Source organism: Serratia sp. FS14 (assembly GCF_000695995.1).
GTDB lineage: Bacteria > Pseudomonadota > Gammaproteobacteria > Enterobacterales > Enterobacteriaceae > Serratia > Serratia nematodiphila.
In genome coordinates this window covers 1,436,695-1,491,874 of sequence record NZ_CP005927.1, presented here as the reverse complement: position 1 = coordinate 1,491,874, position 55,180 = coordinate 1,436,695, and the positions used below count along the sequence as shown (strand labels likewise).

Genomic DNA, 55,180 nt, shown 5'->3' with positions numbered 1-55,180 from the left:
CTGATGGGCTACGCGTCGCTGCGGGTGCTGAATCAGGAGGTGCTGGCACCGGGCGCGTCGTTCCAGCCGCGCACCTATCCCAGCGTGGATATCCTGAACCTGATCCTGCAGGGCGAGGCGGAATACCGCGACAGCGACGGCAACACCGCGCGCGCCAAAGCCGGCGAAGCGCTGCTGTTGGCCACCCAGCCGGGCCTGAGTTACAGCGAACAGAACGTCAGCAGCGATACGCCGCTGACCCGCCTGCAGCTGTGGCTGGACGCCTGCCCGGAACGCAACAACGAGCGGGTGCAGCGCCTGGCGCTGCCGGCGGCAGGCAACCTGCTGCTGGCCTCGCCGGACGGCGCGCAGGGCAGCTTGCAGCTGCGCCAGCAGGTCTGGATCCACCATCTCGATCTGCAAGCGGGTGAACAGCTGACGCTGGCGATTAACGGGCCGCGCGCTTATTTGCAGTCGATCCACGGCACCATCACCGCCAACGGCGAGCGCCACGAAGAGCAGCGCCTGACCTGCGGCGACGGCGCCTTCGTGCGTGAGGAAAACCGCCTGACGATCCGCGCCGAAACGCCGCTGCGCGCGCTGCTGATTGACCTGCCGGTGTAAGCCGGCCGAAAAACGAAAAACCCCGCGCAACAGGCGTTGCGCGGGGTTTTCTTTTGTCGAGGGAGTTGACCGGTAAGCCGGGTTCTGTCGTGGACAGTCATTCCTCTAGGCCAGCAATCGCTCACTGGCTCAAGCAGCCTACCCGGGTTCAGTACGGGCCGTACCATGTGAACCCCTATTTGGCCTTGCTCCGGGTGGAGTTTACCGTGCCACGAACTGTTGCCAGCCGCGCGGTGCGCTCTTACCGCACCCTTTCACCCTTACCTGATCCCGCTTGCGCGGGCCATCGGCGGTTTGCTCTCTGTTGCACTAGTCGTAGGCTTGCGCCTCCCAGGCGTTACCTGGCACCCTGCCCTATGGAGCCCGGACTTTCCTCCCCTCCATCTGTCTCCCCGAAGAGGACGGCAATGAAGCGGCGACTGTCTGGTCAACTCCGGCGCGGATAGTAGCGTCGCGGCGGCGGCAGGTCAACCGCTTTACGGCTGTTGTTGCTCCAGCGCGTGCTTATACAGCGCATTTTTCTTCACGCCGTGGATTTCCGCCGCCAGCGCCGCCGCCTTTTTCAGCGGCAGCTCTTTTTGCAGCAGCGCCAGCGTGCGCAGCGCCTCAAGCGGCAGCGCATCCTCCTGCGCCTTGTGGCCTTCGACGATCAGCACCATCTCACCGCGGCGGCGCACTTCATCTTCCTGCACCCACGCCAGCAGCTCGCCCACCGGCGCGCCATGGATGGATTCCCAGGTTTTGGTCAGCTCGCGCGCCAGCACCACATAGCGCTGCGGGCCCCAGACGGTGACCATGTCCTGCAGGCTTTCCAGCAGGCGGTGGGTGGATTCGTAGAAAATCAGCGTGCGCGGTTCCTCCGCCAGCGCCATCAGCGTATCCTTGCGCCCCTTGGTTTTCGCCGGCAGGAAACCTTCGTAGCAGAAACGGTCGGAGGCGACGCCCGCGGCGCACAGCGCGGTGGTGGCGGCGCAGGCGCCCGGCAGCGGCACCACGCGAATGCCGGCCTCGCGGCAGCGGCGCACCAGGTGATAACCGGGATCGTTGATCAGCGGCGTGCCGGCGTCGGAAACCAGCGCGATGCTTTGGCCTTCCTGCAGTTTCGCCAGCAGCTGATCGGCCTTTTGCTGTTCGTTGTGATCGTGCAGCGCGAACAGACGCGCGTTGATCGCAAAGTGTTGCAGCAGCAATCCGGTATGGCGCGTGTCTTCCGCCGCGATCAGATCAACGCTTTTCAGTACCTCTAACGCGCGGTGGGTAATATCGCCCAGATTGCCGATGGGGGTGGGCACCACATACAGCGTTGATGCAGAAATGACTGATTGTTGGTGTTGATTCATTGTTTCATCCGGGTTGCCGATTTAATATTGAGCATCTTGAAAAAAACATCACTGGATACAGTATGCTTTCCTCAACATTCGTTCGTACCAAAGCAGGGCGTTCCAAGCCTGTCCGACTGACCGCAGTCATCGCCGCCGCCCTTTTCCTGGCAGGCTGTCCAAGTCGGGCCCCGCAAACGCCGCCCGCCAATATACAGGACGAAGCGAGCGCCAGCTCCGATTACTACCTGCAGCAGTTGCAGCAAAGCAGCGATGATAACAAGGCTGACTGGCAATTACTTGCTATTCGCGCCTTGCTGCGTGAAGGAAAACTGCCGCAGGCCGGCGACCAGTTGAACCAGCTGCCGAAAAACCTTAGCGGCGCGCAGCAGACCGAACGCCAATTGCTGACCGCCGAACTGCAGATCGCCAACAAGAGCTACGTCAGCGCCCGCAGCACGCTGGGCCACCTGGACAGCGGTGCGCTGTCGCCGAATCAGAAGGTGCGCTACTACCAGGCGCAGATCGCCGCCAATCAGGGCAAAGCGTCGCTGCCGCTGATCCGCGCCTATATCGCTCAGGAGCCGCTGCTGACCGGCAAGGCGCACCAGGACAACCTGGATCAAACCTGGCAGGCGCTGCTGCAGCTGACGCCGCAGGAGATGAACAGCCTGGTGATCAACGCCGACGAGAACGTGCTGCAAGGCTGGCTGGATCTGCTGCGCGTTTATCAGGACAACAAGCAGGATCCCGATCTGCTGAAGGCCGGCATCAAAGACTGGCAGAACCGTTATCCGAAGAACCCGGCGGCCAAAACGCTGCCGGCTCGCCTGAATCAGGTGCTGAACTTCACCCAGGCCTCCACCTCGAAAATCGCCCTGCTGCTGCCGTTGAACGGCCAGGCGAAAGTGTTCGCCGACGCCATCCAGCAAGGTTTCGAAGCGGCGAAAAACGGCGGTTCCATGCCGGCGCCGCAGCCTCAAGCCGCACAACCGGCCAGCACGCCGGCTCAAACGGCGCCTGCCGATCAGGCCGCTACGGGTGACATCAACGCCAACGGCGCGGTCAGCCCTTCGGCCCAAGAGAGCCAACCTGCCGTCACCGCCACGCAACCCGCTGCGCCGTCCAGCGCGCCGATAACGCCGCTGCAGGCCGCCAACGCGCAGGTCAAAGTGTACGACACCACCAGCCAGCCGCTGGCCGCCTTGCTGAGCCAGGCGCAGCAGGATGGCGCCACCCTTGTGGTCGGCCCACTGCTGAAAGAGAACGTCGATCAGTTGTCCGCCAGCACCACCACGCTGAACGTGCTGGCGCTTAACCAGCCGGAAACGCCGAAGGACAACCTGAACATCTGTTACTTCGCCCTGTCGCCGGAAGATGAAGCCCGCGACGCCGCCCGCCACATCTGGGAACAGCAGAAGCGTCAACCGCTGCTGCTGGTGCCGCGCGGCGCCTTCGGCGATCGCGTCGCCAGGGCCTTTAACCAGGAATGGCAGAAGCAAGGCGGGCAAACCGTGCTGCGCCAGGACATCGGCTCCGCCGGCGAGCTGCGCCAGATGGTGAACAGCGGCGGCATCCGCATGACCGGTACGCCGATGTCGAGCGCCCCGGCGCCGCAGAGCGTCACCATCGCCGGGCTGACCATTCCTGCGCCGCCGAGCGACGTGCCCGCCGCCACCGGCGGCAGCGTCGACGCGGTGTACATCGTCGCCACGCAGTCTCAGCTGACGCTGATCAAACCGATGATCGACATGGCCACCAGCTCGCGCGGCAAGCCGGCGATGTACGCCAGCTCGCGCAGCTACCAGGCCGGCGCCGGCCCGGACTTCCGTCTGGAAATGGAAGGCCTGCAGTTCAGCGATATTCCGCTGCTGGCCGGCTCAAACCCTCAGCTGCTGCAGCAGGCCAGCGCGCGTTTCCGCAACGACTACTCGCTGGTGCGCCTGTATGCGATGGGGATGGATGCCTGGACATTGGCCAACCACTTTGCTGAAATGCGCCAGCTGCCGGGCTTCCAGGTTTCCGGCACCACCGGTACGCTGAGCGCGTCGCCAAACTGCGTGATCAACCGTAAGCTGCCTTGGCTGCAATACCGTCAGGGTACGGTCGTTCCAGTCTCTTGAACCCACGCGCCTCAGGGGCGGGCTATGAATTACTGGCCCGCCGTCACCTGGAACACGCCGGGCTCACCTTCTGCGCCGCCAATGTCGCGGTGCGCGGCGGTGAGCTCGACCTCATCATGCGCGACGGCACCACCTGGGTGTTCGTCGAAGTGCGCTACCGCCGCAACGACGCCTTCGGCGGCGCGGCCGCCAGCGTCACCTTTCGCAAACAACAGCGGTTGCTGCACGCCGCCGCCGTCTGGCTGGCAGGGCGCGGAGCCAGTTTTGACACATCATCTTGCCGTTTTGATGTTTTGGCCATTACCGGTAGCCAGTTAGAATGGATACCCAACGCCTTCAATGCGGATTAATCGGGGTTTTGCGGCGCAGACCGGCCCTTTGACTTAGTGGATTAATACAACGTGCTGGATAGAATTAAAGTCTGTTTCACCGAAAGCATCCAAACCCAGATCGCGGCGGCGGAAGCACTGCCGGACGCCATTTCCCGCGCTGCGATGACGCTGGTTCAATCCTTACTCAACGGCAACAAAATCCTGTGCTGCGGCAACGGCACCTCGGCCGCCAACGCGCAGCACTTCGCCGCCAGCATGATCAACCGTTTTGAAACCGAGCGCCCCAGCCTGCCGGCCATCGCTCTCAACGCCGACAACGTGGTGCTGACGGCAATCAGCAACGATCGGCTGCACGACGAAGTGTACGCCAAGCAGGTGCGTGCGCTCGGGCACACCGGCGACGTGCTGCTGGCGATTTCCACCCGCGGCAATAGCCGTGATATTGTGAAAGCGGTCGAGGCGGCCGTGACGCGCGATATGACCATCGTCGCACTTACCGGCTACGACGGCGGCGAGCTGGCCGGGCTGCTCGGCCAGCAGGATGTCGAAATCCGCATCCCGTCGCACCGCAGCTCGCGCATTCAGGAAATGCATATGCTGACCGTAAACTGCCTGTGCGACCTGATAGACAATACGTTATTCCCCCACCAGGACGATTAAGGAACTGAGATGAAGCTAAAAGCCACATTTGCAGTGCTGTCCAGCGCCCTGCTGTTGCAAGGCTGTATCGCCGGCGTCGTCGTCGGCAGTGCGGCCGTCGCCACCAAAACCGCCACCGATCCGCGCAGCGTAGGGACCCAGGTGGATGACGGCACGCTGGAAGCCAGAGTCGAAAGCGCCCTGAGCAAAGACCAGCAGTTGAAGAAAGATGCCCGGGTGGTCGCCACCGCCTATCAGGGCAAGGTGCTGTTGACCGGCCAGTCGCCTAACGCCGATCTCACCGCGCGCGCCAAGCAGATCGCCATGGGCGTGGAAGGCACGACCGAAGTGTATAACGAAATCCGTCAGGGCACGCCGGTCAGCCTGAGCACCGCATCCTCCGACACCTGGATCACCACCAAGGTGCGTTCGCAGCTGCTCACCAGCGATACGGTGAAATCGTCCAACGTGAAGGTCACCACCGAAAACGGCGAAGTGTTCTTGCTGGGCCTGGTCACGCAGCAGGAAGGGCAGTCGGCGGCGCAGATCGCCAGCCAGGTCAGCGGCGTGAAGCACGTCACTACCGCCTTTACCTACGTAAAATAATCCGCCTGGCGGGAGCGGCACCGTGCCGTTCCCGCCCGTTTAATCCAGCTTGTTCTCGCGTAAAAACGCTTCCCCGCCCAGTTGCCGCATCTGCCGCATGATCCACTGTTGACGCTGCACCACATAGCCGGACGGCGCATCGGCCCTGAAGCGATGCGGATTCGGCAATACCGCCGCCAGCAGCGCCGCTTCGGCCGCGCTCAGGCGCTTGGCCGGCTTATGGAAAAAGCGCTGTGAAGCCTCTTCCACGCCGAACACCCCATCGCCGAACTCGACGATGTTCAGGTACACCGTCAGAATGCGCCGCTTGGTCCACACCAATTCGATGCCGGACGTCAGCCCGGCCTCCAATCCTTTGCGCAGCCAGCTGCGGCCATCCCACAAAAACAGGTTCTTGGCGGTTTGCTGCGACAGCGTGGACGCGCCACGGATGCGCGTCGGGCGCTTCTCATTGTGGCTGAGCGCCTTTTCAATGGCCGCCACGTCGAAGCCCCAATGGTCTGGAAACTTCTGATCTTCCGCCGCCATCACCGCCAGCGCCATTTGCGGCGAGATGTCGTCCATCGACACCCAGTCCGAATGGGCGACATAGCCGAAGTCGCCGCTCAGCCAGGCGCTGACCTGCCGTTCCACCATCACGGCGGAAAACGGTACCGGCAGGAAGGCGAAGAGCACAATGCCCAACACCCACAGGCCGATAATCGCGATGACGCCGCGCTTCAGCCAATACCACGGGCGCAGCCGCCGCCATCCGACGAGCGATTTTCTCATTCAGCCAGTTCCAGCACCCGCGCCACCAGCTTATCGATGCCCAGGGCCGCCTGCGCGATAGACGGCGCCAGCATATAGGCCGGCGTGGTCACGATCTTATGTTCGCTGTCCACCACGATGTCGTCCACCGGGCAAATCACCGGTTCGCCGCCCATGGCGTCAATCACTTCCCCCAGATCCGGATCGTTGCCAATGGTCAGCCGCGCTTGTTGATCCAGCAGTTTCGGCAACAGCGCCGGCGCGATGCACATCAGGCCAATTGGTTTGTTGGCCTTATGCATCTCGCGCGTCAGGCGCGCCAAATCTTCATCGACCCAACATTCCGCGCCGGCTTCGGCGAAATTGCTGAGGTTCTTGGCGGCGCCAAAGCCGCCGGGCACGATCAGCGCATCCAGCTGCGCGGCCTCCGCCAGCGCCAGCGGCTGCACCGCACCGCGGGCAATGCGCGCCGATTCAATCAGAACATTGCGCAACTCCGCCATCTCCTCACCAGATAAGTGATTAATAACATGGCGTTGTGGTTTATCAGGCGCAAAGCACACCGCCTGGGCACCGGCACGATCCAACGCCAGCAGCGTCAGCACCGCTTCATGGATCTCCGTACCGTCATAAACGCCGCTGCCGCTGAGGACTACACCCACCTTTTTCATCACTCTTACTCCTGTCGCTGCTGTCAACTGGTTCGTGCTCGGAGTTGACAAACACTAATCTACATCACACATTTTAATGAATCTTCTAACAAGAGCGCTTACATTTGCTATGTTGTTGGCTGTATGATGTTTAGGAATTCGCAACAACCTGCTCGACCAGAACACTGAAACCAATACGCAGGTTCACAATTTCCCTGGTGTTGGCGCAATATTCGCGCACCCCGGCTTAGGTCGGGGTCAGTTTTTTTTCAGCGTTCTCAACCCAAGCCCGCAGTACCTGCACGTCGTTGCGCCACTCTTGTTTCAGCTCATCCACCCAATCCTGCACGTTATCCCACCAGGCCGGCAGCGTCGGCGTTTGAATCTGCTGCGCCAGCTGCTGCAGATGGCGCAGACCGACCGAACCGGCGGCGCCCTTGATCTTATGCCCTTCCTCAGTGATGCCTTTCTGATCGCGCGCCGTCATGTTGGAGTCCAGCACCGCCAGATAGCCCGGCATCATCTGTTCGAACATCTCCAGACTTTGGTGGATCAGCTGCGGGCCAACCAGATCCATGTACTGTTCCAGCATCGCGGTATCGAGTAACGACTCATTAATCTGCATCGCCTTGTGCTCCGTTTTCTTTGAAGTGTGAGAAGGTTGATGATCCCAATAGTGTTTGATGACCTTGGTCAGCGCCGGCACCGACAGCGGCTTGCTCAGCACATCGTCCATGCCCGCCTCGAGATACTCTTTTTTGTCTTTCAGCACGTTGGCGGTCAGGGCCACCAGCGGCGGCAGCGCCTGCCCGGCATAGCGCTCGCGCAGCGCCCGGGCGATGTCCAGCCCGGTCATATCCGGCAGTTGGATGTCCAGCAGCACCAGATCGAACTCGTCCGGATCGAACATCGCCAGCGCGTCGTGGCCGTTCATCGCCACGTCGACGCTGTTGCCCAGCTTCTCCAGCACCGAGCGCGCCACGATCACGTTCAGTTCGATATCCTCCACCAGCAGGATGTGCAGCGCCGGCAACGGCAGCGCCTCTTCCTCCGGCGCCGCGCTGACGGCTTCCTGCACCGCCGGCGCCTTGATGGTTAAGGTAAAGCAAGAACCGTGCCCTTGTTCGCTGCGCACGGTGATGTCGCCGCCCATGCTCTGCGCCAGCCGCTTGGAGACCGCCAGCCCGATGCCGGTGCCGGTGGCCGGGCGGCCGCCGCGCTGATCTTTCACCTGGTAATACATGGCGAAGATTTTGTCCTGCTCGTCCTGCGGGATGCCCATGCCCGAATCTTCCACTTCGAACACCAGCTTCTCCTGCGCCTCGCGCCGTACGCGCACCACAATTTGCCCCTGCTGGGTAAATTTCACCGCGTTGCCGATCAGATTCCACAGGATCTGCCGCAGGCGAGTGCCGTCGGTCAGGATCTGCTGCGGCAGCGGCGTCTGCGGCTCCATGACGAACTGCAGCCCTTTCGGCTGCGCCAGCAGGCCCGAGAGGTTCTCCAAATCCGCCAGGAAACCGGTGAAGTCCACCGGCTGGTTGTCGAGCTGCACCTTGCGCCGCTCGAGCTTGTCCATTTCGATAATGTCGTTGAAGATATTGCCGAGGGTGATGGCGCTGACGTGGATGGTCTTCAGGTATTTCAGCTGCTCGTCGTTCAGCTCGGTATCGAGCAGAATGCGGCTCAGGCCGACGATGCCGTTAAGCGGCGTACGCAGCTCGTGGCTAATGGTGGAGATAAAGGTAGTCTTCTCCCTGCTGGCGTTCTCCAGCGCGTCCTGGTAGCGCTTACGCTCGGTAATATCGCGGCCGAAGCCCATCAGCCCGTGGCGTTTGCCCACCCGGTCGTAAAACGGCACCTTGCGCAGCTCGAAACAGGCCTTGCGGCCGTCGGGATACACCAGCCACTGTTCGTAGGTCAGCGAAACGTTGTGGCGGAACACTTTCTCGTCGGTCTCAATAACCTTTTCAGCGATCTCCTGGCCGTAGACGTCGAACGGCGTCAGGCCGATCAATTGCTTCTCGCTCTTGCCGGTCAGCAGCTCCATCGCGCGGTTGCAGCCGGAAAACTCTTTGTCTTCGTTGCGGTAGTAGACCAGATCCGGCGAGGCATCGAGGAAGGAACGCAACAGCGCCGATTGCTGGCCCAGCTCAATCTGCGCCTGCTCGCGCTGTTCCATCTCTTCCGTCAGCTTTTCCATCACCTGCAGGCGCTCTTCTTCCGCCTTGATACGGTCGGCGATCTCCTGATTCAGCTGGCTGATATTGTCTTTGAGCTGCTGATTGAGCTCCAGATCGCGGTGGCGCATCTCTTCCAGCTTGTCCACCAGCCGCGCCAGCCGTTGGCGCGACTCTTCCAACTGTTCCACCACCACCGAGAGAAAATAGACCGCCCACGGGGTGATCAACAGGCCGAAGAAGATCGAACGCACCACGTCGATGCTTTCCACTTCGCCGCGCAGCAGCATGGTCACCGCCATCTGCACCACCATCGCCAGCACCACCAGCGCCGAGGCCAGCAGCAGCGAGAAGCGCACCAACCCCAGTTTCACCATTAAATCAACGTAGTACTGGGCCAACACCCGGATTTGCTTCATAGCGGCTCCCATCAGACACAATCTTTTGAATCATACCGTAAAACAGCGGTGAGATAAGGCGGCAAACGCCGAAGTGTGGCAAAGATTGCACTTCAGAGCGCCATGCCAGGGCGGTAGCGCCACTTTTCATCCAGCGCGCTGCCCTGCCCGCCGTGCCGTTGCAGATAAGCGCCGACCGCCTGCATGCCGCTCCAGCGGTTTTCGCACCACAGCGGCGCCAGCAGCGTCGGCCGGCGGGCGCTGGCGGAAAGGCGGTGGTACACCACGTCCCCCGGCGTATGGCGGATCATCTCCCCGGCGCTGGCGGCGTAATCCTCCAGCGCCAGTTCGGGCAACCGCCCGGCCTGCCACGCCCGCGCCAGGGTGCTGCCGGTGACGACGTGCAGCGGGTGCAGCTTGATACCGTCGACGCCGGTCTCCGTCACCTGCTGCAGCGTGAGCAGATGATCGCGCTGGGTTTCTCCCGGCAGCCCGACGATCAGATGGCAGCACACCTTCAGCCCGCGCTGCCGGGCCAGCCGCGCAGTCTGCTGATAACAGCGAAAATCATGGCCGCGGTTGATGCGCTTCAGTGTTTTATCGTGCGCCGTCTGCAGCCCCAGCTCCAGCCACACCTCATAGCCTTGCTCGCGGTATCCCGTCAGCAGATCCAGCGCGGCGGCCGGCACGCAGTCCGGCCGGGTACCGACGCACAGGCCGACCATGGCGCTCTGCGCCAACGCCTGCCGATACATCGCCTCCAGCCGTTCAACCTCCGCATAGGTGCTGGTATAGGCCTGGAAATAGGCCAGATAGCGCCGCGCCCGATCGACCCGCGCGGCCTGCTGCGCCAGCTGTTCGGCGATGCTCTGCCGCTGCATCGCCTCATCGGCGAACGAGGCGACGTTGCAGAACGTACAGCCGCCGCGCCCCAACGTGCCGTCGCGGTTAGGGCAGCCGAATCCGCCGTGCAGCGTGAGTTTATGGATCTTTTCGCCATAGCGGCGCTGGAGATCCGCGCCAAACATATTGACTAATTGCGGCAACTGCATAATCTTGGTGGTTCTCTGTGTTCAAAGCCGCGATGCTAATAAGAAACGGTTTTTCCCGCGATGACAGAGATCAACGCTTTCCCCGCAAGGCGCCACCAGGCATAACTATTCATCATAAATGCAAATCAATTCACTATAATTCTGATGAATTATTCTAATCGTCACGCAACCGTTAACGGCAATATGACAACACGGTGAAAAATAGTCATAAACATCAGAAAAGCAATATCTTATAGAATAAAACTCTGGCATTACCCCTCGCACTAGCATGGTGCAGAGATTAAGGGGTTGCACTATAGTGAGACAGCTCACACTTCTGAGTGGATCGGCGTTGCCCCATGATAGTGCAAAAATGCGTTAAAACAATTATTTTTCAAATAAATAAACATCATCAATTCGATAAGAATCTATCTTAAGCCCACATTTGACCTGCGAATTCTTTCTCGCTAAGTTGGAAGTCCGCTGGAAGCTTTCTGGACGGGCAAACGTCTCGTCATATTTATGCAGTAATTGAAGACTCCCTCTTAAAACAAGTCCTATACCACTTGTGAGACCGTCACGAGAGGCCATTGATGGAGGGCGGAAAAGCAGATTGGCGGGGTTAACTTGCTGATTGGACTTCTGCCTGAAATTGGGAAGCCCCCTCGCAGTAGGTTGTGAGAGTCACGCAGAGCCTGGGGAGGTTCACGATATGTTGTACGATAAATCCCAAGAGAGGGACAACTGTGGTTTCGGCCTGATCGCCCACATAGAAGGCGAACCTAGCCACAAGGTGGTGCGCACCGCCATTCACGCGCTGGCCCGCATGCAGCACCGCGGCGCGATCCTCGCCGACGGCAAGACCGGCGACGGCTGCGGCCTGTTGCTGCAAAAACCCGATCGCTTCTTCCGCATGGTGGCGGAAGAGCGCGGCTGGCGTTTGGCCAAAAACTACGCCGTCGGCATGATGTTCCTCAGCCAGAATGAAGAGGAAGCGCGCCTCAGCCGCCGCATCGTGGAAGAAGAGCTGCAAAACGAAACGCTGTCGATCGTCGGCTGGCGCGAAGTGCCGACCAACCCGGACGTGCTGGGTGAAATCGCCCTCTCCTCCCTGCCGCGCATCGAGCAAATCTTCGTTAACGCCCCGGCCGGCTGGCGCCCGCGCGATATGGAACGCCGCCTGTTCGTGGCGCGCCGCCGCATCGAGAAACGGGTGCAGGATGACAGTTTCTACGTCTGCAGCTTCTCCAACCTGGTGACGATCTATAAAGGCCTGTGCATGCCTGCGGATCTGCCGCGCTTCTATCTCGATCTGGCGGACCTGCGCCTGGAATCGGCCATTTGCCTGTTCCACCAGCGCTTTTCCACCAACACCGTGCCGCGCTGGCCGCTGGCTCAGCCGTTCCGCTACCTGGCGCACAACGGTGAAATCAACACCATCACCGGCAACCGCCAGTGGGCGCGCGCCCGTACCTATAAATTCCAAACGCCGCTGATCCCGGATCTGCAGGCCGCCGCGCCGTTCGTCAACGAAACCGGCTCCGACTCCAGCTCGCTGGACAACATGCTGGAGCTGCTGCTGGCGGGCGGGATGGATCTCATCCGCGCCATGCGCTTGCTGGTGCCGCCGGCCTGGCAGAACAACCCGGACATGGACGGCGATCTGCGCGCCTTCTTCGACTTCAACTCGATGCACATGGAGCCGTGGGACGGCCCGGCCGGCATCGTGATGTCCGACGGCCGCTACGCCGCCTGTAACCTCGATCGCAACGGCCTGCGCCCGGCGCGCTATGTGATCACCAAAGACAAGCTGATCACCTGCGCCTCCGAAGTCGGCATCTGGGATTACCAGCCGGATGAAGTGGTGGAAAAAGGCCGCGTCGGCCCCGGCGAGCTGATGGTGATCGACACCCGCAGCGGCCGCATCCTGCACTCGGCGGAAACCGACAACGATCTGAAAAGCCGCCATCCGTATAAAGAGTGGATGGAGAAAAACGTCAAACGCCTGGTGCCGTTCGAAGATCTGCCGGACGATCAGGTCGGCAGCCGCGAGCTCGACGACGCGCAGCTCGAAACCTACCAGAAACAGTTCGGCTACAGCAGTGAAGAGCTGGATCAGGTGATCCGCGTGCTGGGCGAAATTGGCCAGGAAGCCACCGGCTCGATGGGCGACGATACCCCGTTCGCCGTGCTTTCAAGCCGGCCGCGCATCGTTTACGACTACTTCCGCCAGCAGTTCGCGCAGGTCACCAACCCGCCGATCGATCCGCTGCGCGAAGCGCACGTCATGTCGCTGGCCACCAGCATCGGCCGTGAAATGAACGTGTTCTGCGAAGCCGAAGGCCAGGCGCACCGCCTGAGCTTCAAATCGCCGATCCTGCTGTACTCCGATTTCAAACAGCTCACCACGCTGGAAGGCGAATACTATCGCGCCGAGACGCTCGATCTGACCTTCGACCCGCAACAGCAGGATCTGGAGCAGACCATTCGCGCCCTGTGCGACGAAGCGGAACGCAAGGTGCGCGAAGGCGCAGTGCTGTTGGTGCTGTCCGACCGCGCCATCGCGCCCGGCCGCCTGCCGGTACCGGCCCCGATGGCCGTTGGCGCCGTGCAAACCCGGCTGGTGGAGAAAAGCCTGCGCTGCGACGCCAACCTGATCGTTGAAACCGCCAGCGCCCGCGATCCGCACCACTTCGCCGTGCTGCTCGGCTTCGGCGCGACCGCCATCTACCCGTATCTGGCCTATGAAACCCTGGCCAAGCTGGTGGACAGCCAGGCGATCGACAAGAAATACCGCGACGTGATGCTGAACTACCGCAACGGCATCAACAAAGGCCTGTACAAGATCATGTCCAAAATGGGCATCTCGACCATCGCCTCTTACCGCTGTTCCAAGCTGTTCGAAGCGGTCGGCCTGCACCGCGATCTGGCGGATCTGTGCTTCCAGGGCGTGGTCAGCCGCATCGGCGGCGCCAGCTTCAGCGACTTCCAGCAGGATCTGCAGAACCTCTCCAAGCGCGCCTGGCTGAAACGCAAACCGCTGGAGCAAGGCGGCCTGCTGAAGTTCGTGCACGGCGGCGAATACCATGCTTACAACCCGGACGTGGTGAACTCGCTGCAAAAAGCGGTGCACAGCGGCGAGTACAGCGACTACCAGGCCTACGCCAAGCTGGTGAACGAGCGGCCGGTCGCCATGCTGCGCGATCTGCTGGCCATCACGCCAAAAGGCGAACCGATCCCGGTCGATCAGGTTGAACCGGCGGAGTCGCTGTTCAAACGCTTCGACACGGCGGCGATGTCGATCGGCGCACTGAGCCCGGAAGCGCACGAGTCGCTGGCGATCGCCATGAACGGCCTCGGCGGCTTCTCCAACTCCGGCGAAGGCGGCGAAGATCCGGCGCGCTACCGCACCAACAAGGTGTCGCGCATCAAACAGGTGGCCTCCGGCCGCTTCGGCGTCACGCCGGCCTACCTGGTGAACGCCGACGTGATCCAGATTAAGGTGGCGCAAGGCGCCAAACCGGGCGAAGGCGGCCAGCTGCCGGGTGACAAAGTCACCCCGTACATTGCCAGACTGCGTTACTCGGTGCCGGGCGTGACGTTGATCTCCCCGCCGCCGCACCACGACATCTACTCGATCGAAGATCTGGCGCAGCTGATCTTCGATCTGAAGCAGGTCAACCCGAAGGCGGTGATCTCGGTGAAACTGGTGTCCGAGCCGGGCGTTGGCACCATCGCCACCGGCGTGGCGAAAGCCTATGCCGATCTGATCACCATCGCCGGTTACGACGGCGGCACCGGCGCCAGCCCGCTGTCCTCGGTGAAATATGCCGGCTGCCCATGGGAACTGGGCCTGGTGGAAACCCAGCAGGCGCTGGTGGCCAACGGCCTGCGCCACAAGATCCGCCTGCAGGTGGACGGCGGCCTGAAAACCGGCGTGGACATCGTCAAAGCGGCGATCCTGGGCGCGGAAAGCTTCGGCTTCGGCACCGGGCCGATGGTGGCGCTGGGCTGCAAATACCTGCGCATCTGCCACCTCAACAACTGCGCGACCGGCGTTGCGACTCAGGACGACAAGCTGCGCCGCGATCACTACCACGGCCTGCCGGAACGCGTGACGAATTACTTCCAGTTTATCGCGCGTGAGACCCGCGAGATCATGGCCCAGCTGGGCGTGAGCCAGCTGGTGGATCTGATCGGCCGCACCGAGTTCCTGACCGAGCTGGACGGCATTTCCGCCAAGCAGAACAAGCTGGATCTGTCGCCGTTGCTGACAACCGCCACGCCGCATCCGGGCAAAGCGGTGTACTGTACCGAAAGCAGCAACCCGGCGTTCGACAAGGGTCTGCTGAACAAAGAGTTGCTGGCGCAGGCGCAGCCGTACATCGAAGCGAAGCAAGGTAAAACCTTCTACTTCGACATTCGCAACACCGACCGCTCCGTGGGCGCCATGCTGTCCGGCGCGATCGCCAACGTACACGGCGATCAGGGGATGGCAGGCGATCCGATCAAGGCGCACTTCTCCGGCACCGCCGGGCAGAGCTTCGGCGTCTGGAACGCCGGCGGCGTCGAGCTGACCCTGACCGGCGACGCCAACGACTATGTCGGCAAAGGCATGGCCGGCGGCAGCATCGCGGTGCGCCCGCCGATCGGTTCCGCCTTCCGCAGCCATGAAGCCAGCATCGTCGGCAACACCTGCCTGTACGGCGCCACCGGTGGCAAGCTGTTCGCCGCCGGCCGCGCGGGCGAACGTTTCGCGGTGCGCAACTCCGGCGCCATCACCGTGGTGGAAGGCATCGGCGACAACGGCTGCGAATACATGACCGGCGGCATCGTCTGCGTGCTGGGTAAAACCGGCATCAACTTCGGCGCCGGCATGACCGGCGGCTTCGCCTACGTGCTGGACGAAGACGGCGAGTTCCGCAAGCGCGTGAACCCGGAGCTGGTGGAAGTGCTGGATGTCGATCAGCTGGCGATCCATGAGGAGCACCTGCGCGGCCTGATCACCGAACACGTGCAGGCGACCGGCTCTTCCCGCGCGGAAGAGATCCTGGCCAACTGGCCGGAGTGGGCGCCGAAGTTCGCCCTGGTCAAACCGAAGTCCAGCGATGTCAAAGCGCTGTTGGGTCACCGTAGCCGTTCCGCAGCCGAGCTGCGGGTGCAGGCGCAGTAAGAGGTAGGTCATTAATGAGCCAGAACGTTTATCAATTTATCGACCTGCAGCGTGTTGATCCGCCAAAGAAACCGCTGAAGATCCGCAAAATCGAGTTCGTCGAGATCTATGAACCGTTTTCGGAAACCCAGGCCAAGGCCCAGGCGGACCGCTGTCTGTCCTGCGGCAACCCGTACTGCGAATGGAAGTGCCCGGTGCACAACTACATCCCGAACTGGCTGAAACTGGCCAACGAAGGCCGCATCATGGAAGCGGCGGATCTGGCGCATCAGACCAACAGCCTGCCGGAAGTGTGCGGCCGCGTATGCCCGCAGGATCGCCTGTGCGAAGGCTCCTGCACCCTGAACGACGAGTTCGGTGCGGTCACCATCGGCAATATCGAGCGCTACATCAGCGATAAGGCCATCGAAATGGGCTGGAAGCCGGACATGTCGCACGTGCAGCCGACCGGCAAACGCGTGGCGATCGTCGGTGCCGGCCCCGCCGGGCTGGCCTGCGCCGACGTGCTGACCCGCAATGGCGTCAAGGCGGTCGTATACGATCGTCATCCGGAGATCGGCGGCCTGCTGACCTTCGGCATCCCGGCTTTCAAGCTGGAAAAGGAAGTGATGGTCAAACGCCGCGGCATCTTCAGCGAGATGGGCATCGAGTTCCAGTTGAACACCGAAGTGGGTAAAGACGTCAGCATGGAGACCTTGCTGAGCGAGTACGATGCGGTGTTCCTCGGCGTCGGCACCTATCAGTCGATGCGCGGCGGCCTGGAGAATGAGGAGGCGCAGGGCGTGTACGACGCGCTGCCGTTCCTGATCGCCAACACCAAGCAGCTGATGGGGTATGAAACCGAGCAGCACGAGCCTTACGTCAGCATGGAAGGCAAACGGGTGGTGGTGCTGGGCGGCGGCGATACCGCCATGGACTGCGTGCGTACCTCGGTGCGTCAGGGCGCAACGCAGGTCATCTGCGCCTACCGCCGCGACGAAGCCAACATGCCGGGCTCCAAGCGCGAAGTGAAGAACGCCCGGGAAGAAGGGGTGGACTTCCAGTTCAACCTGCAGCCGCTGAGCATCGAACTGAACAGCGCCGGCCGCGTGGCCGGAGTGAAAATGGTGCGCACTCAGCTGGGCGCGCCGGATGCCAACGGCCGTCAGACGGCGGAGCAGGTGCCTGGTTCCGAACACGTGATCGACGCGGACGCGGTGGTGATGGCGTTCGGCTTCCGCCCGCACCGCATGGACTGGCTGGCGGCGCACGACGTGCAGCTGGATAAACAGGGCCGCATCCTGGCGCCGGAAGGCAGTGACAACGCGTTCCAGACCAGCAACCCGAAAATCTTCGCCGGTGGTGACGCAGTGCGCGGATCTGACCTGGTAGTGACGGCGATCGCCGAAGGCCGCAAAGCGGCAGACGGCATCATGAACTACCTGGAAGTGTAAACCTTCCGTACCATCAGAGGCCCGGCATATTGCCGGGCCTCTGTTTTTAGCCTGCCACGCTTTGTAACAACCTCCCCGCTCCTCACCGCCTCAACGCGCTATAGTATTGAGTTAGCACCATTGCGGGGCGCGGCTGCGCCTGACACCGAGATAAGGATAGCGAACATGAAATGCTCCATTTCCCTGTTGGCCGGCGCGCTGCTGGCCGTCAATTTCAGCGCTTCAGCCATGACGCTGGATTCGCAGGAGGTTGGTTACAATATCGAAGCGCGCGGCGCACGGCCGGTCGTGGCGCAGTTGGGCAAGGCCGGGCAGTTCGGCGCCGTGGAAAACAGCATCCGGCTGGGGGACGACAGCTGGATTGCCCTGGCGCCCAAGTTGGCCGGCGGCGGCAATGCCGGATTTACCGCCGGCATCAAATCAGCCCTCTCCGCAGCCCTGATCTACAATCCGGCGGCGGTGTTGCAGGCGCTCAACAAAGGAAACGATCTGCCGCTCAATGACATTTGCACCGCCCCGCCGGAAGTGCAAGGCGATACCGCCATCACCAGTTTCCGTGAGCGTGCAACCCACGCCCTGTCTACCGTACGCGTAGGCGATCTCAGCGCGCCGCGCGACGCCTGCATTGCCGCGTTGAAAGGCTGACCCGCTTCTGCCGGGCAAAAAAAAGCACCCCCATGGGGTGCTTTTTCGTTTGTTCTCACGGGGTTATTTCACCACGCGCAGCGCCGGGCGGCCACCGCGCGGCGGCTGCGGCGGTTCGTCATCCGGGCCGTTGTCTTCCGCGGTATCCGGGCGATCGCCGTCGATCACTGACATCAGGGTTTCCGAAGGGATCGTCTCATTGTCCAGACCTTCGAACACGCCGTCGCTCTCGTCGTAGGCGGCTTCCGGTTCGAACATCGTGCCGGCGCCGTTTTCACGCGCATAGATCGCCAGCACGGCGGCCATCGGCACCGAAACCTGACGCGGCACGCCGCCGAAGCGCGCGTTGAACTGCACGTCTTCGTTACCCAACGCCAGGTTGCCTACCGCGCGCGGCGCGATATTCAGCACGATCTGGCCGTCACGCGCGAACTCCATCGGCACCTGCACGTCCGGGCGAGTCACGTCGACCACCAGGTGCGGCGTCAGTTGGTTATCCAGCAGCCAGTCGTAGAACGCCCGCAGCAGATACGGGCGACGCGGCGTCATCTGAGACATGTCCATCGCGCTTAGCCCCGGGTCTGCAGGCGCATTTCACGCTCGGCTTCGGTCAGGGAAGCCAGGAAGGCGTCGCGTTCGAAGACGCGGGTCATGTAGCCTTTCAGCTCTTTGGAACCGGCACCGCTCAATTCGATGCCCAGCTGCGGCAGACGCCACAACAACGGCGCCAGGTAGCAATCCACCAGGCTGAACTCTTCGCTCATGAAATACGGCGCCTGACCGAAGATAGGCGCGATCGCCAGCAACTCTTCGCGCAGTTGGCGACGGGCGGATTCCGCTTCCTGGCCGCTGCTCTTCTCGATCTTGTCCATCAGCGAGTACCAGTTCTTCTCGATGCGCAGCATCATCAGACGGCTCTCACCACGGGCAACCGGGTAAACCGGCATCAGCGGCGGGTGCGGGAAACGCTCATCCAGATATTCCATGATGATGCGGGATTCATACAGGGTCAGTTCGCGATCGACCAGCGTAGGCACCGTCTGGTAAGGGTTGAGGTCAATCAGATCTTGCGGCAGGTTATCCATTTCGACCTGCTCGATCTCGACGCTGACACCTTTCTCCGCCAGTACGATACGTACTTGATGGCTAAAAATGTCGGTCGGGCCAGAGAACAGCGTCATTACCGAACGTTTGTTGGCAGCGACAGCCATGAAAACCTCCAAGTTATCTAGAAAATACTGCGAATAGCCAACTGACAGGCTGCTATCCTGAATAATCTTGCCGCAGGCCGGCAGCACGCAGCGCGACCCGAGCCCATAAAAAACCGGCCCAGGAGGTCAACTGCACGGCGAACAGGCGCAAAAGTGGATGATAGTTTACCAGATTCTGCTTGTTTTGTGGGGGCGGTGCGGCGAATTCATGTTGAATTGTCTGATATGCCACAGATTTTAGTCGGGGACGGCGGATTTCAGGCGTAAAAAAACCCGGTGAAGCACCGGGTTTTTTGCGTAAATCGCACTGCCGAAGCAGCGAAAATTAACGCTTGGAGAACTGCGGACGACGACGTGCTTTACGCAGACCGACTTTCTTACGTTCAACCTGACGAGCGTCACGGGTGACGAAGCCAGCTTTACGCAGTTCAGAACGCAGAGTCTCATCGTATTCCATCAGTGCACGGGTGATACCGTGACGGATAGCGCCAGCTTGACCGGAGATACCACCACCTTTAACGGTGATGTACAGGTCCAGTTTGCCAACCATGTCGACCAGTTCCAGCGGCTGACGAACTACCATGCGGGCAGTTTCGCGACCGAAGTACTGTTCCAGGCTGCGCTGGTTGATAACGATGTTACCGTTGCCCGGCTTGATGAAGACGCGAGCGGCGGAGCTTTTGCGGCGACCAGTGCCGTAGTATTGATTTTCAGCCATTGCCATTAATCCCGATTAAATGTCCAGAACTTGCGGTTGCTGTGCCGCGTGATTGTGCTCGGTGCCCGCGTAAACTTTCAGTTTACGGAACATAGCACGACCCAGCGGGCCCTTTGGCAGCATGCCTTTAACCGCGATTTCAATCACGCGCTCAGGACGGCGGGCAATCATCTCTTCAAAGGTCGCTTGCTTGATACCACCGATGTGGCCGGTGTGGTGGTAGTACACTTTGTCTGTACGCTTGTTGCCGGTTACAGCAACTTTGTCAGCGTTCAGAACGATGATGTAATCACCGGTATCCACGTGCGGGGTGTATTCCGCTTTATGCTTGCCGCGCAGGCGACGAGCCAGTTCAGTAGCGAGACGGCCTAAAGTTTTACCATCTGCATCAACAACGTACCAGTCGCGTTTTACGGTTTCTGGTTTAGCTGTAAAAGTTTTCATTAGAAAGCTTACCCAATAATTAGTTACACGTTGGTGAACACCCAAACGCTCGAAAACAGTTGAGGCTCACACGACCATACAAGTCCAGCAAACCTACCCCTTCGAATAGCCATTGCCGGCACTATAAAGTTTTTGGGAAAAAAAACTTTGTTGTAACGTGGGGTCGCAAGATTATAGAGAAGTCGCTCACAAAGATCGAACGGTTTTTGAATGGAAAATAAATTTATCGCCGGCGGCGGACAACCGGCGATAGGCCCGGCGGGCTCAGGGCAGATGCGGCAGCTTGAGGTACTCTTCGCTCTGCATTTCCTGCAGGCGCGACAGGCAGCGCTGGAATTCAAATTTCAGCTGCACCCCCTGATAGATCTCGAACATCGACGCTTCGGCGCCGATCACCAGCTTGATGTGACGCTCGTAAAATTCATCCACCAGCGCCAGGAAACGGCGCGCGGTATTCTCTTTCAGCGGCCCCATCACCTGCACATTATACAGGATCACGCTGTGATACAGCCGCGACAGCGCGATGTAGTCCAGCTGGCTGCGCGCCTCTTCGCACAGCGTGTGGAAATCCACCGCCAGCACGCCGTCCACCGAACGGATCGCCTGCAGCGGCCGATGGTTGATCTGCAGCACCGGCGCCTCCTCCCCCGCCTTGCCCGCCAGCTTGACGAACATCCGATCCAGCGCCTCACGCGTCTGGTCGCTCAGCGGTGTCAGGTAGAGGTGCGCCTGGGTCAGGGTGCGCAGACGATAGTCGATGCCGGCGTCGACGTTCATCACGTCGCAGTACTCGTTGATCAGATCGATGGCCGGCAGGAAACGTGCCCGCTGCAGACCGTTGCGGTACAGATCGTCCGGCGGGATGTTCGAGGTGGCCACCAGCGTGATGCCGCGCGCGAACAACGCCTGCAGCAGCGTGGCCAGCAGCATGGCGTCGGTGATGTCGGAGACGAAGAATTCGTCGAAGCACAATACGTCGGTCTCGGCCTTAAAGCCGTCGGCGACGATTTCCAGCGGGTTTTCCCGCCCCTGCAACTCGGTCAGCTCTTCATGCACCCGCAGCATGAAGCGGTGGAAGTGCAGACGCATTTTGCGATCGCCCGGCAAACTGTGGAAGAACATATCCATCAACCAGGTTTTGCCGCGCCCGACGCCGCCCCACATATACAACCCCTGCACCGGGCGCTGCGGCGCCGTGTCGCCGCCCTTGCCCAGCAAGCGGCTGAGCTTGCCGCGCAGCCCGCCGGCAGGCGCGTTCGCCGCCGGCTTTTGCCGCAGAGCCTGATAAATGCGATCCAGTTGAGTGACGGCCCGGCGTTGAACCTCATCGGCCTGATATTCCCCCGCCTCCAGCGCCTGCTGGTAGCGAGATAACGGTGATAGTGCCTGCATCTGTTCGATGTTCCCTAAGAACGCTTAGAAATTATTTAGCCAACGTTGGCGGCAAGTTGATGCCGATTCGCACCGTTATCGCCACAAATGCCCGCTGCGGGCGCCGCTGAAAACCCTGTAAAAATTAGGTGGAAGCGCATCAGGATTCCACTCGGACAAGGTTAACGGTTATAGTGGATATTATTAAGTGAAAAATCCCTGCGGAACAACGAAGTCAAAATAGGAGTCATCATGACCTGGGAGTATGCGCTGATTGGTTTGGTCGTCGGTATCGTGATTGGTGCGGTGGCGATGCGTTTTGGCAACCGTAAATTGCGTCAACAACAAGTCTTGCAGAATGAGCTGGACAAGAGCAAAACCGAGCTGGAAGAGTACCGTCAGGAGCTGGTCGGCCACTTCGCCCGCAGCGCCGAGCTGCTGGATAACATGGCGCGCGATTATCGCCAGCTGTATCAGCACATGGCGAAAAGCTCCAACAACCTGCTGCCGGATCTGCCGATGCAGGAGAACCCGTTCCGCTATCGCCTGACCGAAGCGGAAGCGGACAACGATCAGGCGCCGGTGGAAATGCCGCGCGACTATTCGGAAGGGGCCTCCGGCCTGCTGCGCGGTCAAAGCGCACGCCGCGACTGATATTCCTTCTTCGCCCGCGGGGCCTCCCGCGGGTTTAATCCCGTTTGTGCCATATTGACCTTCCTTCGCATTACCTTTACTGAACTTTGCACGCAAATTCACGGTCTTACCCTTCACTATGACAAGGCGATTGCCTTATCATCAAATTTTCATCGGCAGGTATTGAGAGAGTTATCATCAATGAAGAAAAAGTCGTTAATTCTTAGTGCATTGGCAATGAGCCTCGGTCTGGCGCTCAGCGCCGCACCGGCGGCCAACGCGGCCCTGCCCGTCGCCGTGCAGGGGCAGCCGCTGCCGAGCCTGGCGCCGATGCTGGAAAAAGTCTTGCCCGCCGTCGTGAGCGTGCATGTCGCCGGCACCCAGGTGCAGCGTCAACAGTTGCCGGAAGAGTTCAGACGCTTCTTCGGCCCCAACTTCCCCGGCCAACAGCAGAGCTCCCGCCCGTTTGAAGGGCTGGGTTCCGGCGTGATCATCGACGCCGCCAAGGGCTACGTGCTGACCAACAACCACGTCATCAACAACGCCGATAAAATCCGCGTGCAGTTGAACGACGGTCGCGAGCTGGACGCCAAGCTGGTCGGGCGCGATGAACAGTCCGACATCGCCCTGCTGCAGCTCAGCGATACCAAAAACCTGACCGCCATCAAGATGGCCGATTCCGACCAGCTGCGCGTCGGCGACTTCGCCGTGGCGGTCGGCAACCCGTTCGGCCTGGGCCAAACCGCCACCTCCGGCATCATCTCAGCGCTGGGCCGCACCGGCCTGAATCTGGAAGGGCTGGAAAACTTCATTCAGACCGACGCCTCCATCAACCGCGGCAACTCCGGGGGCGCGCTGGTTAACCTGAACGGCGAACTGATCGGCATCAATACCGCCATTCTGGCGCCGAGCGGCGGCAACGTCGGCATCGGCTTCGCCATTCCGAGCAATATGGCGCAGAACCTGAGCCAGCAGCTGATCGAATTCGGCGAAGTGAAACGCGGCCTGCTTGGCATCAAGGGCAGTGAAATGACCCCGGACATGGCCAAAGCCTTCAACACCGACGCGCAGCGCGGCGCCTTCGTCAGCGAAGTGTTGCCGAAATCCGCCGCCGCCAAGGCCGGCATCAAAGCCGGGGATATTCTGGTTTCCGTCGACGGCAAACCGGTGAACAGCTTTGCCGAACTGCGCGCCAAGGTCGGCACCACCGCACCGGGCAAAACGCTCAAGGTAGGCCTGCTGCGCGACGGTAAACCGCAGGAAGTCTCGGTCACGCTGGACAACAGCGAGAGCGCCTCGACCAACGCCGAAACGCTGTCGCCGGCGCTGCAGGGGGTATCCCTCAGCAACGGCGCGCTGCCGAGCGGCGACAAGGGCGTGAAAGTGGAGAACGTGGATAAAGGCTCGACGGCGGCGCAAATCGGCCTGCAAAAAGGCGACGTGATCATCGGCGTCAACCGCCAACGCGTGGACAGTATCACCGCGCTGCGCAAGGTGCTGGAAGCCAAGCCACCGGTGATGGCGCTCAATATCGTGCGCGGTAACGAAACCATTTATCTGCTGCTGCGTTAATTTGTGCAAAAACCGGGCTCGGTGACATACTGCGCCCGGTTAACTCATGCTATCCTCCGAACATCGTTCACCACACCACGAAAACTCCATGTTTGCTAAGCTCTTGCGTTCTGTCGTTATCGGTCTCATCGTTGCCGGCCTGCTATTGGCCGCCCTGCCCATGCTGCGCTCCTCCAACGGCCTGTTTGCAGAGAAAACCGAGAATACCAGCGACGAAACGCCGGTGAGCTACAACAAGGCGGTGCGCCGCGCCGCCCCTGCCGTGGTGAACATCTACAACCGTAACCTGAACGGCGCCGCCAACGTGCTGTCGCTCGGTTCCGGCGTGATCATGAACGAACGCGGCTATATCATCACCAACCGCCACGTGATCAAAGACGCTCAGCAGATCACCGTGGTGTTGCAGGATGGCCGCCGCTATGAAGCGCTGCTGGTCGGCTCCGACGGCCTGACCGACCTGGCGGTGCTGAAGATCGATCCCGGCAACCTGCCGGTGATCCCGACCAATAAAAATCGCGTTGCCCACGTCGGCGACGTGGTGCTGGCGATCGGCAACCCCTATAACCTGGGGCAAACCGTGACTCAGGGCATCCTCAGCGCTACCGGGCGCATCAGTATGAGCACCACCGGCCGGCAGACGTTTCTGCAGACCGACGCCTCAATCAACCGCGGCAACTCCGGCGGCGCGCTGGTCAACTCGCTGGGTGAGCTGATCGGTATCAACACCCTGACCTATGACAAAATCACCGACGGCGAAACGCCGGAAGGACTGGGCTTTGCGATCCCGATCGAACTGGCTACCAAGATCATGGACAAGCTGATCCGCGACGGCCGCGTTATCCGCGGCTATTTCGGCATTCAGGGCAAGGAGATCATTCCGCTGCGCCCCTCCAATTCCGGCATCGATCGCCTGCAGGGCATCATCGTGACCGAAATTACGCCGAACGGCCCGGCGAGCAGCGCCGGTTTCCAGATCAACGACATCATCATCAACGTGGATAACAAACCGGCGGTATCCGTGCTGGAAACCATGGACCAGGTGGCGGAGATCAGGCCGGGCACCGAGATACCGGTTATCGTGCTGCGCGACGGCAAACGCATTACGTTGAAAATGACGGTGGGTGAATTCCCGGAAGACAGCAATTAAAAAAGGGCCGGCATTGATAGCCGGCCCTTTGCTATTCATCCTGCCGACGCAGCCGCGCCGGCGCTAATGACTTACTCGCCTTTCACGCGCTCGATGTTCGCACCCAGCGCGCGCAGCTTGTCTTCAATACGCTCATAGCCGCGATCGATGTGGTAGATGCGATCGACAACGGTCACGCCGTCGGCGATGCAGCCGGCGATCACCAGGCTGGCGGAAGCGCGCAGATCGGTCGCCATCACCTGGGCGCCGGACAGCTGTTCAACGCCATGGCAGATCACGGTGTTGCTCTCGATCTCCGCGTGTGCGCCCATGCGGATCAGTTCCGGCACGTGCATGAAGCGGTTTTCGAAGATGGTTTCGGTGATAACGCCGGTGCCTTCCGCCACCAGGTTCAGCAGGCTGAACTGGGCCTGCATGTCGGTCGGGAAGCCCGGGTGCGGCGCGGTGCGTACGGTGACCGCTTTCGGGCGCTTGCCGTGCATGTCCAGGCTGATCCAGTCTTCGCCCACTTCGATATCGGCACCGGCTTCGCGCAGCTTGGCCAGCACCGCATCCAGCGTGTCCGGACGGGTGTTGCGGCACATCACTTTGCCGCCGGAAACCGCGGCGGCGATCAGGAAGGTGCCGGTCTCGATGCGGTCTGGCAGCACGCGATACACGCCGCCGCCCAGACGCTCGACGCCCTCGATAGTGATCTTGTCGCTGCCGGCGCCGCTGATCTTCGCGCCCAGCGTGTTGAGGAAGTTGGCGGTATCGACAATTTCCGGCTCACGCGCGGCGTTTTCGATAACGGTGGTGCCGGTCGCCAGGGTCGCGGCGCTCATGATGGTCACGGTCGCGCCCACGCTCACCTTGTCCATGACGATGTGCGCACCCTTCAGGCGGCCCTCGACGGACGCCTTGACGTAGCCTTCTTCCAGCTTGATCTCGGCACCCAACTGCTCCAGGCCGGTGATGTGCAGATCGACCGGACGCGCGCCAATCGCGCAGCCGCCCGGCAGGGAGACCTGACCGCGGCCGAAACGCGCCACCAGCGGCCCCAGCGCCCAAATGGAAGCGCGCATGGTTTTCACCAGATCGTAAGGGGCGCAAAACTCGTTCACGCCGCTGGCGTCCACGAAGACCGAACCGTTGCGCTCAATCTTGGTACCCAACTGGTTGAGTAGTTTAATGGTGGTGTCGATGTCCTTCAGCTTGGGGACATTCTGCAGCTCGACCGGCTCTTCCGCCAACAGGGCGGCGAACAGGATCGGCAGGGCGGCGTTTTTGGCCCCGGAAATAGACACTTCACCGCTCAGGCGGGTCCGACCCTGCACACGAAATTTATCCATCTGACTACTCTCTGTTATCTAATCTGAAGCTGCCCGCCCGGCAGGGCAAACAGCCTTAAAATCCGTTGAGTTTGCGGTCTCGCTGCCACTCTTCAGGGGTGTACGCCTTAATAGACAAGGCATGAATGCGGTTGTCCGCAATGTATTCCATCAGCGGCGCGTAAACCGTCTGCTGTTTTTTGACGCGGCTCATGCCGGCGAACAGTTCACCGACCACGATCGCCTGAAAATGGCTACCGTCGCCCGTCACATGTACTTCATCCAGTGCCAATGCCTGCATCAGCACGTCTTTAATCTCGTTGGTTTCCATAGTATCCAGTTCTGCCGCTAAAGGATCATAAACAGCCTAGTATCTTAGTGGAATACGATGTTTTCTTAAACTAAAGAAAAAGCCCCTGCATAACAGGGGCTTTGTATCGTTTTACCACGCAAGAGCGGCCTAAAACGCCGCTAACCGGCGGTATCGACAGGCATTATCGCCTGCAGGTTATAGAGCGCGATCAGCGTTTTCAGGCGCTCGGTAGCGCCGAAAATTTTCAGCGCTACGCCGCGTTGGCGCTGCTCTTCCTGCAGATGCAGCAACAGCGCCAGCCCGGCGGAGTCCACGCGCTGCAGTTGCGCCACGTCGATCGCGGTTTTATCCGCCATCAGCGCGGCGCGCTGCCGCCACAGCGGCTGCAGCGTTTCCCGGTCCAGTTCACCGCGCAGGATCAGCGTCTGCCGCTCTGATTCGAAGCTGAGCGCTGCCGACATCAGTTTTTCTTGTCCAGCGTGATAGGCTGCGCGGCGGCGGCCTGCAACTGCTTGGTCAGGCCGTCGATGCCCTGAGTACGCAGCGTAGACGCCCACTCATTTTGCTTGGTGGTGATCATGCTGACGCCTTCGGCGATCATGTCATACGCCTGCCAGTAGCCGGTTTTGCTGTTCTTGCGCCATTGGAAATCCAGACGCACCGGCGGGCGGCCGCCGTTGTCGATGATGGTGACGCGAATAGCCACGATGTCGGCATTGCCCAGCGGCTGTTCAGGCGCGATCTGGTAAGTCTGGCCGTGATACATCGCCAGCGCCTGGCCGTAAGCCTGCTCCAGGTAAGCCTGGAAGGCGGTGAAGTAAGCTTCGCGCTGCGCAGGCGTTGCCTCTTTGTAGTAACGCCCCAGCACCAGCGCGCCGGCGTATTTCACCTGCACGAACGGCATCAGTTCCTGATGCACGATGGCTCGCAGGTAGTTCGGGTCCTGCTTGATCTTCGGCTGTTCGTTCTTCAAACGGCTGAAAGTCTTCTGCGCCGCTTCTTGCATCATGCTGTAGGGATTGGTTTGGTCGGCTGCGCTCGCCAGCGGTGCAACCACCAGCAGAGCCACCATCAGTAAACGTTTAAACATGCAGGTATCCTCTCTTAATGATTTGGAACAGCGGGTTGCGGTGCGGCGCCGGCAGCCGGCTCAGCGGCCGCGTCTCCCGATTTGGCGCTGTCCTGACCGCCGCTTTTATACAGGAACTGGCCGATCAGGTCTTCCAGAACCATGGCTGATTTGGTGTCCTGAATGGTGCCGCCATCTTTCAGGATGGTGGTGCCCATATCAGGATCTTCAAAGCCCACGTTAAGCGCCAGATATTGCTCGCCCAGCAGGCCGGAGGTGCGGATCGCCAGCGAGCTGGTATCCGGGATTTGGTCGTACTTTTTCTGGATATCCAGCGCTACGCGCGGCGTGTAGGTTTTCGAATCGAGTTCGATGTCCGCCACGCGGCCGATCACCACGCCGCCAATTTTCACCGGCGAACGCGGTTTCAGGCCGCCGATGTTGTCGAACGTCGCGTAAATGCGGTAGGTCGGCTCGCTGCCGATCGATTTAAGGTTCGCCACCTGCAGGCAGATAAACACGATGGCGCACAGCGCGATCAGCATAAATGCCCCAACCCAGATCTCACTCTTCTTCGTTTGCATCGAATCAATTCCCAAACATCAGTGCGGTCAGCACGAAATCCAATCCCAACACCGCCAGTGACGAATGCACCACGGTACGCGTCGTCGCCCGGCTAATCCCTTCAGAGGTAGGCACGGCGTCGTACCCATTGAAAATGGCAATCCAGGTTACGGTAATGGCGAATACCACGCTTTTGATCAGGCAGTTGAGCAGATCTTTTTTCCACTCCACGGCGCCCTGCATCGCCGACCAGAAGAAGCCGCTGTCGATGCCCTTCCAGTCCACGCCGACCACCGAACCGCCCCAAATGCCGATCGCCACGAAGATGATGGTCAGCAGCGGCATGCTGATAAGCCCGGCCCAGAAGCGCGGCGCCACGATGCGCCGCAGCGGATCAACCGCCATCATTTCCAGGCTGGAGATCTGCTCCGTCGCCTTCATCAGGCCGATTTCCGCCGTGAGTGCGGAACCGGCGCGGCCGGCAAACAGCAGCGCCGTGACCACCGGCCCCAGCTCGCGCAGCAGCGACAGCGCCACCATCATGCCAAGGCTGGCCTCGGCGCTGTAGGTGGTGAGCACGATATAGCCCTGCAGGCCCAGCACCATGCCGATAAACAGCCCGGAGACCATGATGATCAGCAGCGACTGCACGCCGACGCTGTAGAGCTGTTTCAACAACAGCGGCCACTGCTTGCCGGGTTCCGGCCGGCCAATCAACGCGTTGAACAGCATCAACCCGGCGCGGCCGAAGCTGGCGCTGGTGTTGATGCCACTGCGCCCCAACGACGCTAACGCTCTTAATAACATGAGCTTATTTACTCCCTAAGCCTAGCAGTTCGGTCTGATAATCCCCGGCCGGATAGCGGAACGGCACCGGCCCATCCGCTATACCATCCAGGAACTGGCGCACGCGCGCATCAGGATTGTTCTGCAATTGCTGTGTGGTGCCTTCGGCGATCACCCGGTTGTCGGCCACGATGTAGGCGTAGTCGGCGATGCTCAGCACCTCCGGCACGTCGTGCGACACCACGATGCAGGTAATGCCCAGCGCATGGTTCAGCTCGTCGATCAGCTTGACCAGCACCCCCATGGTGATCGGATCCTGGCCAACGAAGGGTTCGTCGAACATGATCATCTCAGGGTCCAGCGCGATCGCGCGCGCCAACGCCGCCCGGCGTGCCATGCCGCCCGAAAGCTCATTGGGCATCAGTTGAGCCGCGCCGCGCAGCCCCACCGCTTCCAGCTTCATCAGCACCGTGCTGCGCAACAAAGGCTCCGGCAGATTGCTGTGCTCGCGCAGCGGGTAGGCCACGTTTTCGAATACGGTCAAATCGGTAAACAGCGCGCCCGACTGGAACAGCATGCTCATCTTTTTGCGCGCGTCGTATAACTGACGGCGGGACAACGCGGGAATGTTGTCGCCGTCGAACCAAATCTCCCCGCTGTCCGGCGCCAGCTGGCCGCCGATCAGGCGCAGCAGCGTGGTTTTGCCGATGCCTGATGGCCCCATGATCGCCGTGACCTTACCGCGGGGCACCGTCAGGTTGATGTCTTCAAATATCCGTCGGTCGCCGCGCGAGAAGCTCATGTCGCGCACTTCGACCAAATTATCTGCCTTTTGGAGCATGTTAATGGACCCTTTACGACTCATCTTTTGCTGAATCTACCCGTGATGTTAAAGCAATGGACGCAATCCGTCTCATCTTTACAAAAACTTACTGCCATTTCGCAACCAATGGTGCCATTGGTTTTACTTTTCCGCGCCACCCGGTCAAAATTGGCGCCATAACGAAAAAAACGAAACTGTTCAACTATTAGCCGGGGAAAACCGTTGCTGCGGCTTAAACGCGCGCAACGGAGGGCAAGCAATACCGCCGCATTGACGGCTTTAACCAACGAACCGGGATAATACCCGACAAAGGACCCTGCATGTTTCTCGCGATAGCATTATTAATCGTTGGTTTATTTCTACTGGTGTACGGTGCAGACCGCTTAGTTTATGGTGCTGCCGTGATTTCCCGCTCGCTCGGCGTACCGCCGCTGATCATCGGCATGACCATCGTCGGCATCGGCACCTCGCTGCCGGAGCTGATCGTGTCCACCACCGCCGCGCTGAACGGGCAGATAGATATGGCCGTTGGCAACGTATTAGGTTCCAACATCACCAACATTTTATTGATTCTGGGCGTGGCGGCGCTGATTCACCCGCTGGCCGCGCGCTCTGAGATACTGCGGCGCGAACTGCCGCTGATGTTAGCGGTCACAGTATTATGCGGTTTCGTGTTGATGGACGGCACCCTGAGCAGGCTGGACGGCGTGCTGCTGCTGGCCGCCGCCGCCGGCTTCATCCTGCTGATGCTGAAAATCGCCCGGCTGGCGCAGCGCGAGGGCAGCGACAGCCTGACCATGGAGCAGATCGCCGAGCTGCCGCAGGACAGCAGCAATACCGTGGCGGTGCTGTGGCTGGTGCTGGCGTTTATCATTCTGCCGCTCTCTTCCAGAATGGTGGTCGATAACGCGACGGTGATCGCACACTATTTCGGTCTGAGCGAACTGGTGGTCGGTTTGACCATTATCGCCATCGGTACCAGCCTGCCCGAACTGGCCACCTCCATCGCCGGGGCGCTCAAGGGCGAGGATGATATGGCGATTGGCAATATCATCGGCTCCAATATTTTCAACACGGTGATCGTGCTGGGCGTACCCGCCTTGCTGTCGCCGGGCAGCGTAGACACCGCCGCCTTCCAGCGCGATTACTGGGTGATGCTGGCGGCCAGCGTGCTGCTGAGCGTGCTGTGCATCGGCCGCAAACATCGCATCGGCCACCTGGCGGGCGCGCTGTTATTATGCGGCTTTATTGCGTATCTTGCGGTGCTGTTCTTTAACCCTTTCAGTACTTTCGGCTAAACCGACGGGAATGAGTATGTCGAACATTGAGTTGCAACCGGGCTTCGATTTTCAACAGGCCGGCAAAGAAGTGCTTCAGATAGAGCGTGAAGGGCTGGCTCAGCTCGACAGCTACATCAACGCAGACTTCACCCGCGCCTGCGAAACCATCGCCGCCTGCGGCGGCAAAGTGGTGGTGATGGGCATGGGCAAATCCGGCCACATCGGCTGCAAGATCGCCGCGACCTTCGCCAGCACCGGCACGCCCTCATTCTTCGTTCATCCGGCGGAGGCCAGCCATGGTGATTTGGGCATGGTCACCCCGCAGGACATCGTGCTCGCCATCTCCAACTCCGGCGAGTCCAGCGAGATCCTGGCGCTGATCCCGGTGTTGAAACGCCAACAGATCACCCTCATCTGTATGACTAACAATCCGGAAAGCTCGATGGGTAAAGCGGCGGATATCCACCTGTGCATCAAGGTGCCGCAGGAAGCCTGCCCGCTGGGGCTGGCGCCGACCACCAGCACCACCGCCACGCTGGTGATGGGCGATGCGCTGGCCGTCGCGCTGCTGAAAGCGCGCGGTTTCACGCCGGAAGATTTCGCGCTGTCGCATCCGGGCGGCGCACTCGGCCGCAAACTGCTGCTGCGGGTTAGCGATATCATGCACAGCGGCGATGAAATTCCCCACGTCAGCGCCGACGCCTCGTTGCGCGACGCGTTGCTGGAAATTACCCGCAAAAATCTGGGCCTGACGGTGATCTGCGACGATCTGATGAAAATCGCCGGCATCTTTACCGATGGCGACCTGCGCCGGGTGTTCGACATGGGCATCAACCTGCACGAGGCGAAGATTGCCGATGTCATGACGCCGGGCGGCGTGCGGGTGCGCCCCAACCTCCTGGCGGTCGATGCGCTGAACCTGATGCAACAACGCCACATCACCGCGCTGCTGGTTGCCGATGGCGACCAGTTGCTGGGTGTGGTACATATGCATGACATGCTGCGCGCCGGCGTCGTTTAATTAAGGAATAGAACGGAATGGGTATGGTAGAAACCTGCTACGGGCCGGTAGAACAAGAGGTTATGGCGCGTGCCGGGAACATCCGCCTGTTGATTTGCGACGTTGACGGCGTGCTGTCGGACGGCCTGATCTTCATGGGCAACAACGGTGAAGAACTGAAGGCGTTCAACGTGCGCGACGGCTACGGCATCCGCTGCTTGAAAACCTCAGACATCGAGGTGGCGATCATCACCGGGCGCTCCGCCAAGCTGCTGGAGGACCGCGCGCAGACGCTCGGCATCACCCATCTGTATCAGGGGCAGTCCGATAAGCTTTTGGCCTTCCGCGAACTGTTGGATAAACTGTCGTTAACGGCGGATCAGGTCGCCTATATCGGCGATGACCTGATCGACTGGCCGGTGATGGCACAGGTCGGCCTGGCGGTCGCGGTGGCGGACGCCCATCCGCTGCTGACGCCGCGCGCCCACTACGTCACCCGCATTGCCGGCGGCCGCGGCGCGGTACGCGAACTGTGCGACATCATTCTTTTGGCTCAAAATAAGCTGGAGGACGCCAAAGGGCTGTCGATATGAGTAAAACCAAACTGTGGATCACCATCCTGTTGACGGTGATCGTTCTGGCGCTGATCGGCTGGAACATGACGGACTTCAGCGACGACACGGCCCCTGGCCCGGTCAACGATCAGGATCCGACCTACCAGAGCCAGCACACGGTCACCGTGGTGTACAACCCGGCCGGCAAGCTGAATTACAAACTGGTGGCGGAAGACGCGAAGTATTACACCGCCGGCGAGCTGAGCTGGTTCACCCAGCCGGTGATGACGCTGTTCGATGAGAATGCGGTGGCCACCTGGTCAGTTCGCGCCGATCGCGCCAAACTGACTAAAGACCGAATGCTGTATCTGTATGGTCACGTCGAGGTGAACAGCCTGACCACCACCTCGCAGCTGGAAAAAATTAAGACGGACAACGCTCAGGTAAACCTGGTCACCCAGGACGTCACCTCCGATGACGAAGTCACGCTTTACGGGACCAATTTTACCTCTAACGGCATGAAAATGCGTGGGAACCTGCGGACCAAAACCGCTGAGCTGATTGATAAGGTTAAGACCAACTATGAAATTCAGAACCAAAAACCAACTCCGTAACCTGTTGCTCGGCAGCTTAGTTTTGGCCGCCAGCGCCCCCGCTCTGGCGCTGAAATCCGACTCCAGCCAGCCGGTCAGCATCGACTCGCTCAAGCAGTCGTTGGACATGCAAAGCAACGTCAGCACCTTCACCGACAACGTGGTGATCAAACAGGGCACCATCGATATTCGCGCCGACAAGGTGGTAGTCACCCGCCCGGGCGGAGATCAGAATAAGACCTATATTGAAGCGTTCGGCAACCCGGTAACCTTCTACCAGATGCAGGACAGCGGCAAGCCGGTCAAAGGCCACGCGCAGAAAGTGCGTTACGACGTGGCGACCCAGCTGGTGACCCTGACGGGCAACGCCTATCTGGAGCAGCTCGACAGCAACGTGAAAGGCGATCGCATCACCTATCTGGTGCAACAGCAGCAAATGCAGGCGTTTAGCGATAAAGGCAAACGCGTGACAACGGTTCTGGTACCGTCGCAGTTGCAAGACAAAAACGGGCAAAAAAAGAGTAACTAATCACTTATGGCAACACTCATCGCAGAAAACCTGGCGAAAGCCTACAAGGGCCGTAAAGTTGTCGAAGACGTCAGCCTGAAAGTGAAATCCGGCGAGATCGTCGGCCTGCTCGGCCCGAACGGCGCCGGTAAAACCACCACCTTCTACATGGTGGTCGGCATCGTGCCGCGCGACGCCGGGCGCATCGTGATCGACGAAGAAGACATCAGCCTGCTGCCGCTGCACGCCCGCGCGCGCCGCGGTATTGGTTACCTGCCGCAGGAAGCGTCGATCTTCCGCCGCCTGAGCGTGTACGACAACCTGATGGCGGTGCTGGAGATCCGTCCCGACCTCACCAGCGAACAGCGCGAAGACCGTGCCAAGGAGCTGATGGAAGAGTTCCATATCTCCCATCTGCGCGACAGCCTTGGCCAGGCGTTGTCCGGCGGTGAACGCCGCCGCGTCGAAATCGCCCGCGCGCTGGCGGCCAACCCGAAATTCATTCTGCTGGACGAACCCTTCGCCGGGGTGGATCCGATTTCCGTTATCGACATCAAAAAAATCATCGAGCACCTGCGTGACAGCGGCCTGGGCGTGCTGATCACCGACCACAACGTGCGCGAGACGCTGGACGTATGTGAACGCGCCTACATCGTCAGCCAGGGCAAACTGATTGCCCACGGCACGCCGGATGCTATTCTGGCCGACGAGCAGGTTAAACGCGTTTATCTGGGCGAAGAGTTCCGCCTCTAAGCGCCGGCGTGCCCTGCGGGGCGACACCGTTAACGGAAGTAGACAGAAAACTATGAAGCAAGGTTTGCAACTCAGGCTCAGTCAACAGCTGGCCATGACTCCTCAGCTCCAGCAGGCGATCCGCCTGCTGCAGTTGTCCACGCTTGAGCTTCAGCAAGAGATCCAGCTGGCGCTGGAGAGCAATCCGCTGCTTGAACAGACCGATCTGCACGACGAAATCGACGCCAAAGAAACCCAGGAGACCGAGGGGCTCGATACCCGCGAGGCGCTGGAACAGAAAGACATGCCGGAAGAGCTGCCGCTGGACGCCACCTGGGATGAAATCTATACCGCGGGCACACCGTCCGGCACCGGCACCGACTACAGCGACGACGAGCTGCCGGTCTATCAGGGCGAGACCACCCAAACGCTGCAGGATTACCTGATGTGGCAGGTGGATCTGACGCCGTTTTCCGATACCGACGCCGCCATCGCCACCTCCATCGTCGACGCGGTGGACGACACCGGCTATCTCACCGTGCCGCTGGAAGACATTCTGGAAAGCCTGGGCGACGAAAACGTGACCCTCGAGGAAGTCGAGGCGGTGTTGAAGCGCGTGCAGCGTTTCGATCCGATCGGCGTCGCCGCGCGCGATCTGCGCGATTGCCTGTTGGTGCAGCTCTCCCAATACGCCAAAGACACCCCTTACCTGGCCGAAGCGCGGCTGATCATCAGCGACCATCTGGATCTGCTGGCCAACCACGACTTTCGCAGCCTGATGCGATCAACCCGGCTAAAAGAAGATACACTGAAAGAAGCGATGCTGCTGATTCAGTCGCTCGATCCGCGCCCGGGGCAGTCGATCAATACCGGCGAATCGGAATACGTGATTCCGGACGTGCTGGTGCGCAAGACGCAGAACAAATGGACGGTCGAGCTCAACGGCGACAGCGTGCCGCGTTTGAAGATCAATCAGCAATACGCCGCGCTGGGCAACAGCGCCCGCAGCGAAGCAGACGGCCAGTTCATCCGCAGCAACCTGCAGGAAGCCAAGTGGCTGATTAAAAGCCTGGAGAGCCGCAATGAGACGCTGCTGAAAGTCACCCGCTGCATCGTCGATCAACAGCAGGCGTTCTTCGAGCAAGGCGAAGAGTTTATGAAACCCATGGTGCTGGCGGATATCGCCCAGGCCGTGGAGATGCATGAATCGACGATCTCGCGCGTCACCACGCAGAAGTTTCTGCACAGCCCGCGCGGCATTTTCGAATTGAAATATTTCTTCTCCAGCCACGTGAATACCGACAGCGGCGGCGAAGCCTCCTCGACGGCGATCCGCGCGTTGGTGAAGAAATTGATTGCGGCGGAAAACCCCGCCAAACCACTCAGCGACAGCAAGCTGGCCACCCTGCTCGCCGATCAGGGGATCATCGTGGCGCGGCGCACCGTCGCCAAGTACCGAGAGTCTTTGTCCATCCCGCCGTCGAACCAGCGTAAACAGTTGGTTTGACCTCTATTGAGAAGGAAGACACTATGCAGCTCAACATTACCGGACACCACATCGAAATCACCGATCCGTTGCGCGAGTTCGTGAACAACAAGTTCGCCAAACTCGAACAGTATTTTGATCGCATCAATCAGGTGTATGTTGTATTAAGTGTGGAAAAAGTGCAGCAAATTGCGGAAGCAACGGTGCACGTGAATGGAGGCGAGTTGCACGCCACCTCGGAAGACGAGAATATGTATGCCGCAATTGATACGCTGATCGACAAATTGGCACGTCAATTGAACAAACATAAAGACAAATTGAAGCAACACTGACACCCTAACCCATTCCATGAGGCGGCATCCGTCGCCGCCTCACCCTTCGGCGCGTGACCCGCATGGGTGACGCGCCGAACGGTAATCAGGGTTAAAACCGACGAAAAACCGCCTTGCCGGGTTCGCCCGGCGGCGCGGTTTTAAGTGAAGATGAGATGAACAACGAATATATGCAATTAAGCTCGGTGTTAAACATCGAGTGCACCAAAAGCTCGGTACACTGCACCAGCAAGAAGCGGGCTTTGGAAATTATCAGCGAACTGGCCGCCAAACAGCTCAATCTGCCTTCGCAGGTGGTGTTTGACGCGGTTCTCACCCGGGAGCGCATGGGCAGCACCGGTATCGGCAACGGTATCGCCATTCCCCACGGCAAACTGGAAGAGGACACACTGCGGGCCGTTGGCGTGTTTATCCGTCTCGACCAACCCATCGCTTTCGACGCTATCGACAACCAGCCGGTCGACCTGCTGTTCGCGCTGCTGGTGCCTGCCGATCAGTGCAAAACTCATTTGCATACGCTGTCGCTGGTCGCCAAACGCCTGGCCGACAAAACCGTATGCCGCCGCCTGCGCGCCGCGCAGAGCGACGAAGAACTTTACCAAATCATCACCGAGTGATGCCCGGCCGGCGTGACTTCCAGCCCGGATAACGATACTGTTTTACGATGATGGATCCGGCCACGGCCGGAATAACAAAGTTTAACGGTGGCGATGAACGCCGCCGCGATGCCAGGGGAGTTGCCACATGGTGCTGATGATTGTCAGCGGCCGTTCCGGTTCCGGAAAATCCGTCGCCTTGCGGGCGCTGGAAGACATGGGTTTTTACTGCGTTGACAACCTGCCGGTGGTGCTGCTGCCGCAGCTCGCCAATACGCTGGCGGAACGCAATATCTCCGCAGCAGTCAGCATCGACGTGCGCAACATGCCTGAATCACCGGAAGTGTTCGAATACGCGATGACTCAGCTGCCGGACAGCTTCTCGCCGCAGTTGCTGTTCCTCGACGCCGATCGCAACACGCTGATCCGCCGTTACAGCGACACCCGCCGCCTGCACCCGCTCTCCAGCAAAAACCTGTCGCTGGAAAGCGCCATCGACGAAGAGAGCGATCTGCTCGAACCGCTGCGCTCGCGGGCGGACCTGATTATCGACACCTCGGAAATGTCGGTGCACGAACTGGCCGAAATGCTGCGCACCCGCCTGCTGGGCAAGCGCGAGCGCGAACTGACCATGGTGTTCGAATCCTTCGGCTTCAAACACGGTATCCCGATCGACGCCGACTACGTGTTCGACGTGCGCTTCCTGCCGAACCCGCACTGGGATCCGAAGCTGCGGCCGATGACCGGCCTGGACAAACCGGTGGCGTCGTTCCTCGATCGCCATACCGAAGTACACAACTTCATCTACCAGACCCGCAGCTATCTGGAACAGTGGCTGCCGATGCTGGAAACCAACAACCGCAGCTACCTGACGGTCGCCATTGGCTGTACCGGCGGCAAGCACCGTTCGGTGTACGTGGCGGAACAGCTGGCCGATTACTTCCGCTCGCGCGGCAAGAACGTGCAGTCGCGCCACCGCACGCTGGAAAAGCGCAAACAATGACGGTCAAACAGACGGTTGAAATCAAAAACAAGCTGGGCATGCACGCGCGCCCGGCGATGAAACTGTTCGAACTGGTGCAAAGCTTCGATGCCGAGGTGATGCTGCGCAACGAAAGCGGCACCGAGGCCGAAGCCAGCAGCGTCATCGCGCTGCTGATGCTGGACTCCGCCCAGGGCCGGCATATCGAAGTCGAAGCGACCGGCCCCGACGAAGTCAACGCGCTGGCGGCGGTGGTCGAGCTGTTCAACTCCGGGTTTGATGAAGATTAGTCGCTGAGGGCGCGCCTCTGCGCCCAATCACTCACATGCCCCTCAACTCCGGCTCAGGCAGTCCAGCGCCACCGCTTTGAAGCTGTCGAAGCTGTCGCTGCCCAGCAGGCGGCTCATTGAACGTTCACGCACGAAGGTGACGAACAGCTCGTAGATCGCCATCGCCTCTTCATAATCACTCTTGCTGATCGCCAGCAAGAAAATCACGTGCGCAACCTCACCTTCCCCCCAGGCGACGCCCTGCGGCGCCAGCAGCGTCACCACCACGGTCTTCTTCGCCAGCAGCCCCAGCGAGTGCGGCAGCGCGATGCCCTCGCCCAGCAGCGTGGAAACGATCGCCTCGCGTTCGACCACCGACGGATAAAAATCCGCGCCGACGTACCCTTCTCGCTCCAGCTGGCCGCACACCCGGCTGAACAACTCCGCCTGCGTCAGCGGCTCGTTGATCACCATAAAATGTTCGGCGTCGAAGAACTTCTCCAGCATGTACGGTTTGGTGCGATCCACCAGCACCAATTTGCCCAGTTGTTCCAGCTGATAATCGGTCGGGAACGGCGACATCACCACCACCGGCTTGTTCTTCTCGCCGATGCGGGCGTTGGAAATCACGAAGTCTTCGTCGATGTGCGCGAGCATCTCGTAATCGCGCAGCGAAACGATGCGCGTCATCACCAGCTGCGGATACTTGCGCGCAATCTGCGCCTGGATCATGCGCACCGTCGAGTTGCCGGTGTCGCACACCAGCATCACCTGCGGGTGGCGTTCATAACCGATGTTGTAATGCCGCTCCAGCCCCACGCCGATGTGCAACACCAGATAGCCGATTTCGTTCTCGCTCAGCGTATAAGGCGTGTACTTGCCCCAGCTGGAGACCGCCGCCAGCGTCACGTCGTAAGCCATCGGATAGTGCTGCTTGATGTTGGCCAGCAGCGGATTGGGGATGTTGATCTGGTATTTCACCCGCGTAATCATGGTCTTGATATGGGTGAGCAGATCGGCCCGCAGCTGCTCGTCGCCCTGCAGGTTGTAGTTATAGTGTGCGTTGATGTAGGACAGGATGTAGTCCACCAGCGCTTCTTCATCGTCGGCGTTGATCTCGGTCGGTTGCACGTCCTGCACGCGCCGTGCGGCGATGTTGACCCGCAGATAGGCCTCTTCGGCCATCGAGATCTCTTTGCCGGAGGCCGCGCGCAGCTCCGCCGCCAGACGGGTCGACACCTGACGCACCGCCTCGTCGCCGTCCTCCACCTCGAAGTCCGGCAGCGGATAACCGTCGTTGATGCGCCGCAGCGCCACCGCGCAGTAGAAGATCAGGTACTGCTCGCCCTCGTCGGTCAGGCGAATGGCGTATTGCGACAACAGCGGGTGCAACAATCCGGCGAACGCCGCCACCTGCGGCTGCAACAGGATCTCGTTGTTGAGCAACGGGTTCTCGGCGTCGGCCAACTGCAGCTGGAACAGCAGATCGGTCAGGCAGGCGCGGATCGCCATCTCCGCGCCGAACAGCTTCATGCCGTAGCGCGGCTTGGTTTCGATCGTCAATTGATAGTGCGCCAGACGCTCTCTCACCTCAGCCATGTCGTTTTGCAGCGTGCCGCGGCTGACGAACCATTCGTCGGCCAGATCTTCCAGTTTGAGAGAGAAGGCTGAGGTCAAAAAACGCACCAGCAGATAATGCACCCGCTCCTGCGCGCTGCGCGGGGTGGCCTGTTTGCGGCGCTCCTGATGCTGCAGGGCGCTGAATAGCGCGGCGTTATCGACCTGCAAACGATAGCCGGCCCCGCGGCTATGCACGAAGCGCGCACCGTATTTGTCCAGGATCTCGTTCAGCGCGGTGATATCCGCCCGCACCGTGCGGGTGGACACGGCGAAACGCTTCGCCAGCTCATCCTGCGGCAAAGTCTCGGTTTGCAAAGCATCGAACAAGTAAGCCAAACGCGGGTAAGGAAATCGCACCATTCTGTGTCCGTCAATCAGGCGGCCCACCCGGCGAACCGGGCGGGCCACGGGTTACTTCGCCGGCGGCAGGAACGCCATTTGCGAGGGGCTGCCGATCGGCAGATAGCCGCCCACAAAGCTGAGTTTGCCGTCCGTCGGGTTGACGCTGAAGCGCGTGACGTTATCGCTGCGCTGGTTCAGCGCATACAGATAGCGGCCATCCGGGCTCAGCGCCAGCGAACGCGGATAATCGCCGCGGGTCCAGGTTTCCGCCACCGGTTTCAACTCGCCGCCGGCGCCCACGCTGAACTGGGCAATGCTGTTATGCAGCCGGTTGGCGACGTACAGCGTGTCGCCGTTCTTGCTGAGCGCCAGCCCCGAAGCGAAGCTGGTGCCCTGATAGTCGGCGGGCAGCGCGGAAACCGCATGCAGTTGTTTCAGAGTACCTTTTTGGCGATCAAAACGGTAGCTGGTCAACGTCGAGGCCTCTTCGTTCACCAGCAGCACGGTGTCGCCGTCCGGGTGGAACACAAAATGACGCGGGCCGGCGCCGGCAGAAGAGGCGGCGATCCACGGCGGATCGTTCGGCGTCAGCCGGCCGCTCGCGGCGTCAAAGCGCCATTGGTAGATGCGATCCAACCCCAGATCGGTGGAGAACACGAACTTGCCGCTCGGATCGCTGGCGATCATATGGGCATGCGGGCCATTGTGATCGCTGATGGCGAAGCTGCCGTTCACCGCCGCCGCCGGTTTGGCCGCGCCCGCCGGGCCCTGCTGTTGCTGCACCGAGCTGGCGGCGCTCAGGCTGCCGTCCGCTTCAATCGGGAAAGCCGCCACGCTGCCGCTGACATAGTTCGCCACCAGCAGATGGCGGCCGTCCGGCGTCGGGGTAAGATACACCGGTCCCGCCCCCTGCGAATCTACCTGGTTGAGCTGCGTCAGTGCGCCATCGGCCGGATTGACCCGGTAAGCGGTGATGCCACCGTGTTTGCCGCCGTTGAAGTCGGCCACTTCGCTGGCGACATACAGCGTCTTGCCGTCAACGCTCAGCGTCAGCTGCGCCGGATTCGGCACTTTGCTGACCAGCGTGGCGTGGCTCAACGCGCCGCTGGCCGGATCGACCTGCACCCGGTAAACGCCTTCGCCGTTGGGATTGTAGGTGCCGATATAGGCGAAATGAGATGACGTGGAGTTCATTGCATCCTCAGCATGCAGCGCCGGGCCGGTCACGGCCAGCAGCGCCAGGAACAACGCGGTGCGTCGGGTTGGAACCTGCCAGTTTCGCATAGTAATCCTCAGTATAGGTAAGGCGCGGCATGCCGCGCCACGGGAAAACCTTCGCCTCCCAGCGTTTACCTCATCCCATTACGCGTTCAACCCACCAGCTTTTTGGTCATCGCCAGCAGGGTTTTCACGTCCTGCGGACGCGTGTCGCCGCTGGCGGCGTCGATGATCGAGCTGTAGATATGCGGGATCACGCGTTTCACGCCGGCCGCCAGGGCGATCTCAACGATCGGCTCGTAGTTTTCCAGATCGATGCCGCCGGTCGGCTCCAGCATGAAGTCATGCTCGGCGCAGGCCTTGGCGACGTATTGGTATTCGTCCTTGCACTTCAGGCCGCCCATCGGGAAATACTTGATGGAACTGCCGCCCATGTCCTTCAGCAAAGCGATGGCGGTTTCCACCGGCACGATGCCGTCCGGCGCCGCGGCGCTCAATGGGCCGGTAGAGATCTTCACCCAGCCGACGCGGCCGGTCGGCGACACCAGGCCGTTGACCACGCTGTCGTTCTGGCCCAGCAGCGCGCGGCTGGCGCCGACGCCGGTAAACACCTGGTTAACGTGCTGCGGCTGCACCTGCTGAGCGATCAGGCTGACCATCGCCGACTGCTTCGGATCGCCGGCGCCCAGGCCGACCGACAGCGCGTTTTCAATCAGGCGCGCATAGCGCAGCATGTCGGTCACCGCGCTGTCGACGTCCGGGTAGTTCTTGGAAAGCACGCCCACCAGCACATGGCCTTCCGCCGCCGCGTAAATGTCCTGCGCGTTGGCTTTGGAGCCGGCCAGCACGTTCAGGCAGACGCGGTCGCGATAGTAGTTAGGCTGCAGCTTCATGCTTGTTTCTCCGTAAACAGGTTCTTGATACAGCTAAAGACGGTCATCAGCTGTTGCTCGTCGACGCTGCGCACGTCGACCTCAATCTTGCCCTCGTTGGCCTTGTAGCCGCGGAAGTAGATGGCGATGTCGCCGGTTTTCAGCGCCTGAACGATGTCATAGGTCGACCGCCCCAGCACCGCCTCATCAAAGGTGATCTCGGCGCGGGCGATATCGCGGCCGGCGCTGTCCCAGACGGTTTTGGCGCTGACGCCGGTCAGGGTGTTGAGGCTGTTGAGGAACGGCGTCATCCGCGCCACCATCTGTTGCCCGGTGGTTTTCTCAAGCGTCAGATAGCTTTCAATTGCCTGCGTCAGGCCGAGGATGCCCTCTTTGCCGACCTTCATCGCCCGGCCGATGCCGCCGGACTGGAGCTTCACCCACTCGACGTACTGTTTCTTGCCAATAACCAAGCCGCTGGTCGGCCCCTCGATGGCTTTGGCGCCGCTGTAGATCACCAGATCGGCCCCCATCTGGTAGTAACACATCAGATCTTCTTCCGCCGCGGCGTCGACGATCAGCGGCAGGTTATGTTTACGCGCCACCACCGCCGCCTGTTCGACGGACAGAATGCTTTTCTGTACGCAGTGGTGCGATTTGACGTACAGGATCGCCGCCGTCTGCGGCGTGATGCAGGCTTCAATCTGCTCCGGCGAACATTCATTGGCGTAGCCCGCCTCCACCACCTTGCCGCCGCCCAGCGCCACCATGGTGTCCACCGGCGCGCCGAAGTTGACGTTGTGGCCGCGCGGCAGCACGATCTCGCGCGGCACGGCGATCGGCGCCGAGTGCAGGTTCACCAGCAGATTGGCGTTATCTTTAACGATCACCGCCGCCACTGACTGGGCGATCCCCGCCGAGGCGCAGGAAACGATCACCGCGTCCTCCACGTTGAGCAGATCGGCGATGTAGGCGCCGGTCTTGTTGACCAGATCCTTGATTTCGAAATAGTGGTTCAGGCCGTAATCAACGGCGTCGATCACGTCCTGGCGCGGCGTGGAAACGCCGAGAATGGTCATGCGGCCGGAGGTGTTGATCACCTGCTTCAAACCGTATTTTTCATAAATCGAAGACATGGCTTGCCTCCCCTTGTTCGGTTAATAGGATTTCCCCGGCCACCACCGCGGCCAGCGGCACCAACAGCCGTTCGCCCTCGGCGGTTTGCCCTTCGGCGTCGGCGAACACCTGCGGTTCGCGGCGCAGTTCAAACAGCGTGAAATCGGCGTCATAGCCCGGCTCCAGCCGCCCTTTGCCGCTGAGCTGCAGCGCCGACGCGGCGTTCTCCGTCACGCAGGCGATCACCTGCGGCAGCGTCAGGCCGACGCTGAAGAATTTGGACATCACCGTCGCCAGGCTGTGCACCGGCCCGTTCATGCGGTTGCGGCAGTAAATATCGGAGCTGATGGTGTGCGGCAAAATGCCCAGTTTGATCGCCTGGCGCGCCACCTCGAAGCTGAAGCTGGCGGTGCCGTGCCCCACGTCGAGCAACACGCCGCGCCGCAGCGCGCGCTGGATAGACTCACGCAATGTGCCCGCCGGCGTCAGAATGCGGTTCGGTTTGCCGTTGTAGCAGTGGGTGATGATGTCGCCGCGGGTCAGCAGATCGGCGATGTCGTCCAGATCCGGCGGGTTGTTGCCGATATGCACCATCAGCGGCAGCTGGCGGTTTTCCTGCTGGATCTCTTTGGCCAACACCAGCGGCCGGGTACCGTTTTTCCCCACCACGCTGCTGCTCATGCGCGCCTTGATGCCGATGATGAAACCGGGGTGATTGGCGATGGCCTGGCCGGCCTCACGCTTGTCGATATCCGTCAACTCCGCCAGCTCGTTCTGCCGCAGCAGGCCGATGCGCGAGATGTTGAGGAAGGCGAAAACGTTGGTTTTGGCGCTGCGCGTCAGCTGATAAAAGGCGTCGATATCGTCGGCGCCGGTGCTGCCGGCGTCGACCACGCTGGTGACGCCGCTGGCGACGCCGACCCGATCCGGCTCGTCATGGTAAATCGGCGATTCAGGATAGCAGTGCACGTGCGCGTCGATCCAACCGGCGCTCAGGCGGCAGTTGCCCGCCAGATCCAGCTGGCGAACGGCGCTGACGTCCGCCGCCAGCCGCCCCACCGAGGCTATTTTGCCGTCCTTTACCGCCAGATCGATCAGCGTATCGTCCGCCAGTCTGGCGCCTCTGATTACTAAGTCATACATACCGCATTGCTCCTGTTAGCCCGGGCGCCGCCTCAGCCTCGGGCGGCACCTAGCGCAGGCCTCTTAAGAAATGGCTACCGGGAAGATCGCCCCCAGGATCATCGCGCCGAGGATCGCTCCGCCGGTGATCGGTTTACCCCAGATATAGAACAGCAGCGCGCCGAGCAGCGAACCGATGCCGATCGGGATCGAAGCGGTCATCGCCGACAGGATGATCAACGGCCCGAGGAAACGGCCCGACGAGTTGCCCGCGCCCATCATCACGTCCGCGCCGTAGGTGGAGTTGCTCTGATTGATGGTGAATTTGCGCGCCAGGATGATCACGTAACCGATCGCCAGGCCGATGATCAGACCGGTGGCCAGTGACGCGGCGAAGTTGGCGACCGGGAACACGATGCCGGCCCCCAGCAGCAGCGCCGGTACGCCCAGCCCGACGCCGGTCTGGATCGCGCCGCCGATGTCGAGGATGCCTACCAGCGAGCCTTCGATGATGCGCGCGAACAGGAAGCTGGCGCCGAACGCCGCCACCGCGCCGTACACGCCGGTATCCATCCCCGCCCGCAGCATGGAGACGAAGGCCACTTCGTTAAAGGCGCCGATGCCGTACAGGTAGTACATGTGCGTCCCGGCGAACACGCCGGAGGACAGCAGGCCAACAAAAATCGGGAATGACCAGTCGGCGTACCAGAAGCCTTTTTGGGTTTGCTCTTCCATCATCCCGCTCCTTATTTACCGCTCAGGGTGTTGTGAATGGCGTCCAGCCAGCCCGGCACGCCGAGGCTGAAGGACTCGAGAACTTTCATGTCGAAGCCGCGGAAGAAGCCGCTCAGCACGAACAGCAGCACGATCACCGCCATCATGATCTTGGTGATCTTGTTCCAGCCGCTCTCTTCCACGCCCTTGCCGATCAGAATGCCCAGCACCAGGCCCGGTACGGCGTTGCCCATGATCAGCTGCGCCAGGCCGCCGAAGATGGTGCCCCAGAAGCCGGAACGGCGCCCGGCGTCGATCGCCGCCAGCCAGAAGATCACCGGCATCACGGTGTTCACCAGCAGGTTGGCCGCCGGCACCAGCACCTTGATCGCGGTGACCTGCAGCGCGGCAGGCACGGCGGAAGCGGTGGTATTGAGGAACGCCACCACCAACATGCCGATGATGCCGCAGGCGATAGCCATTTTTTTCGGATCGTGCAGCGTTTGCGTCAGATTGCGGTTTTTGACCATCAAAGCCGCCGCGCCCCAGTGCGGGATGATGCGGTGATCGACGTCCTGCGTGAAGGAGCCCGCCGCCACGGAAGACGCCCAGGCGTTGAAGAAGAAGCCCAGACCGAATGAGAAGTGGGAAGCCGGATCGCCCTCGCAGGAGTTCAGCTCGCCCAGGGTGCGAAACGCTCCCATGCCCTGTGTTGTCGGCGCGTGGAACATGCGTGCGGCGCCGGCCCCTACGCCGACCCCCACCAGCCCACCGATAATAATCGATTTAAATAAGATGATTAAAAACATCAGTATACCCTTTCATTTATGCTAACGTTTTTATTTCGTGACGAAGACAACCTTCTCGGTATTGATAATGGTTACGTTCACGGTTATTTCCAGAGAAACGGCATAGCTCTTTCTTTCACGCGGCAAAAAGAAGAAAAGAAATTTCTCTTTAGTTATTTTCTCTTCCGCCTTCACTACGCTGACGTCCTGCGGCTCGATGCGCAGCAGAATATTGTTGGTGGACTTTAATACCGCGCCCTGCACATTAGCCAAGGCGGAAGCAAAAGCTTTCGCTTTGCTGTCGCCTTTACCCTCCACCTTTACCGATGTGGTATATTGCTCTTTCATTATGGGTTGCCATGTTTTTTGACGTAGGCTTCCACCAGTTTCTGGCCCAGCTCTTCTTTATCCATAAAGCCGAAACCCAGCACGTTGCAGCCTTCGTTAATTGCCGTCACGCCCTCTTCCACCGAACGCATGCCGTATTTGGCTTTGTAGCCGTATTTGGTTTGCGCGGTAATCGCACCGGCGCCGCCGCTGCCGCAAAAAGAAATGCCCAGCTGCGCGTTTTCCGCTTTCATGACGTCGCCCAGCTTCATATCCGCCGCCACGCCGGGGATAACCACCGCTTTTCCGCCTGCGTTTTCAACGCCCTGGCCGACTTTTTGCCCTTTGCCCAAACGATCGCCGATCACTACGGTAATTTGACCCATGGTATATTCTCCTGATTGAAATCGATGCGTTAACCGCTATGCGTTATTATCTTTCGCCACTTCGAAGTGCACGGACAGCAAATAGGCCTCTTCGATAGGCAATGTGCCAAACTGATCCACCACGCGCTCCGCCATTTGCATGGACTCGGCGGAAATTTCGTCGAACAATGATTTATCCACCTCCGGCAACGGCTCACCGGTTATTGAGCGCAGCACCATGGCGCGAATATGCGATTCCAGCATCTGTTGCTGCACCGCATTGGTATAAATATTCTCAGCATTCAGCATCGCGGTAATATCCGCCAGCACCCGAGCGGTGATCTCACCGGCTTCGCTGATATCGGATTGTTCAATTTCTTTTATCGAAGCAGATCCATCATTCACTTTTCAGTACCCCTAGATCCCACATTAATCAGTAAGCCGTAAAGCGCATCACCTTAATAACCCGCTTTCTGTGATGTCTTTACCCTACCCCCGGTAAGATTTTCTGTGGAGACCGGTTTTTTCCAGTTCGAAGTGGAAATCGAATGACGCGCGGAGATCCATTTCGCAAAACGGCGCTACGGCGAAAAAGTAAATGAGATAACAATTACATAACCCGGCTAACGGTTTTTTTGCCTCGATTGACGATAAAAGCCTTCGTGATCGGGATCTCTTTCTTTTCTCGCCCCAACCGCCTACTATCAATGGGACAAATCGACATTACCCACACCCCCGCTCCTCTGGCGCGGGGGTGTTGCTTTGTGTTGTTTTTCCGAATTTATGGGCGCACAGACTGGCGCCCTTTGATTTGACTGGAGAGTGGAATGACCAAACCCATCATTACTATTAATGAGCTGGATGCGGAACGCCTGGATGCGCTATTGGAACAACCGGCCTTTGCCAACACCGACGTCGCCGCCGCGCTGAACGACGAGTTGGATCGCGCGGAAATCCTGCCGCCGGAGAAAATGCCGGCCAACGTGGTGACCATGAACAGCCGCGTGCGTTTTCGCGATCTGCACACCGATGAAGAGCATGTGCGCACGCTGGTCTACCCAGCTTCGCTGAAAGACAGCCACGATCAGCTGTCGGTGATGGCGCCGCTGGGCGCAGCGCTGCTCGGCATGCACGTCGGCAAGCAGATCTCCTGGCAATTGCCGAACGGTGAAGAAGCGCGGATTGAAGTGCTGGAATTGCTGTACCAGCCGGAAGCGGCGGGCGAATACCACCGTTAAGCGGTTTTCAGGGCGGCATCCGGCCGCCCTTTCTGTCTCAGAGGCAGATAGCGATCAGCACGGCGATCAGCAGCAGCACGTAGATTTTGGCATGCAGCGCATCGCTCACCTTCGGCAAACAGCGCCTGGCAAACACGATCCCCGCAATCCCCGCCGCCACCAGCAGCCCCAGAATGTTCAGATTGACGTAACCCAGATACTGCGGCCCGCTCATCTCGCGCCACCCCAACACGATATACATCAGCGCCCCGATCACCGCCACCGGGATCGACAGCGGGTTGGCGGCGCTGACGCAATATTTCATGTCGTAACCATGGCGACGCAGCAGCGGCACGGTCATCACGCTGCCGCCCACCCCCAGCAGCGTGGCGATGCCGCCGATCAACGGCCCGCCGCCCCACAACGTGGCGGGAGACAGTTCGGCGCGCGCCGGTTTGATCAGGAAGCCCCGGCGGAACAGACAGTCGGCGATGGTCACCGTCATATAGACCACAAACAGCCAGCGGATCACGCCGTCCGCCAGCAGCGAGGAGGCGAACGCGCCCAGCGCCGCGCCGATGCCGATGAAAAAGATCAGCGGTACGATGGTTTCTCGCAGCAGGTTGCCGCTGCGCCAGTTGGTCAGGGTGGCATAACTCGCGTTGAGGATCATCACCGCTGTCGAGGTCGCTACAGCAATATGCATCGCCTGGCCGGGCTGCTCGCCCGAGGCGGAGATCAGGTGATAGACAAAAGGCACCACCACAAAACCGCCGCCGAAGCCGAACAGAATGGTGGTGATGCCGGTCAGAAAACCGGCACCCAGTACAATCAACGTTTCAATCATGGCCGTGCGCCCGCACGAAGTCGTCGAACCCGGCGCAGAACTGCCCCGCCAGCGGATGGAAACGATCGCCGACGAACAGCCCCAGATACTGATCGCGCACGGCGTCGTGATCCACCAGCTCAATGCCCGCCTGTTCCGCCCGCGCCAGCGTCTGTGCGTCCGGGAAGCCCCAATAGCGCGAATCACCCTGCTTTTCCGCCGCTATCGCTTCGCGCCGTTCCGCCCGCATGAGCTGGCGCGCCAGGAAGGTGCCGCTTTGCACGCCCAGCAACATCATGTTTTCCAGGAACGAAAGATCGTGACGCAGCTCGGCGGGCAGACGGGCGAGCACCGGGCCGGCGTCCCAGTGCTCATCCATTTCATGCAGCGTCACCGCACAGCTCTTGTCACCGTTCATCATTGCGCGGAATAGCGTCATCACCCCGCGATAGCGCGGCAAGTCGCCGGGGTGCAGGTTCCACAGCAGCTTGCCGCGTCGGCTGAAGGCGCGCACATAGTCGGCGGAGAATTTCTGATAGCAGCGCAGGGAGATCACCGCGTCCATATGCTCCAGGCTGCTGATAAACGTGGCGTCATTGATGTCGAGAACGCGATGCGCTTTGACCCCGGCGGCGGCCAGGAACAGGGCCGGCGGTTGATAGGCACCCTCACAGGCGGCGGCGTTGCGGCCAACGAACGGGAACACAAAATCGTTCAGCACCTCGCGCTCGTACAGCCCCAGACGGCGAACCGCTGGCTCTTGGGTGCGGCCGCCGCTTTTCGCCAGGGGGAAATACACCGTAAAAGCACACTCGCCTTTCAGGGCGGCGATCAGATCCTGACACACCAGCCAGGAGAAAATGTCGTTGCCGACAAAGAGCGCTACGTTTTTCATACTTCAGCCTTCTTTGCATTGAAAATAGGGTTGTTGAACACGATTTTGCTGATATCCCGCGTGATGGATTCCATCGCCGAGGTGTAAAAAAGATCGCCCTTGGCGGGCGCGCCGAGCGAGTAAATATGCTGCTCACGGCCGCGTCGGTCGGCGATTTTCAGCGTATGCGGGTTGCACTTCACGCCGCCGAACAGGTTCTCTTGCACCAGCCCGTCTTGCAGCAGCTGCTGGCTCAGGCGGTTGGGCGGCAGTTGATAGGAAGGCGTGGTGCAGTTGAACAGATACTGCGCGTGCACCCGCGTCTCATGGCAACGAAGGATAAACCCGTCCGTTGCCTTGCTGATATCCACCAGGCCGCCGCAGGCGCGCAGGCGTTGGCTCTCCAGCGCCGCCACGATCTTGTAGGCATTCTTGATCGGCATGGCGTGCCGATTGCGCATCCAGGAGGAGTTGTAAAAGCGCATGAAGACCTGCCGGTTGTTGGCATCCATCTTGACCCAGGCGGCGCACACCGCCGGGTGGATCGCCGCCAGATAGCTGCAGATATGCTCCCTGGCAAAGCGCGCGCGATCGAGGCTGTCCGCCAGATCGCGGTAGCAATCGCGCCTTTCCCCCAGCGCCGAGAGCACCGTCAGCCGCTCCGGCCCCGGATAGTGGCGCGCCAGCGCGGCGTTGATCGCATGCACCAGCTGATGCGCGTCAATAAAATCGCGGCCGGCGACAAAGCGCCGCAGCGCCTCAACAAACGCCTCCGGCGGCGGACGCATCAGCGCCGGCTGCACGCTGGGGAACAGGCCCGAGCGCGACAGGGCGCAGATGTCGGTCGCTCCCAGCCGCTCCATCAGTTCAACGATGGCGTCAATCGCCGTCAGGCTGCAGCCGATCACGCCGATGCTCGAATAAGGGTTGATCGGCGGCAGATCCTGATGAGCCTGATAAGCGATCACCCCATCCACCGGGTAAAGGCATTCCGGCGGGTTGTGCCCCGAACACAGCACCAGCGCGTTCATCTGCTCGGCGCCGCCGCAGGCGGTGGTCAGCCGATAGCCGGCTTCGTGCGGCGCGATGGCATTCACTTCGGCGGTCACGAAATTCAGCGCTACGTTACTGTCCGCCGCCATATATATCGTCATGTCGCGAATAAAATCGAGATATTCCCGATACAGCCAGCGCGGCGGATAACGATCCTGGCAAAACTGCGGAAAATGCATGGCGATCCAATCAACGAAGTGTGCTTCGTCGAAAATATCCGCCGACATATTTTCCGGCGTCATATTTAATATATGGCTGTCAAAATCGCTGCTGTATGCCATACCGCCTTTAAATCCCTGCTTGTCGAAAACCGTCAGGGAAAGCGGCCTTTTGCAATGATTAACCGACTTATTTTTTATAAAGTTATAGGCAAAAGAGATGCCAGCGGCCCCGCCGCCAATCACACCGAACTTATACATGAAATATCACCTTATAGTCATTGAACTGCGCTAAGAACTATTGCTTCAGGTGTTGGAATAAAATGACGCTTTATTCCTTATTAACTTCTTGTATTGCGAGAACGAGAACCTTCGTCCCACCCTGGTGTGAAGACTTGTACGGGTTTCATGGCCGATAAAATAACGGCGCCCCGAACAAGCGTTATTTTTCTGCCCCGATAGTAGGGCGAGCGTCGCTGGCTTGCTTTATATGAAAGGCCAACTATCATTGCGTTTCGGCCAATTTGCCCGCCAAAGGGAACACATGCGCAACGTCCGCATTGATGACATCGACCACGTAACCCGCGCGGTGATCGCCATCGGCACCGATTATCCGCCGGGGCACCTGCTGCCAATGCACAGCCACCGGCGCGCGCAGTTGCTGTACGGCGCTACCGGCGTCATGCACGTTTTCACGCAGCAAGGCAATTGGGTCGTTCCGCCGCAGCACGCGGTGTGGCTGCCGCCGCAGATGCCGCACGCGGTGCGGATGGTCGGCGTCACCACCCGCAGCCTGTACCTCGAACCCGGCGCGTTGCCCGCCGAACGCCCGCAGGTATGTCAGGTGGTCAGCGTCACGCCGCTGATGCGCCAGCTGTTGATGGCGGCGGTGGATATGCCGCTGGAGTATGAACAACAGGGCCGCGACGGAGCGCTGGCGGCGCTGCTGCTGCACGAGCTGGCCCGGCTGCAACCTTTGCCGTTGCACATCCCGCTGCCCGCCGATCCTCGGCTGGGTGAGCTGTGCCGCGCCTTTTTGCAACACCCCGACGCCCACGACTCCGCGCAGCGGTGGGCCCCGCGTCTGTATATGAGCATTCGCACCTTCAGCCGCTTCTTTCGCGCGCAGACCGGCCTGCCTTTTTCGCAATGGCGCCAGCGCGCCTGCGTGGTGCTGGCGCTGGCGCTGCTGGCCGAAGGGCACAGCGTGACGCAGGTGGCGATGGAGATGGGATATGACAGCAGCGCGGCGTTTTCAACCATGTTCCGCCGCGTGCTGGGGCAGGCGCCCTCCTCCTATCTGACGGAAGACGGGCGCGACGGTTGACGGATTAGCGGAATTTCTTGTGGTTGGCGTCGCGGGTTTGTTTGAAGCCTTGCGCCAATTGCTTCGCTTCAGCGACTTTGCCCTGATTGGCCAGCGCCAGTGCCTGATCGATCTGGCCGATCAGGGTATCCAACCCGCTGCGGAAATCTTTCATCTCCGGGCTGTCGGCGGCTTTGTCTTCCAGCTTCGGCGGGGTGCCCTGTTTGGCATCCTGCGCGGCGGCGCGCATGTACTGCAGGCTCTGCTTGAGGGTAGCGGCGGAGTCGGTATTCAGCACCGTTTTGTAGTTTTCCGCCAGGGTGTCCATATCGTCGCCCAGATCGGCGGCGACCGCCAGCGAACTGGCTGCCAGCAGCGCCAACGCCGCCAGCGCTTTCAGGGTATTCTGCATGTTTGCTCACCTTCCAGTTATTGTTTTAATTAACCCACCGTTACCATAGGCAAGGCCGGGAAAAATCGAAACCGGAGATTTGTAAGCAAGGTTGAGACGGGATAACGCGCGGCCGGCGGGCGCCGGCCGCGCAGCGGATCACTGGCCGGCGATCTTCATTTCCGGCAGCAGCACCGAACCGCACTGGATATTGCTGCGGGTTTCGATATCGCTGCCGACGCTGACGATGTTGCGCAGCATGTCTTTCAGGTTGCCGGCGATGGTGATCTCGCTGACTGGGTACTGGATCTCGCCATTTTCCACCCAAAAACCGGCGGCGCCGCGAGAATAATCGCCGGTGACGCCGCTGACGCCCTGGCCCATCAATTCGGTGACGACCAGGCCGGTACCGAGCTGCTTCAGCATGCCGGCGAAGTCTGCGCCCTGCCCGGCAATGCGCCAGTTATGGATGCCGCCGGCATGGCCGGTGCTGTGCAGGCCCAGCTTGCGCGCCGAGTAGCTGGTCATCAGCCAGGTTTGCAGCACGCCATCCTTGACGATATCGTGCCGCTGGGTGCGCACGCCCTCGCTGTCGAACGGCGTCGACGCCAGCCCTTTCAGCAGGTGCGGATGCTCCTCGACGGTCAGCCACGCCGGCAGGATCTGCTTGCCGAGCGAGTCCAGCAGGAAAGTAGATTTGCGATAAACGCTGCTGCCGCTGATGGCGCCTACCAGATGGCCGAACAATCCGGTGGCCACCTCGGAGGCGAACAGCACCGGCGCCTTCATGGTCGACAATTTGCGCGGCGCGAGGCGCGCCAGCGTGCGGCGGGCGCACTCCTGCCCCACCCACTCAGGGCTTTGCAGATCGCCCATCGCCCGGCCGATGGTGTAAGCGTAATCCCGCTCCATGTCGCCGTCCTGTTCTGCGATGACGCAGCTGGACAGCGAGTGACGGCTGGAACAGTAGCTTTGCAGCATGCCGTGGCTGTTGCCGAACACCTTGATGCCGTAGTGGCTGTTGAAGCTGCCGCCTTCGGTGTTGGTAATGCGTTTGTCCGCCGCCAGCGAAGCCTGCTCGGCGCGCGCCGCCAGCTCGATGCCGCGATCGGCGTCCAGCTCGGTAGGGTGGAACAGATCGAGATCCGGCGCCTCGAACGCCAGCAGATCTTTCTCAGCCGGGCCGGCGCAGGGATCCTCAGAGGTATAGCGCGCGATGTCCAGCGCCGCCTGTACGGTGCGGGCAATGGCGTCCGGGCTGAGATCGGTGGAAGAGGCGCTGCCTTTGCGCTGGCGGTGATACACGGTAATGCCCAGCGCGCCATCGCTGTTGAACTCGACGTTTTCCACTTCGCCGAAGCGGGTGCTGACGCTGATGCCGGTCGATTTGGTGACCGCGACTTCCGCCGCGTCGGAACCGGCGCGGGCCAGCTCCAGCGCCTGAGAAACGGCCTGTTCCAGCGCCTTGCGCTGTTCTGCAACTTGAGTGACTACTTTCATCAATCTGCCATAATTAATCAGAAAATCGTTGAGAAAAGTGCCGGAGCGGCGTAGTTGTGCACGCGGAGCGGCGCGCAAAAATCCTGAGATCTCTGCCGTTGAGTCTAACAGGAACCGCGTTGAATTTCGCATAAAGCCGGCAACCTGTTAGGATTAGCCTCTTTTTAACGGAGCCTACCATGAACAAACAGCCTGAAGACTGGCTCGACGATGTCCCGGAGAATGAAAACGAGGACGATGACGAGATTATCTGGGTCAGTAAAAGTGAGATTAAACGTGATGCCGAAGCGCTGAAAGACCTGGGGGCCGAAATGGTCGATCTGGGCAAAAACGCGCTGGATCGCATTCCGTTGGATGAAGATTTGCGTGCCGCCATCGAACTGGCGCAGAAGATCAAAAAAGAGGGCCGTCGCCGTCAGCTGCAGCTGATCGGTAAAATGCTGCGCGCCCGCGATATCGAGCCGATCCAGACCGCGCTCGACAAGCTGAAAAACCGCCACAACCAGCAGGTTTCGCTGTTCCACAAGCTGGAAGCGCTGCGCGACCGTCTGGTCGAAGAAGGCGATGACGTCATTCCGTCGATCCTGGATCTGTACCCGGCCGCCGATCGCCAACAGCTGCGTTCACTGGTGCGCAACGCGCAGAAAGAGAAGGCCGCCAACAAGCCGCCTAAGGCTTACCGCCAGATCTTCCAATACCTGCGCGAGCTGGCCGAAGCGGCCGACTAAGCGCCGCCGCCATCCCGGGATGAACCCGTTTCATCCCCGGTGATGTGCCGGTTCGCCGCTGCTTTCGCGGATATTGAAGCGCAGGCTGCCTTCCAGCTCTTCTTCCGCCTCTTCAAACAGCAGAATGATCGCGCCGAAACGACGCTTGCTGCGGGCATTCAGGTGAGTGAACTCGATTTCCACCGGCAGACCGATATCGCCGGTCACTACGTCCCACAGCGCGTCGAGGTTGGCGCCGAATCCCTCGTCCAGCGCAAACTTGTGCGCAAAATCGCGGTAGAAGGTCGGCACATCCTGGATCTGTTCAAAATCAAACTCTACTTTTGCCATCAAACTCACTCCACACGAATGAAGTTTTTGTAATGGTCGCGCGTGACGAAGATCAGACCGTCGCTCGAATACAGCAGGCGATCGGCGCCGCGCCGGCCACACTGGTAATTGATGTCCGCTTCGCGCCAGACCCGGCCG

Annotated in this window: 59 protein-coding genes and 1 other RNA gene (2 of these 60 running past the window's edge); 25 read left to right on the top strand and 35 right to left on the bottom strand. The window is 60.4% G+C overall.

Annotation, left to right across the window (positions count from 1 at the left end; genetic code table 11):
- Positions 1-603: the 3' portion of a pirin family protein gene (locus L085_RS06845; protein ID WP_044030395.1), read on the top strand. Its footprint begins 99 nt before the window's first position; the window shows 603 of its 702 coding nt (coding positions 100-702); the start codon falls outside the window, past its left edge; its stop codon occupies positions 601-603.
- 57 nt (positions 604-660) lie between these two features.
- Here L085_RS06845 and rnpB read toward each other — a convergent pair.
- Positions 661-1,038, bottom strand: an RNA gene (gene rnpB / locus L085_RS24245) — RNase P RNA component class A.
- A 41-nt stretch (positions 1,039-1,079) separates the two neighbouring features.
- On the bottom strand, positions 1,080-1,943 hold the full coding sequence (rsmI, locus tag L085_RS06840; protein WP_004937108.1) for a 16S rRNA (cytidine(1402)-2'-O)-methyltransferase: 864 nt from the start codon (positions 1,941-1,943) through the stop codon (positions 1,080-1,082).
- Between the two features lie 62 nt (positions 1,944-2,005).
- Between rsmI and L085_RS06835 the strand changes: the two genes are divergently transcribed.
- Genes L085_RS06835 through dolP form a run of 4 tightly spaced genes read left to right on the top strand, consistent with a single transcriptional unit; the run spans position 2,006 to position 5,622 of the window.
- Positions 2,006-4,045 (top strand): penicillin-binding protein activator, encoded by a 2,040-nt coding sequence (locus tag L085_RS06835; RefSeq protein WP_044030394.1) that lies wholly within the window; start codon positions 2,006-2,008, stop codon positions 4,043-4,045.
- Complete coding sequence (locus L085_RS06830) at positions 4,042-4,395, top strand: YraN family protein (RefSeq protein ID WP_015379164.1); 354 nt, start codon at positions 4,042-4,044, stop codon at positions 4,393-4,395. Before L085_RS06835 ends, L085_RS06830 begins: the two co-directional genes overlap by 4 nt.
- A gap of 51 nt (positions 4,396-4,446) precedes the next feature.
- The gene (gene diaA, locus L085_RS06825; protein WP_004937103.1) at positions 4,447-5,037 is read left to right on the top strand and encodes a DnaA initiator-associating protein DiaA; all 591 of its coding nucleotides are present in this window, start codon (positions 4,447-4,449) and stop codon (positions 5,035-5,037) included.
- A gap of 9 nt (positions 5,038-5,046) precedes the next feature.
- Entirely contained in the window at positions 5,047-5,622 is a 576-nt protein-coding gene (gene dolP, locus L085_RS06820; protein WP_004937101.1) for a division/outer membrane stress-associated lipid-binding lipoprotein, read from the top strand.
- 39 nt (positions 5,623-5,661) lie between these two features.
- Here the strand turns inward: dolP and mtgA are convergent, their stop codons facing one another.
- From mtgA to L085_RS06800, 4 genes are all read right to left on the bottom strand, one after another.
- Entirely contained in the window at positions 5,662-6,393 is a 732-nt protein-coding gene (gene mtgA, locus L085_RS06815; protein ID WP_004937100.1) for a monofunctional biosynthetic peptidoglycan transglycosylase, read from the bottom strand.
- Positions 6,390-7,043, bottom strand: coding sequence for an isoprenoid biosynthesis glyoxalase ElbB (gene elbB / locus L085_RS06810; protein WP_044030392.1), 654 nt, complete (start codon positions 7,041-7,043; stop codon positions 6,390-6,392). Before elbB ends, mtgA begins: the two co-directional genes overlap by 4 nt.
- A 226-nt stretch (positions 7,044-7,269) precedes the next feature.
- Positions 7,270-9,621: an aerobic respiration two-component sensor histidine kinase ArcB gene (arcB, locus tag L085_RS06805; protein WP_044030390.1), complete on the bottom strand. Its 2,352-nt coding sequence runs from the start codon at positions 9,619-9,621 to the stop codon at positions 7,270-7,272.
- Between the two features lie 92 nt (positions 9,622-9,713).
- Positions 9,714-10,652, bottom strand: coding sequence for a TIGR01212 family radical SAM protein (locus L085_RS06800; protein WP_044030389.1), 939 nt, complete (start codon positions 10,650-10,652; stop codon positions 9,714-9,716).
- A gap of 691 nt (positions 10,653-11,343) precedes the next feature.
- Between L085_RS06800 and gltB the strand changes: the two genes are divergently transcribed.
- The 3 genes from gltB to L085_RS06785 all read left to right on the top strand — a co-directional run bounded on the left by gltB (position 11,344) and on the right by L085_RS06785 (position 17,882).
- Complete coding sequence (gene gltB / locus L085_RS06795) at positions 11,344-15,804, top strand: glutamate synthase large subunit (RefSeq protein WP_015379169.1); 4,461 nt, start codon at positions 11,344-11,346, stop codon at positions 15,802-15,804.
- 14 nt (positions 15,805-15,818) lie between these two features.
- Positions 15,819-17,237, top strand: a complete 1,419-nt coding sequence (locus tag L085_RS06790; RefSeq protein WP_015379170.1) for a glutamate synthase small subunit — start codon at positions 15,819-15,821, stop codon at positions 17,235-17,237.
- Positions 17,238-17,402: 165 nt separating this feature from the next.
- Positions 17,403-17,882, top strand: a complete 480-nt coding sequence (locus L085_RS06785; RefSeq protein WP_044030387.1) for a hypothetical protein — start codon at positions 17,403-17,405, stop codon at positions 17,880-17,882.
- A 63-nt stretch (positions 17,883-17,945) separates the two neighbouring features.
- Here L085_RS06785 and sspB read toward each other — a convergent pair whose 3' ends face one another.
- The 5 genes from sspB to zapE form a co-directional block, all read right to left on the bottom strand.
- Positions 17,946-18,446 carry a ClpXP protease specificity-enhancing factor gene (gene sspB, locus L085_RS06780; protein ID WP_044030385.1) on the bottom strand — a complete coding sequence of 167 codons (501 nt, stop codon included), beginning with the start codon at positions 18,444-18,446 and terminating at the stop codon, positions 17,946-17,948.
- Between the two features lie 5 nt (positions 18,447-18,451).
- Complete coding sequence (gene sspA, locus L085_RS06775; RefSeq protein WP_004937082.1) at positions 18,452-19,093, bottom strand: stringent starvation protein SspA; 642 nt, start codon at positions 19,091-19,093, stop codon at positions 18,452-18,454.
- A gap of 325 nt (positions 19,094-19,418) precedes the next feature.
- The gene (rpsI, locus tag L085_RS06770) at positions 19,419-19,811 is read right to left on the bottom strand and encodes a 30S ribosomal protein S9 (RefSeq protein WP_004937080.1); all 393 of its coding nucleotides are present in this window, start codon (positions 19,809-19,811) and stop codon (positions 19,419-19,421) included.
- Positions 19,812-19,826: 15 nt separating this feature from the next.
- Complete coding sequence (gene rplM / locus L085_RS06765) at positions 19,827-20,255, bottom strand: 50S ribosomal protein L13 (RefSeq protein ID WP_004937079.1); 429 nt, start codon at positions 20,253-20,255, stop codon at positions 19,827-19,829.
- Between the two features lie 264 nt (positions 20,256-20,519).
- Complete coding sequence (zapE, locus tag L085_RS06760) at positions 20,520-21,647, bottom strand: cell division protein ZapE (protein WP_044030384.1); 1,128 nt, start codon at positions 21,645-21,647, stop codon at positions 20,520-20,522.
- 231 nt (positions 21,648-21,878) lie between these two features.
- Between zapE and zapG the strand changes: the two genes are divergently transcribed.
- The 3 genes from zapG (at position 21,879) to degS (ending at position 24,978) form a co-directional block, all read left to right on the top strand.
- Positions 21,879-22,280: a Z-ring associated protein ZapG gene (gene zapG / locus L085_RS06755; protein WP_004937074.1), complete on the top strand. Its 402-nt coding sequence runs from the start codon at positions 21,879-21,881 to the stop codon at positions 22,278-22,280.
- Positions 22,281-22,460: 180 nt separating this feature from the next.
- Positions 22,461-23,831, top strand: a complete 1,371-nt coding sequence (degQ, locus tag L085_RS06750) for a serine endoprotease DegQ (RefSeq protein WP_004937072.1) — start codon at positions 22,461-22,463, stop codon at positions 23,829-23,831.
- 88 nt (positions 23,832-23,919) lie between these two features.
- Complete coding sequence (degS, locus tag L085_RS06745; protein WP_044030382.1) at positions 23,920-24,978, top strand: outer membrane-stress sensor serine endopeptidase DegS; 1,059 nt, start codon at positions 23,920-23,922, stop codon at positions 24,976-24,978.
- Positions 24,979-25,049: 71 nt separating this feature from the next.
- On the opposite strand, the gene murA is transcribed toward degS, so the two are convergent.
- The 7 genes from murA to mlaF all read right to left on the bottom strand — a co-directional run bounded on the left by murA (position 25,050) and on the right by mlaF (position 29,861).
- Entirely contained in the window at positions 25,050-26,309 is a 1,260-nt protein-coding gene (murA, locus tag L085_RS06740) for a UDP-N-acetylglucosamine 1-carboxyvinyltransferase (RefSeq protein ID WP_004937068.1), read from the bottom strand.
- Between the two features lie 55 nt (positions 26,310-26,364).
- Complete coding sequence (gene ibaG / locus L085_RS06735) at positions 26,365-26,619, bottom strand: BolA family iron metabolism protein IbaG (protein WP_004937066.1); 255 nt, start codon at positions 26,617-26,619, stop codon at positions 26,365-26,367.
- Positions 26,620-26,759: 140 nt separating this feature from the next.
- The gene (mlaB, locus tag L085_RS06730) at positions 26,760-27,062 is read right to left on the bottom strand and encodes a lipid asymmetry maintenance protein MlaB (protein WP_004937064.1); all 303 of its coding nucleotides are present in this window, start codon (positions 27,060-27,062) and stop codon (positions 26,760-26,762) included.
- A complete protein-coding gene (gene mlaC / locus L085_RS06725) occupies positions 27,062-27,691 on the bottom strand; it encodes a phospholipid-binding protein MlaC (protein ID WP_004937063.1) in 630 nt (209 codons plus the stop codon). Before mlaC ends, mlaB begins: the two co-directional genes overlap by 1 nt.
- A gap of 14 nt (positions 27,692-27,705) precedes the next feature.
- Positions 27,706-28,254, bottom strand: a complete 549-nt coding sequence (mlaD, locus tag L085_RS06720) for an outer membrane lipid asymmetry maintenance protein MlaD (protein ID WP_004937061.1) — start codon at positions 28,252-28,254, stop codon at positions 27,706-27,708.
- Positions 28,255-28,258: 4 nt separating this feature from the next.
- A complete protein-coding gene (gene mlaE, locus L085_RS06715; protein WP_004937059.1) occupies positions 28,259-29,041 on the bottom strand; it encodes a lipid asymmetry maintenance ABC transporter permease subunit MlaE in 783 nt (260 codons plus the stop codon).
- 4 nt (positions 29,042-29,045) lie between these two features.
- Positions 29,046-29,861: a phospholipid ABC transporter ATP-binding protein MlaF gene (mlaF, locus tag L085_RS06710; RefSeq protein WP_004937055.1), complete on the bottom strand. Its 816-nt coding sequence runs from the start codon at positions 29,859-29,861 to the stop codon at positions 29,046-29,048.
- Positions 29,862-30,163: 302 nt separating this feature from the next.
- On the opposite strand from mlaF, the gene L085_RS06705 reads away from it, so the two are divergent.
- The 11 genes from L085_RS06705 (at position 30,164) to npr (ending at position 38,196) form a co-directional block, all read left to right on the top strand.
- A complete protein-coding gene (locus tag L085_RS06705; protein WP_004937053.1) occupies positions 30,164-31,141 on the top strand; it encodes a calcium/sodium antiporter in 978 nt (325 codons plus the stop codon).
- 16 nt (positions 31,142-31,157) lie between these two features.
- Positions 31,158-32,144, top strand: a complete 987-nt coding sequence (gene kdsD, locus L085_RS06700) for an arabinose-5-phosphate isomerase KdsD (protein WP_033632015.1) — start codon at positions 31,158-31,160, stop codon at positions 32,142-32,144.
- 17 nt (positions 32,145-32,161) lie between these two features.
- Positions 32,162-32,716: a 3-deoxy-manno-octulosonate-8-phosphatase KdsC gene (gene kdsC, locus L085_RS06695; RefSeq protein ID WP_021505108.1), complete on the top strand. Its 555-nt coding sequence runs from the start codon at positions 32,162-32,164 to the stop codon at positions 32,714-32,716.
- On the top strand, positions 32,713-33,291 hold the full coding sequence (gene lptC, locus L085_RS06690) for an LPS export ABC transporter periplasmic protein LptC (RefSeq protein WP_004937047.1): 579 nt from the start codon (positions 32,713-32,715) through the stop codon (positions 33,289-33,291). Before kdsC ends, lptC begins: the two co-directional genes overlap by 4 nt.
- Complete coding sequence (gene lptA / locus L085_RS06685) at positions 33,260-33,799, top strand: lipopolysaccharide ABC transporter substrate-binding protein LptA (RefSeq protein ID WP_025304377.1); 540 nt, start codon at positions 33,260-33,262, stop codon at positions 33,797-33,799. The genes lptC and lptA overlap by 32 nt, the downstream gene beginning before the upstream one ends.
- A gap of 6 nt (positions 33,800-33,805) precedes the next feature.
- Positions 33,806-34,531, top strand: a complete 726-nt coding sequence (gene lptB, locus L085_RS06680; RefSeq protein ID WP_004937040.1) for an LPS export ABC transporter ATP-binding protein — start codon at positions 33,806-33,808, stop codon at positions 34,529-34,531.
- A 52-nt stretch (positions 34,532-34,583) separates the two neighbouring features.
- On the top strand, positions 34,584-36,017 hold the full coding sequence (gene rpoN, locus L085_RS06675; RefSeq protein WP_021505109.1) for an RNA polymerase factor sigma-54: 1,434 nt from the start codon (positions 34,584-34,586) through the stop codon (positions 36,015-36,017).
- A gap of 23 nt (positions 36,018-36,040) precedes the next feature.
- Positions 36,041-36,328, top strand: coding sequence for a ribosome hibernation promoting factor (gene hpf / locus L085_RS06670; RefSeq protein WP_004937038.1), 288 nt, complete (start codon positions 36,041-36,043; stop codon positions 36,326-36,328).
- Positions 36,329-36,483: 155 nt separating this feature from the next.
- The gene (gene ptsN / locus L085_RS06665; RefSeq protein ID WP_016930212.1) at positions 36,484-36,945 is read left to right on the top strand and encodes a PTS IIA-like nitrogen regulatory protein PtsN; all 462 of its coding nucleotides are present in this window, start codon (positions 36,484-36,486) and stop codon (positions 36,943-36,945) included.
- A gap of 127 nt (positions 36,946-37,072) precedes the next feature.
- Complete coding sequence (gene rapZ, locus L085_RS06660; RefSeq protein ID WP_015379177.1) at positions 37,073-37,927, top strand: RNase adapter RapZ; 855 nt, start codon at positions 37,073-37,075, stop codon at positions 37,925-37,927.
- On the top strand, positions 37,924-38,196 hold the full coding sequence (gene npr, locus L085_RS06655; protein ID WP_004937034.1) for a PTS phosphocarrier protein NPr: 273 nt from the start codon (positions 37,924-37,926) through the stop codon (positions 38,194-38,196). Before rapZ ends, npr begins: the two co-directional genes overlap by 4 nt.
- Positions 38,197-38,238: 42 nt before the next feature.
- On the opposite strand, the gene L085_RS06650 is transcribed toward npr, so the two are convergent.
- The 10 genes from L085_RS06650 to L085_RS06605 form a co-directional block, all read right to left on the bottom strand.
- Positions 38,239-40,155, bottom strand: coding sequence for a PRD domain-containing protein (locus tag L085_RS06650; RefSeq protein ID WP_044030379.1), 1,917 nt, complete (start codon positions 40,153-40,155; stop codon positions 38,239-38,241).
- Between the two features lie 51 nt (positions 40,156-40,206).
- On the bottom strand, positions 40,207-41,421 hold the full coding sequence (locus L085_RS06645; RefSeq protein WP_044030378.1) for a lactonase family protein: 1,215 nt from the start codon (positions 41,419-41,421) through the stop codon (positions 40,207-40,209).
- An 86-nt stretch (positions 41,422-41,507) separates the two neighbouring features.
- Positions 41,508-42,248, bottom strand: coding sequence for a KDGP aldolase family protein (locus L085_RS06640; RefSeq protein WP_033648993.1), 741 nt, complete (start codon positions 42,246-42,248; stop codon positions 41,508-41,510).
- On the bottom strand, positions 42,245-43,363 hold the full coding sequence (locus tag L085_RS06635) for a DgaE family pyridoxal phosphate-dependent ammonia lyase (RefSeq protein WP_021505110.1): 1,119 nt from the start codon (positions 43,361-43,363) through the stop codon (positions 42,245-42,247). The genes L085_RS06640 and L085_RS06635 overlap by 4 nt, the downstream gene beginning before the upstream one ends.
- Positions 43,347-44,486 carry an amidohydrolase/deacetylase family metallohydrolase gene (locus tag L085_RS06630; protein ID WP_004937015.1) on the bottom strand — a complete coding sequence of 380 codons (1,140 nt, stop codon included), beginning with the start codon at positions 44,484-44,486 and terminating at the stop codon, positions 43,347-43,349. Before L085_RS06630 ends, L085_RS06635 begins: the two co-directional genes overlap by 17 nt.
- Positions 44,487-44,549: 63 nt before the next feature.
- Positions 44,550-45,200 carry a DUF4310 family protein gene (locus L085_RS06625; RefSeq protein WP_004937013.1) on the bottom strand — a complete coding sequence of 217 codons (651 nt, stop codon included), beginning with the start codon at positions 45,198-45,200 and terminating at the stop codon, positions 44,550-44,552.
- Positions 45,201-45,211: 11 nt separating this feature from the next.
- Positions 45,212-45,988, bottom strand: a complete 777-nt coding sequence (locus L085_RS06620; protein ID WP_044030375.1) for a DUF4311 domain-containing protein — start codon at positions 45,986-45,988, stop codon at positions 45,212-45,214.
- A 30-nt stretch (positions 45,989-46,018) separates the two neighbouring features.
- Positions 46,019-46,315, bottom strand: coding sequence for a DUF4312 family protein (locus tag L085_RS06615; protein ID WP_004937003.1), 297 nt, complete (start codon positions 46,313-46,315; stop codon positions 46,019-46,021).
- Positions 46,315-46,680, bottom strand: coding sequence for a glycine-rich SFCGS family protein (locus L085_RS06610; protein ID WP_004937000.1), 366 nt, complete (start codon positions 46,678-46,680; stop codon positions 46,315-46,317). The genes L085_RS06615 and L085_RS06610 overlap by 1 nt, the downstream gene beginning before the upstream one ends.
- A 36-nt stretch (positions 46,681-46,716) precedes the next feature.
- On the bottom strand, positions 46,717-47,064 hold the full coding sequence (locus tag L085_RS06605) for a glycine dehydrogenase (protein WP_021505112.1): 348 nt from the start codon (positions 47,062-47,064) through the stop codon (positions 46,717-46,719).
- A 422-nt stretch (positions 47,065-47,486) separates the two neighbouring features.
- Between L085_RS06605 and rnk the strand changes: the two genes are divergently transcribed.
- Positions 47,487-47,897, top strand: coding sequence for a nucleoside diphosphate kinase regulator (rnk, locus tag L085_RS06600; RefSeq protein WP_004936993.1), 411 nt, complete (start codon positions 47,487-47,489; stop codon positions 47,895-47,897).
- A gap of 37 nt (positions 47,898-47,934) precedes the next feature.
- On the opposite strand, the gene L085_RS06595 is transcribed toward rnk, so the two are convergent.
- Genes L085_RS06595 through L085_RS06585 form a run of 3 tightly spaced genes read right to left on the bottom strand, consistent with a single transcriptional unit; the run spans position 47,935 to position 51,048 of the window.
- Positions 47,935-48,723, bottom strand: coding sequence for a sulfite exporter TauE/SafE family protein (locus tag L085_RS06595; RefSeq protein ID WP_015379182.1), 789 nt, complete (start codon positions 48,721-48,723; stop codon positions 47,935-47,937).
- A complete protein-coding gene (locus L085_RS06590) occupies positions 48,716-49,597 on the bottom strand; it encodes a formyltransferase family protein (protein WP_044030374.1) in 882 nt (293 codons plus the stop codon). Before L085_RS06590 ends, L085_RS06595 begins: the two co-directional genes overlap by 8 nt.
- Positions 49,594-51,048: an FAD/NAD(P)-binding protein gene (locus L085_RS06585; RefSeq protein WP_044030373.1), complete on the bottom strand. Its 1,455-nt coding sequence runs from the start codon at positions 51,046-51,048 to the stop codon at positions 49,594-49,596. Before L085_RS06585 ends, L085_RS06590 begins: the two co-directional genes overlap by 4 nt.
- A 283-nt stretch (positions 51,049-51,331) precedes the next feature.
- Between L085_RS06585 and L085_RS06580 the strand changes: the two genes are divergently transcribed.
- A complete protein-coding gene (locus L085_RS06580; RefSeq protein ID WP_004936980.1) occupies positions 51,332-52,114 on the top strand; it encodes a helix-turn-helix transcriptional regulator in 783 nt (260 codons plus the stop codon).
- Positions 52,115-52,118: 4 nt separating this feature from the next.
- On the opposite strand, the gene cybC is transcribed toward L085_RS06580, so the two are convergent.
- Together cybC and pmbA are read right to left on the bottom strand one after the other, a co-directional pair.
- Positions 52,119-52,505, bottom strand: a complete 387-nt coding sequence (gene cybC / locus L085_RS06575) for a cytochrome b562 (RefSeq protein ID WP_044030371.1) — start codon at positions 52,503-52,505, stop codon at positions 52,119-52,121.
- 138 nt (positions 52,506-52,643) lie between these two features.
- The gene (pmbA, locus tag L085_RS06570) at positions 52,644-53,984 is read right to left on the bottom strand and encodes a metalloprotease PmbA (RefSeq protein ID WP_044030370.1); all 1,341 of its coding nucleotides are present in this window, start codon (positions 53,982-53,984) and stop codon (positions 52,644-52,646) included.
- 179 nt (positions 53,985-54,163) lie between these two features.
- Between pmbA and yjgA the strand changes: the two genes are divergently transcribed.
- Positions 54,164-54,712 (top strand): ribosome biogenesis factor YjgA, encoded by a 549-nt coding sequence (gene yjgA / locus L085_RS06565; protein ID WP_004936968.1) that lies wholly within the window; start codon positions 54,164-54,166, stop codon positions 54,710-54,712.
- Positions 54,713-54,742: 30 nt separating this feature from the next.
- On the opposite strand, the gene L085_RS06560 is transcribed toward yjgA, so the two are convergent.
- Entirely contained in the window at positions 54,743-55,042 is a 300-nt protein-coding gene (locus L085_RS06560; protein WP_004936963.1) for a barstar family protein, read from the bottom strand.
- A 5-nt stretch (positions 55,043-55,047) separates the two neighbouring features.
- Positions 55,048-55,180, bottom strand: the 3' end of a protein-coding gene (locus L085_RS06555) for a ribonuclease (protein WP_004936959.1). The gene runs 335 nt beyond the window's last position; only the last 133 of its 468 coding nucleotides appear in the window; its start codon lies off the right edge, out of view; the stop codon is at positions 55,048-55,050.

What these genes read in the sequence shown, in the direction of transcription:
- lptA (WP_025304377.1), top strand. Translation starts at nt 33,260, where the DNA reads ATGAAATTCAGAACCAAAAACCAACTCCGTAACCTGTTGCTCGGCAGC.
- L085_RS06625 (WP_004937013.1), bottom strand. Translation starts at nt 45,200, where the DNA reads ATGGAAGAGCAAACCCAAAAAGGCTTCTGGTACGCCGACTGGTCATTC.
- degQ (WP_004937072.1), top strand. Translation starts at nt 22,461, where the DNA reads ATGAAGAAAAAGTCGTTAATTCTTAGTGCATTGGCAATGAGCCTCGGT.
- rplM (WP_004937079.1), bottom strand. Translation starts at nt 20,255, where the DNA reads ATGAAAACTTTTACAGCTAAACCAGAAACCGTAAAACGCGACTGGTAC.
- L085_RS06645 (WP_044030378.1), bottom strand. Translation starts at nt 41,421, where the DNA reads ATGCGAAACTGGCAGGTTCCAACCCGACGCACCGCGTTGTTCCTGGCG.
- npr (WP_004937034.1), top strand. Translation starts at nt 37,924, where the DNA reads ATGACGGTCAAACAGACGGTTGAAATCAAAAACAAGCTGGGCATGCAC.
- sspB (WP_044030385.1), bottom strand. Translation starts at nt 18,446, where the DNA reads ATGGACATGTCTCAGATGACGCCGCGTCGCCCGTATCTGCTGCGGGCG.
- pmbA (WP_044030370.1), bottom strand. Translation starts at nt 53,984, where the DNA reads ATGAAAGTAGTCACTCAAGTTGCAGAACAGCGCAAGGCGCTGGAACAG.
- L085_RS06785 (WP_044030387.1), top strand. Translation starts at nt 17,403, where the DNA reads ATGAAATGCTCCATTTCCCTGTTGGCCGGCGCGCTGCTGGCCGTCAAT.
- murA (WP_004937068.1), bottom strand. Translation starts at nt 26,309, where the DNA reads ATGGATAAATTTCGTGTGCAGGGTCGGACCCGCCTGAGCGGTGAAGTG.
- zapE (WP_044030384.1), bottom strand. Translation starts at nt 21,647, where the DNA reads ATGCAGGCACTATCACCGTTATCTCGCTACCAGCAGGCGCTGGAGGCG.
- L085_RS06595 (WP_015379182.1), bottom strand. Translation starts at nt 48,723, where the DNA reads ATGATTGAAACGTTGATTGTACTGGGTGCCGGTTTTCTGACCGGCATC.
- L085_RS06560 (WP_004936963.1), bottom strand. Translation starts at nt 55,042, where the DNA reads ATGGCAAAAGTAGAGTTTGATTTTGAACAGATCCAGGATGTGCCGACC.
- L085_RS06705 (WP_004937053.1), top strand. Translation starts at nt 30,164, where the DNA reads ATGTTTCTCGCGATAGCATTATTAATCGTTGGTTTATTTCTACTGGTG.
- L085_RS06835 (WP_044030394.1), top strand. Translation starts at nt 2,006, where the DNA reads ATGCTTTCCTCAACATTCGTTCGTACCAAAGCAGGGCGTTCCAAGCCT.
- mlaD (WP_004937061.1), bottom strand. Translation starts at nt 28,254, where the DNA reads ATGCAAACGAAGAAGAGTGAGATCTGGGTTGGGGCATTTATGCTGATC.
- lptC (WP_004937047.1), top strand. Translation starts at nt 32,713, where the DNA reads ATGAGTAAAACCAAACTGTGGATCACCATCCTGTTGACGGTGATCGTT.
- rsmI (WP_004937108.1), bottom strand. Translation starts at nt 1,943, where the DNA reads ATGAATCAACACCAACAATCAGTCATTTCTGCATCAACGCTGTATGTG.
- yjgA (WP_004936968.1), top strand. Translation starts at nt 54,164, where the DNA reads ATGAACAAACAGCCTGAAGACTGGCTCGACGATGTCCCGGAGAATGAA.
- mtgA (WP_004937100.1), bottom strand. Translation starts at nt 6,393, where the DNA reads ATGAGAAAATCGCTCGTCGGATGGCGGCGGCTGCGCCCGTGGTATTGG.
- L085_RS06580 (WP_004936980.1), top strand. Translation starts at nt 51,332, where the DNA reads ATGCGCAACGTCCGCATTGATGACATCGACCACGTAACCCGCGCGGTG.
- kdsD (WP_033632015.1), top strand. Translation starts at nt 31,158, where the DNA reads ATGTCGAACATTGAGTTGCAACCGGGCTTCGATTTTCAACAGGCCGGC.
- ptsN (WP_016930212.1), top strand. Translation starts at nt 36,484, where the DNA reads ATGAACAACGAATATATGCAATTAAGCTCGGTGTTAAACATCGAGTGC.
- lptB (WP_004937040.1), top strand. Translation starts at nt 33,806, where the DNA reads ATGGCAACACTCATCGCAGAAAACCTGGCGAAAGCCTACAAGGGCCGT.
- rpoN (WP_021505109.1), top strand. Translation starts at nt 34,584, where the DNA reads ATGAAGCAAGGTTTGCAACTCAGGCTCAGTCAACAGCTGGCCATGACT.
- L085_RS06800 (WP_044030389.1), bottom strand. Translation starts at nt 10,652, where the DNA reads ATGCAGTTGCCGCAATTAGTCAATATGTTTGGCGCGGATCTCCAGCGC.
- sspA (WP_004937082.1), bottom strand. Translation starts at nt 19,093, where the DNA reads ATGGCTGTCGCTGCCAACAAACGTTCGGTAATGACGCTGTTCTCTGGC.
- L085_RS06585 (WP_044030373.1), bottom strand. Translation starts at nt 51,048, where the DNA reads ATGTATAAGTTCGGTGTGATTGGCGGCGGGGCCGCTGGCATCTCTTTT.
- L085_RS06630 (WP_004937015.1), bottom strand. Translation starts at nt 44,486, where the DNA reads ATGTATGACTTAGTAATCAGAGGCGCCAGACTGGCGGACGATACGCTG.
- gltB (WP_015379169.1), top strand. Translation starts at nt 11,344, where the DNA reads ATGTTGTACGATAAATCCCAAGAGAGGGACAACTGTGGTTTCGGCCTG.
- rpsI (WP_004937080.1), bottom strand. Translation starts at nt 19,811, where the DNA reads ATGGCTGAAAATCAATACTACGGCACTGGTCGCCGCAAAAGCTCCGCC.
- mlaF (WP_004937055.1), bottom strand. Translation starts at nt 29,861, where the DNA reads ATGCTCCAAAAGGCAGATAATTTGGTCGAAGTGCGCGACATGAGCTTC.
- L085_RS06650 (WP_044030379.1), bottom strand. Translation starts at nt 40,155, where the DNA reads ATGGTGCGATTTCCTTACCCGCGTTTGGCTTACTTGTTCGATGCTTTG.
- ibaG (WP_004937066.1), bottom strand. Translation starts at nt 26,619, where the DNA reads ATGGAAACCAACGAGATTAAAGACGTGCTGATGCAGGCATTGGCACTG.
- hpf (WP_004937038.1), top strand. Translation starts at nt 36,041, where the DNA reads ATGCAGCTCAACATTACCGGACACCACATCGAAATCACCGATCCGTTG.
- zapG (WP_004937074.1), top strand. Translation starts at nt 21,879, where the DNA reads ATGACCTGGGAGTATGCGCTGATTGGTTTGGTCGTCGGTATCGTGATT.
- L085_RS06635 (WP_021505110.1), bottom strand. Translation starts at nt 43,363, where the DNA reads ATGTCTTCGATTTATGAAAAATACGGTTTGAAGCAGGTGATCAACACC.
- arcB (WP_044030390.1), bottom strand. Translation starts at nt 9,621, where the DNA reads ATGAAGCAAATCCGGGTGTTGGCCCAGTACTACGTTGATTTAATGGTG.
- L085_RS06610 (WP_004937000.1), bottom strand. Translation starts at nt 46,680, where the DNA reads ATGGGTCAAATTACCGTAGTGATCGGCGATCGTTTGGGCAAAGGGCAA.
- L085_RS06620 (WP_044030375.1), bottom strand. Translation starts at nt 45,988, where the DNA reads ATGTTTTTAATCATCTTATTTAAATCGATTATTATCGGTGGGCTGGTG.
- elbB (WP_044030392.1), bottom strand. Translation starts at nt 7,043, where the DNA reads ATGAAAAAGGTGGGTGTAGTCCTCAGCGGCAGCGGCGTTTATGACGGT.
- rnk (WP_004936993.1), top strand. Translation starts at nt 47,487, where the DNA reads ATGACCAAACCCATCATTACTATTAATGAGCTGGATGCGGAACGCCTG.
- kdsC (WP_021505108.1), top strand. Translation starts at nt 32,162, where the DNA reads ATGGGTATGGTAGAAACCTGCTACGGGCCGGTAGAACAAGAGGTTATG.
- dolP (WP_004937101.1), top strand. Translation starts at nt 5,047, where the DNA reads ATGAAGCTAAAAGCCACATTTGCAGTGCTGTCCAGCGCCCTGCTGTTG.
- L085_RS06615 (WP_004937003.1), bottom strand. Translation starts at nt 46,315, where the DNA reads ATGAAAGAGCAATATACCACATCGGTAAAGGTGGAGGGTAAAGGCGAC.
- mlaE (WP_004937059.1), bottom strand. Translation starts at nt 29,041, where the DNA reads ATGTTATTAAGAGCGTTAGCGTCGTTGGGGCGCAGTGGCATCAACACC.
- L085_RS06790 (WP_015379170.1), top strand. Translation starts at nt 15,819, where the DNA reads ATGAGCCAGAACGTTTATCAATTTATCGACCTGCAGCGTGTTGATCCG.
- mlaC (WP_004937063.1), bottom strand. Translation starts at nt 27,691, where the DNA reads ATGTTTAAACGTTTACTGATGGTGGCTCTGCTGGTGGTTGCACCGCTG.
- L085_RS06590 (WP_044030374.1), bottom strand. Translation starts at nt 49,597, where the DNA reads ATGAAAAACGTAGCGCTCTTTGTCGGCAACGACATTTTCTCCTGGCTG.
- rapZ (WP_015379177.1), top strand. Translation starts at nt 37,073, where the DNA reads ATGGTGCTGATGATTGTCAGCGGCCGTTCCGGTTCCGGAAAATCCGTC.
- L085_RS06640 (WP_033648993.1), bottom strand. Translation starts at nt 42,248, where the DNA reads ATGAAGCTGCAGCCTAACTACTATCGCGACCGCGTCTGCCTGAACGTG.
- cybC (WP_044030371.1), bottom strand. Translation starts at nt 52,505, where the DNA reads ATGCAGAATACCCTGAAAGCGCTGGCGGCGTTGGCGCTGCTGGCAGCC.
- mlaB (WP_004937064.1), bottom strand. Translation starts at nt 27,062, where the DNA reads ATGTCGGCAGCGCTCAGCTTCGAATCAGAGCGGCAGACGCTGATCCTG.
- degS (WP_044030382.1), top strand. Translation starts at nt 23,920, where the DNA reads ATGTTTGCTAAGCTCTTGCGTTCTGTCGTTATCGGTCTCATCGTTGCC.